Source organism: Bacteroides sp. B1-V-101 (assembly GCF_023656585.1).
Lineage (GTDB): Bacteria > Bacteroidota > Bacteroidia > Bacteroidales > Bacteroidaceae > Bacteroides > Bacteroides thetaiotaomicron.
On sequence record NZ_JAMOKH010000002.1, the window covers coordinates 173,014 to 230,684 of the forward strand.

General features: G+C 43.3%; 39 protein-coding genes and 2 pseudogenes (2 of these 41 only partly in view). 19 read left to right on the plus strand and 22 right to left on the minus strand.

From position 1 onward, the window contains the following. Nucleotides 1–538 (minus strand): annotated as a pseudogene (locus tag NBH01_RS02355) (SusC/RagA family TonB-linked outer membrane protein) (its annotated part extends 2,402 nt beyond the left edge of the window); the annotation flags it as partial. On the opposite strand from NBH01_RS02355, the pseudogene NBH01_RS02360 reads away from it, so the two are divergent. The 5 genes and pseudogenes from NBH01_RS02360 to NBH01_RS02380 form a co-directional block, all read left to right on the plus strand. Then, nucleotides 538–3,516 (plus strand): annotated as a pseudogene (locus NBH01_RS02360) (SusC/RagA family TonB-linked outer membrane protein); the annotation flags it as partial. The pseudogenes NBH01_RS02355 and NBH01_RS02360 sit on opposite strands and share 1 nt — an antisense overlap. 35 nt (nt 3,517–3,551) lie before the next feature. Continuing rightward, nucleotides 3,552–5,105 (plus strand): RagB/SusD family nutrient uptake outer membrane protein, encoded by a 1,554-nt coding sequence (locus NBH01_RS02365; RefSeq protein ID WP_008767465.1) that lies wholly within the window; start codon nt 3,552–3,554, stop codon nt 5,103–5,105. Nucleotides 5,106–5,119: 14 nt separating this feature from the next. Beyond that, entirely contained in the window at nt 5,120–6,034 is a 915-nt protein-coding gene (locus NBH01_RS02370) for a zinc-binding metallopeptidase (RefSeq protein ID WP_008762851.1), read from the plus strand. Between the two features lie 12 nt (nt 6,035–6,046). Next, nucleotides 6,047–7,378, plus strand: coding sequence for a DUF4302 domain-containing protein (locus tag NBH01_RS02375; protein WP_032850617.1), 1,332 nt, complete (start codon nt 6,047–6,049; stop codon nt 7,376–7,378). 15 nt (nt 7,379–7,393) lie between these two features. After that, nucleotides 7,394–8,458, plus strand: a complete 1,065-nt coding sequence (locus tag NBH01_RS02380; protein ID WP_048698138.1) for a BACON domain-containing protein — start codon at nt 7,394–7,396, stop codon at nt 8,456–8,458. A gap of 118 nt (nt 8,459–8,576) precedes the next feature. Here NBH01_RS02380 and queG read toward each other — a convergent pair whose 3' ends face one another. The 12 genes from queG to epsC form a co-directional block, all read right to left on the minus strand. Beyond that, nucleotides 8,577–9,608: a tRNA epoxyqueuosine(34) reductase QueG gene (queG, locus tag NBH01_RS02385; RefSeq protein WP_048698141.1), complete on the minus strand. Its 1,032-nt coding sequence runs from the start codon at nt 9,606–9,608 to the stop codon at nt 8,577–8,579. Further along, complete coding sequence (locus NBH01_RS02390) at nt 9,608–10,222, minus strand: polysaccharide deacetylase family protein (protein WP_250699956.1); 615 nt, start codon at nt 10,220–10,222, stop codon at nt 9,608–9,610. The genes queG and NBH01_RS02390 overlap by 1 nt, the downstream gene beginning before the upstream one ends. Nucleotides 10,223–10,324: 102 nt before the next feature. Continuing rightward, on the minus strand, nt 10,325–13,699 hold the full coding sequence (locus tag NBH01_RS02395; protein WP_250699957.1) for a protein O-mannosyl-transferase family: 3,375 nt from the start codon (nt 13,697–13,699) through the stop codon (nt 10,325–10,327). 418 nt (nt 13,700–14,117) lie between these two features. Next, entirely contained in the window at nt 14,118–14,909 is a 792-nt protein-coding gene (locus tag NBH01_RS02400) for a metal ABC transporter ATP-binding protein (protein WP_048698145.1), read from the minus strand. A gap of 59 nt (nt 14,910–14,968) precedes the next feature. After that, entirely contained in the window at nt 14,969–15,895 is a 927-nt protein-coding gene (locus NBH01_RS02405; protein WP_048698147.1) for a metal ABC transporter solute-binding protein, Zn/Mn family, read from the minus strand. Between the two features lie 2 nt (nt 15,896–15,897). Beyond that, nucleotides 15,898–16,644: a tRNA (5-methylaminomethyl-2-thiouridine)(34)-methyltransferase MnmC2 gene (mnmC2, locus tag NBH01_RS02410; RefSeq protein WP_225693119.1), complete on the minus strand. Its 747-nt coding sequence runs from the start codon at nt 16,642–16,644 to the stop codon at nt 15,898–15,900. Nucleotides 16,645–16,690: 46 nt separating this feature from the next. Beyond that, nucleotides 16,691–17,170, minus strand: coding sequence for a YqaA family protein (locus NBH01_RS02415; RefSeq protein ID WP_008767474.1), 480 nt, complete (start codon nt 17,168–17,170; stop codon nt 16,691–16,693). Continuing rightward, entirely contained in the window at nt 17,155–18,165 is a 1,011-nt protein-coding gene (locus NBH01_RS02420; protein WP_048698152.1) for a membrane protein, read from the minus strand. The genes NBH01_RS02415 and NBH01_RS02420 overlap by 16 nt, the downstream gene beginning before the upstream one ends. Further along, nucleotides 18,165–19,439 (minus strand): phosphoribosylamine--glycine ligase, encoded by a 1,275-nt coding sequence (gene purD / locus NBH01_RS02425; protein ID WP_048698154.1) that lies wholly within the window; start codon nt 19,437–19,439, stop codon nt 18,165–18,167. The genes NBH01_RS02420 and purD overlap by 1 nt, the downstream gene beginning before the upstream one ends. A gap of 73 nt (nt 19,440–19,512) precedes the next feature. Then, complete coding sequence (locus NBH01_RS02430; RefSeq protein WP_048698156.1) at nt 19,513–21,711, minus strand: S9 family peptidase; 2,199 nt, start codon at nt 21,709–21,711, stop codon at nt 19,513–19,515. Between the two features lie 209 nt (nt 21,712–21,920). Continuing rightward, nucleotides 21,921–23,366, minus strand: a complete 1,446-nt coding sequence (locus NBH01_RS02435; protein ID WP_008762863.1) for a THUMP domain-containing class I SAM-dependent RNA methyltransferase — start codon at nt 23,364–23,366, stop codon at nt 21,921–21,923. 16 nt (nt 23,367–23,382) lie between these two features. Then, nucleotides 23,383–24,285 carry a serine O-acetyltransferase EpsC gene (epsC, locus tag NBH01_RS02440; protein WP_008762864.1) on the minus strand — a complete coding sequence of 301 codons (903 nt, stop codon included), beginning with the start codon at nt 24,283–24,285 and terminating at the stop codon, nt 23,383–23,385. A 118-nt stretch (nt 24,286–24,403) separates the two neighbouring features. Between epsC and NBH01_RS02445 the strand changes: the two genes are divergently transcribed. Beyond that, nucleotides 24,404–26,440 carry a tetratricopeptide repeat-containing sensor histidine kinase gene (locus tag NBH01_RS02445; RefSeq protein WP_048698159.1) on the plus strand — a complete coding sequence of 679 codons (2,037 nt, stop codon included), beginning with the start codon at nt 24,404–24,406 and terminating at the stop codon, nt 26,438–26,440. Continuing rightward, on the plus strand, nt 26,437–27,216 hold the full coding sequence (locus NBH01_RS02450) for a LytR/AlgR family response regulator transcription factor (RefSeq protein WP_008767481.1): 780 nt from the start codon (nt 26,437–26,439) through the stop codon (nt 27,214–27,216). Before NBH01_RS02445 ends, NBH01_RS02450 begins: the two co-directional genes overlap by 4 nt. A gap of 107 nt (nt 27,217–27,323) precedes the next feature. On the opposite strand, the gene NBH01_RS02455 is transcribed toward NBH01_RS02450, so the two are convergent. Both NBH01_RS02455 and polA read right to left on the minus strand, forming a co-directional pair. Continuing rightward, the gene (locus NBH01_RS02455) at nt 27,324–27,719 is read right to left on the minus strand and encodes a DUF3836 domain-containing protein (protein ID WP_008767482.1); all 396 of its coding nucleotides are present in this window, start codon (nt 27,717–27,719) and stop codon (nt 27,324–27,326) included. Nucleotides 27,720–28,051: 332 nt separating this feature from the next. Further along, nucleotides 28,052–30,901, minus strand: coding sequence for a DNA polymerase I (gene polA, locus NBH01_RS02460; RefSeq protein ID WP_072067215.1), 2,850 nt, complete (start codon nt 30,899–30,901; stop codon nt 28,052–28,054). Between the two features lie 88 nt (nt 30,902–30,989). On the opposite strand from polA, the gene NBH01_RS02465 reads away from it, so the two are divergent. After that, the gene (locus tag NBH01_RS02465; RefSeq protein WP_011108724.1) at nt 30,990–31,964 is read left to right on the plus strand and encodes a polyprenyl synthetase family protein; all 975 of its coding nucleotides are present in this window, start codon (nt 30,990–30,992) and stop codon (nt 31,962–31,964) included. Here NBH01_RS02465 and NBH01_RS02470 read toward each other — a convergent pair whose 3' ends face one another. The 7 genes from NBH01_RS02470 to mnmG all read right to left on the minus strand — a co-directional run bounded on the left by NBH01_RS02470 (nt 31,965) and on the right by mnmG (nt 39,677). Then, nucleotides 31,965–32,645, minus strand: coding sequence for a DUF1266 domain-containing protein (locus NBH01_RS02470; protein ID WP_011108725.1), 681 nt, complete (start codon nt 32,643–32,645; stop codon nt 31,965–31,967). 406 nt (nt 32,646–33,051) lie between these two features. Continuing rightward, a complete protein-coding gene (deoC, locus tag NBH01_RS02475) occupies nt 33,052–33,954 on the minus strand; it encodes a deoxyribose-phosphate aldolase (RefSeq protein WP_048697580.1) in 903 nt (300 codons plus the stop codon). Further along, on the minus strand, nt 33,941–34,279 hold the full coding sequence (locus NBH01_RS02480) for a nucleotide pyrophosphohydrolase (protein ID WP_008762871.1): 339 nt from the start codon (nt 34,277–34,279) through the stop codon (nt 33,941–33,943). The genes deoC and NBH01_RS02480 overlap by 14 nt, the downstream gene beginning before the upstream one ends. 88 nt (nt 34,280–34,367) lie before the next feature. After that, nucleotides 34,368–34,820, minus strand: a complete 453-nt coding sequence (gene dtd / locus NBH01_RS02485) for a D-aminoacyl-tRNA deacylase (RefSeq protein ID WP_016269223.1) — start codon at nt 34,818–34,820, stop codon at nt 34,368–34,370. A gap of 484 nt (nt 34,821–35,304) precedes the next feature. Further along, on the minus strand, nt 35,305–37,134 hold the full coding sequence (uvrC, locus tag NBH01_RS02490; RefSeq protein ID WP_011108727.1) for an excinuclease ABC subunit UvrC: 1,830 nt from the start codon (nt 37,132–37,134) through the stop codon (nt 35,305–35,307). A 75-nt stretch (nt 37,135–37,209) separates the two neighbouring features. Further along, the gene (locus NBH01_RS02495; RefSeq protein WP_225678796.1) at nt 37,210–37,740 is read right to left on the minus strand and encodes an adenine phosphoribosyltransferase; all 531 of its coding nucleotides are present in this window, start codon (nt 37,738–37,740) and stop codon (nt 37,210–37,212) included. Between the two features lie 50 nt (nt 37,741–37,790). Next, the gene (gene mnmG / locus NBH01_RS02500; protein ID WP_008762875.1) at nt 37,791–39,677 is read right to left on the minus strand and encodes a tRNA uridine-5-carboxymethylaminomethyl(34) synthesis enzyme MnmG; all 1,887 of its coding nucleotides are present in this window, start codon (nt 39,675–39,677) and stop codon (nt 37,791–37,793) included. An 831-nt stretch (nt 39,678–40,508) separates the two neighbouring features. Here mnmG and NBH01_RS02505 point away from each other — a divergent pair. From NBH01_RS02505 to NBH01_RS02555, 11 genes are all read left to right on the plus strand, one after another. After that, entirely contained in the window at nt 40,509–41,081 is a 573-nt protein-coding gene (locus NBH01_RS02505) for an RNA polymerase sigma-70 factor (protein WP_008762876.1), read from the plus strand. Between the two features lie 515 nt (nt 41,082–41,596). Beyond that, nucleotides 41,597–42,805, plus strand: coding sequence for a FecR family protein (locus NBH01_RS02510; protein WP_032841398.1), 1,209 nt, complete (start codon nt 41,597–41,599; stop codon nt 42,803–42,805). 44 nt (nt 42,806–42,849) lie between these two features. Next, complete coding sequence (locus tag NBH01_RS02515) at nt 42,850–46,182, plus strand: SusC/RagA family TonB-linked outer membrane protein (RefSeq protein ID WP_008767494.1); 3,333 nt, start codon at nt 42,850–42,852, stop codon at nt 46,180–46,182. Between the two features lie 19 nt (nt 46,183–46,201). Further along, nucleotides 46,202–47,671: a RagB/SusD family nutrient uptake outer membrane protein gene (locus NBH01_RS02520; RefSeq protein WP_008767495.1), complete on the plus strand. Its 1,470-nt coding sequence runs from the start codon at nt 46,202–46,204 to the stop codon at nt 47,669–47,671. Between the two features lie 24 nt (nt 47,672–47,695). Further along, nucleotides 47,696–48,421, plus strand: a complete 726-nt coding sequence (locus NBH01_RS02525; protein WP_008767496.1) for a DUF4843 domain-containing protein — start codon at nt 47,696–47,698, stop codon at nt 48,419–48,421. Between the two features lie 18 nt (nt 48,422–48,439). Beyond that, complete coding sequence (locus tag NBH01_RS02530) at nt 48,440–50,110, plus strand: PKD-like family lipoprotein (RefSeq protein WP_225678797.1); 1,671 nt, start codon at nt 48,440–48,442, stop codon at nt 50,108–50,110. Next, complete coding sequence (locus NBH01_RS02535) at nt 50,079–52,757, plus strand: zinc-dependent metalloprotease (protein ID WP_225678798.1); 2,679 nt, start codon at nt 50,079–50,081, stop codon at nt 52,755–52,757. The genes NBH01_RS02530 and NBH01_RS02535 overlap by 32 nt, the downstream gene beginning before the upstream one ends. Before the next feature lie 8 nt (nt 52,758–52,765). Further along, a complete protein-coding gene (locus NBH01_RS02540) occupies nt 52,766–55,372 on the plus strand; it encodes a zinc-dependent metalloprotease (RefSeq protein ID WP_055300103.1) in 2,607 nt (868 codons plus the stop codon). A 262-nt stretch (nt 55,373–55,634) separates the two neighbouring features. Further along, nucleotides 55,635–56,204: an RNA polymerase sigma-70 factor gene (locus NBH01_RS02545; RefSeq protein WP_011108735.1), complete on the plus strand. Its 570-nt coding sequence runs from the start codon at nt 55,635–55,637 to the stop codon at nt 56,202–56,204. A 198-nt stretch (nt 56,205–56,402) separates the two neighbouring features. Next, entirely contained in the window at nt 56,403–57,587 is a 1,185-nt protein-coding gene (locus tag NBH01_RS02550) for a FecR domain-containing protein (RefSeq protein WP_225693124.1), read from the plus strand. Between the two features lie 33 nt (nt 57,588–57,620). Beyond that, a protein-coding gene (locus NBH01_RS02555) for an STN domain-containing protein (RefSeq protein ID WP_250699958.1) crosses the window boundary here: on the plus strand, nt 57,621–57,671 show its 5' end (the start). It continues 276 nt past the right edge of the window; the window shows 51 of its 327 coding nt (coding positions 1–51); its start codon is at nt 57,621–57,623; its stop codon lies beyond the right edge, outside the window.

Here is a 57,671-nt window from a genome sequence, read left to right on the forward strand (position 1 = left end):
ATACACCACTTTCTGCAGTTCGGGAGGTTTCAGCGAAATTTAACCAGCCTTTCTGTTGCATTTCTTTGTATACTCCCATCTGATCTTGCGAGTTCATGATGTTAAAGTCATTGTAGCTTGGTACTAAACGGGTAGTAAATTCACCGGTATAGCTTATTCTACTGACTCCAGCTTTACCTTTCTTTGTAGTAACAACGATTACACCTGCCATTGCACGTGCGCCATAGATTGAGGTTGCTGAGCCGTCTTTCAAAATCTGAAAGCTTTCAATATCATCTGCGTTCAGACCAGCAATAGCCGAACTAATTAGAGTTTCAGCATCGCCTGAAGATAGTTGATCAGCGCTGACTTCTACAGCGTCTTCCATAATAACTCCATCCACTACCCATAATGGTTTGGAGCTACCATAAATGGAGGTAGCACCGCGAACGCGGATTTTGGGAGCTGTACCAAATGTACCGGATACATTCTGGACTGACACACCCGCAGCACGCCCTTCAAGACCACGGCTGATATCTGCCATACCATTAAGTTTTACGCCTTTTTACTGGTGCAACTCAACAATTAACAGCTGATAATGTAAAATTGGATGGTCTCCCTGATATTAGCCGTGGACTTGAAGGGCGTGCTGCGGGTGTGTCAGTCCAGAACGTATCCGGTACGTTTGGTACTGCTCCTAAAATTCGTGTACGTGGTGCTACCTCCATTTATGGTAGCTCCAAACCATTATGGGTGGTGGATGGAGTTATTATGGAAGATGCTATTGATGTGGGACCTGATGATTTATCTTCTGGTGATGCTGAAACTCTGATTAGTTCGGCTATTGCTGGTTTAAATTCCGATGATATTGAGAGCTTTCAGATTTTGAAAGACGGTTCAGCAACCTCAATCTATGGTGCACGTGCAATGGCAGGTGTAATCGTTGTTACTACAAAGAAAGGTAAAGCCGGAGTCAGCAAAATTAATTATACGGGTGAGTTTACTACGCGTATGGTGCCCTCATACAAAGAGTTCAATATTATGAATTCTCAGGAGCAAATGGGAATATATAAAGAATTGGAGCAAAAAGGTTGGTTGAATAGTGCTGATTTATTTCGTGCAAAGAATTCAGGTGTGTACGGACGTATGTATAAACTGATCGACCAGTTTAATGAAACGAATGGTCAATTTGGGCTGATGAATACTTTAGAAGCACGTAATGCTTATTTGACCGAAGCCGAAATGCGTAATACCGACTGGTTTGATGTATTATTCTCAAATAATATTTCACAGAATCACTCTGTAAGTATTACTTCAGGTTCTGATAAATCATCTTTTTATGCGTCATTGAGTGCCATGCTTGATCCGGGATGGTATAAGCAGAGTGAAGTGAAACGTTATACAGCCAATTTGAATACGACTTATAATATCTTAAAGAACCTAAGCATAAATTTGATATCAAGTGCTTCTTACCGTAAACAGAATGCACCAGGTACCATGAACTCATCATTGGACGTTGCGGCAGGTCAGGTTACACGTGATTTTGATATCAACCCCTATTCATACGCACTGAATACTTCGCGTACATTAGACCCTAATACAGATTATGTGGCTAATTATGCTCCATTTAATATTCTCCGTGAATTGGACAATAATTTTATTGAGTTGAATGTTGTTGATGTAAAGTTCCAGGGGGAGTTGAAATGGAAGGTGTTGCAGGGCCTGGAAGTCAGTGCGCTGGGTGCTGTGCGTTATCAATCATCATCACAAGAACATAATATAATGGATGATTCTAATCAAGCAATTGCTTATCGTACGGGATTGGACGATGCTACTATTCGTGATGAAAACGACTGGTTGTATAAGAATCCAGATAACCCATATGCATTACCTATTTCGATTCTTCCTGAAGGAGGTATTTATCAGCGTCAAGATCGTAAGATGTTGGGACTGGATTTCCGTGGTACTGTATCCTGGAATCATCTATTTGCAGAAAAGCATATAACTAATCTTTTTGCAGGAATGGAAGTAAATGATCTTCAACGCTCTAACTCTTCATTCCAAGGATGGGGTATGCAATATTCTATGGGTGAGATTCCATCATATGTTTATCAGTATTTTAAGAAAGGTATTGAGACTGGAGAAAAGTATTATTCTATGGGGCATACTAGATATCGGAGTGTAGCTACATTTGCAAATGCTACTTATTCGTATGACGGACGTTATACGCTGAATGGTACTTTCCGCTATGAAGGAACTAATAGAATGGGGCGTAGCCGTTCTGCTCGTTGGCTGCCAACGTGGAATCTTTCTGCAGCGTGGAATGTTCATGAAGAGAAATTCTTCCAATCACTTCAACCAACGCTTTCAAATTTGACATTTAAGGCATCTTACTCATTGACAGCTGATCGTGGTCCGGCTGATGTAACAAATTCACAAGCTATTATTAAGAGTTATTCACCTTATCGTCCTTTCACTGATATTCAAGAAACGGGTCTTCATATAGTGGATTTGGAAAATAGTGAATTAACGTATGAAAAGAAGCATGAATTGAATATAGGAGTGGATGTAGGTTTTATTAATAATCGCATTAATCTTTCAGCTGACTGGTACACGCGCAATAACTATGACCTGATTGGGTTGATTCCAACACAAGGAGTGGGAGGTACTATTTATAAATATGCCAATGTAGCTACAATGAAGTCACATGGTATTGAATTTACCCTTTCAACCAGCAATATTAAAACGAAAGACTTCTCATGGAATTCTGATTTTATTTTTTCTCATGCTAAGAATGAAGTTACTGATTTGCGAGGACGTACTCGTATGATGGAACTTGTTTCGGGAAATGGATTTGCACGTGAAGGATATCCTGTGCGCGGGCTTTTCTCCATTCCTTTTGCAGGTTTGGATGAAAAAGGTATTCCTATGTTCGATATCAATGGAAATATAACATCGACTGATATTAATTTCCAGGAACGTGAGAAGTTAGATTATTTGAAATATGAAGGTCCGACAGATCCTACAATAACTGGTAGTTTCGGTAACGTTTTTGCATATAAAGGGTTTAAACTCAATGTATTCATGACTTATTCATTTGGTAATGTTGTTCGTTTGAATCCATATTTTAATTATAAATATTCCGATTTGAGTGCTATGCCTCGTGAATTCAAGAATCGTTGGACGCTTTCTGGGGATGAGGCAAAGACTAATATTCCTGCAATCTTGAGTAATCCGCAATATGAAGCAAACCGAACATTGTATAAAGCTTACAATGCTTACAATTATTCTACAGAGCGAATTGCAAAAGGTGATTTTATCCGTATGAAAGAAATCTCACTTTCTTATGAGTTTCCTAAGAGCTGGATTTCTGCTGCGAAGATTTCCAATCTTTCTTTGAAGTTACAGGCAACTAATTTATTCCTTATTTATGCAGATAAGAAATTGAATGGTCAAGATCCTGAATTCTTTAATACTGGTGGTGTAGCTTCACCGGTGCCACGTCAGTTTACATTAACTCTGCGTTTAGGATTGTAAGAGAATGATTTTAATAATAAAAAAAAAGATTAAAGATGAGACGAAATCAATTATATATTCCATTGTTCATCGCAACGCTTGCTATTGTCGGTAGCTCTTGTAATGATTTTCTTGACGAATTACCAGATAACCGGACGGAGCTGAATTCTGAGCAAAAAATAGCTAAAATGCTTGTTTCTGCTTATCCGGAAGGATCTGCGAATGAACTGTTTGAACTTTATAGTGATAATACCGACGATAACAGTGCCAGATATTCTTATTATAAGTTATCTGAGGAAGAGTGCTATAACTGGAAAGATACCCAGGAAGAATATCAGGATACGCCTACAAATCTTTGGGAAACCCATTATATAGCTATTGCTTCTGCTAACATGGCTTTGGAAGAGATTGAGAAACGGGGAAATCCGGAATCGTTGATGCCGCAGCGAGGAGAGGCTCTTGTTTGTCGGGCGTACAATCATTTTGTATTAGCAAATATTTTTTGTAATGCTTATAATACTCATGCATCACAGGAATTAGGTATTCCTTATATGACTAAAGTTGAAACAACTGTGCAACCACAATACGGGCGGGGTACTTTGCAGGAGACTTATGAGAAGATTGAGAAGGACTTATTAGATGGTATGGCTCTTATTTCCGATGATAGTTATTCTGTGCCGAAATATCATTTCACAAGGAAAGCTGCATATGCTTTTGCTGCACGTTTCTATCTTTATTATATGAAGCCTGACTTTTCTAATTGTGATGAGGTGATAAAATATGCAGATCGTGTGTTGGGAAGTGATCCTGCTGCCGAATTACGGGATTGGGAAGCGTTGGGAAAACTCTCTGCTAATGATAATGTACAGCCCGACGCATATATTGCTTCTACAAGTAAGGCTAACTTGTTGATAGGTAGTACCGTATCTAACTGGGGTATTATTCTGAGTAATTACATGACAGGAAAACGTTATCTACATAATAAGTTAATTGCTTCTTACGAAACATCACGTTCTTCCGGATTATGGGGTATCCCTGACCGCATGTATATGCAGCCTTTTACAACATCGGGCTATGAATGCAGTATGTTGAGAAAGGGCGGTTATTATGCTGGTGACTACCTGTATTATATGCCTGTGATTTTCTCTACAGACGAGACTTTGCTTTGCAGGGCTGAGGCTTATACGCTGAAAAAGAACTATCCAATGGCTGCTGCAGATCTTACTACATGGGAGAAAGCATATACTTCTAATAAGCAAACTTTAACTCCGGGGATGATAAATGAGTATTATGATAAGATGGATTATTACAATCCGACACAAAATCCGACTCCCAAGAAAAAGCTTCAGCCTGATTTTACTATTGAATCAGGTATACAGGAGAACTTTATTCACTGCATTCTGCATATGAGACGTATTGCTACTTTGCACGAAGGTCTGCGCTGGCCGGATATTAAACGTTATGGAATTGTTATCTATCGCCGTTCTATTGCTAATAACAATATAGTCGTAACAGATGAAATGCCGGTAAATGACGCAAGACGTGCTATGCAAATTCCTAAGAGTGTAGTTCTGGCAGGAATGCAACCCAATCCACGTACTGAAAATTAAAAGGAGGAAATAATATGAAGAAATATTATATTTATATACTAACGGCTGTTTTGCCCATTCTTTGGGGAGCCTGTAATAATGGCGATGATATTGACACCAAGCATAGTATTTTTTCAACAGAGCCAATGGAACATAATGGTTTTGATGAATGGTTGCTTGCTAATTATACATATCCGTATAACGTTGATTTCAAGTATCGTATGCAAGATATTGAAAGTGATCACAAATATAATCTGGTACCGGCGGATTACGATAAATCGGTTGCTTTGGCCAAGATTATCAAGCATGTATGGATGGAGGCATATACTGAACTTGCCGGACCGGCTTTTCTTCGGTCTTATGTGCCAAAAACTTTTCACTTGATAGGTTCTCCGGCTTATGATAGCAGTGGTACGAAGGTGTTGGGTACTGCCGAGGGAGGAAAGAAGATAACATTGTACGAAGTGAACAGTCTGGACTTTGAGAATGTCGATATCGAAGTTTTGAATGAGTATTACTTTAAGACGATGCACCATGAATTTGCACATATCCTGCATCAGAAGCGTAATTATGACCCATCGTTTGATCGCATTACCGAAGGAAAATATGTTGGTTCCGACTGGTATTTCTATGTTGCTGAAAATGGAAATTCATATTTGCGAGAGGATGCGGATGCATGGCCGGAAGGATTTGTGACGGCATATGCGATGAGTGAGGCAAGAGAAGATTTTGTAGAGAATATCGCCATGTATGTTACTCACGATCAGGCTTACTGGGATAATATGCTGAAGGTTGCCGGAACTGCCGGAGCGGCTATTATTAATCAGAAGTTTACTATTGTATACAATTATATGCTTGAAACTTGGGGTATTAATTTAGATGATTTGCGTGAGATTGTGTTAAGGCGTCAGCAAGAAATTCCGGAGCTGGATTTAAGTACTATTGAATAAAACAGGAAGATTATGAAAAAGAATATAATGATTTATTTGTTGATGGCTCTTGTATGCTTTGGTTTGCAATCCTGTCTTTTCCAGGAAGAGGATTATTTTGATGATTCTTCAGCGAACCGTGCAACAGAGGAAGTGAAGCAATATAGTGAGCTATTAGAATCGGCATCTAATGGTTGGAGAATGGAATATTACATAGGTCAGGACTATGCTTTGGGAGGCATAACTCTTCTGTGCAAGTTTGATGGTCAGCGAGTTACAATGGCATCTCAAGGATACGAAGGCGATGAGACTATTTCCTCTCTTTATAAGGTTGTATCGGAGGAAGCTACTATGCTTACATTCGACACTTATAATGCTTTTATTCATGCATATGCCAAGCCACAAGGCGGAGGTTCCAACCCAAATGCCAACCTGCAAGGAGATTATGAGTTTATTATAAAAGAAGCTTCAGCCGAGAAAATTGTAATGCAGGGCAAAAAGTATGGAAATACGATAGTAATGTATGCGCTTCCGGATGATTTGAACTGGGAGGCATATATAAACTCTGTGAATGACGTAGAAGAGAATGCTTTCTTTATACAATATCAGTTGTTGGTTGATGGAAATTTAGTTGGTATGACGCAGCGAAGTAATTATACTTTTGTTATAGCCTATAATGATGGTGGTAACATTGTACAAGAGCAATCTCCTTTCCTTTTTACAACCGATGGCTTTCGTTTCCGGGAACCAGTTTCACTGGCAGGAGTAACTGTGCAAAATTTTGTGTGGGACCCTTCCTCCGAGCTTTTTACTTGTACTGACGAGGGGGCAACTAACGTTAAAATGAAAGGAATTTATCCGGAGGGATATATTAAATATAATGATTATCTAGGTAATTATACTCTTACCTGCAAGATGTATAAAGATAATAATTTGACAGACGAAGAATTACCAATATCTATTATAGAGGATGTAGAAAATAAGAGTTATATTCTCAAGGGACTAATTGGTGATATAGTGCTCGATTATGATAGAGGTGAAGGAATTATGTCCTTTAAGACTCAAAAGGTAGGTTATATATCAGGATATTATTTGGGATGTACTACATATTGTTATGCCATGGGATTTTATCCTACATATATTAGTTATCAGGCAGGTCTGATGTTTGGTTTTGTGGCAAATGTACAACAGTCTCCGTTTGGATTTACATTTGAGGATGATGGGGTATTCGAAGCAGTAGGTGGTGCAAAAGCTGATTATATGGCCTTCGACCGCTATTCGGCACCTGATTATAGTCAAAGTTCATATGTTCAAGGGGTGGCACGTATGTATGGAGAGATGGTCTTTATGAAAGTTGAGGAATAAATAAAAAACTAGATTATGAAAAATATACTGAATTTATACTTAATAATATTCTGCTTATTTTTTGTTGCAGGATGTTCTTCAGATGACGATGCTGCCACTGTAAAATTGACAATTATAAAATCAGATTTGGATATGAAAGCTAGTGGTGGCACTGGAACTGTCGAATTTGCAGCAACTGGAACTGTCACGGCTACGGTGAATGCCGATTGGTGTCAGGTAATCGAAGTTGCAGATCATAAAGTTTCCATTTCTGTAGATGCTAATACGGGTTATCCGGGGCGTAGCGCACAAATCGTTTTAACTGATGGTGTGAGTACGCAGCAAGCAACCATACTGCAGGAAGGAGCTATTTGGAAATATAATAGAGATGCTACCTATTTCACATTGACAGATGCTGCAGAGGAGGTCCCTGTTGAAATGTCGAGTAATTTGCCTATTCAGGTATCTATTCCAGCAGATGCTTCTCAATGGTTATCCTATGAAATGACGAGTGATGGATTTAAGTTTATTGCAACAGAGAATCTCACTGGTAAAATTCGTTCGGCCATTGTAAAAGTGACTACTGGCATTCGTGAAATTGAATATGCTTTATTGCAGTACGATATTGATGACTTATTGGGACAATGGACAGGTGTTGTGAAAGTCGTTGCTACAGCATTTGGTATTAATCAAGTTCTTTCATTAGAGGAAAATACTCAAATTGTTAAAAATCCGGGTGGTAATGGCTATATATTCCAGCTACCAATGACAAGGCTGTTGGGAGCAACGATTGTTTTAGCGGTCACCTATCAAGATGGAGCTTTAGCTATAACCACTCCACAGCAGCAAAATTATGCTTTGTCTGATGGGCAAGGAGGAGTGATGTACGGCTCAATAATAACTAAAACTGATGATGGTTTGTATTTACAGGGAAAAATTATTCTTTCTCCTGTATTAATGAATGATGGGCAGGTTGCGTTAGCTTATATTACAGATGCATATATGTCAATGGGATTATTTAAGGGAAGAGTTCCGTCTCCTGCAAATTATGCAGGACTTTCTATTGATTTTCCTGCTATTTTGATGCAATATGCTGAATAATATTTTGCATGAAATACTATTTTTATATAGTGGTTTAACTGTTTGTTATGAGAAGAACTTGCATTAATTGATCCTAAGAGCTATTATCGTAAGGTAGTAGCTCTTAATATTTAAATATTTATTTAATAATCTTTATATTACGCATCAATCCACCATACTTAGCCCTTTTCACTGCACTACCTTTGAAAATGGTTTTATATTGCTCCTCACTCAGCGAATGCCAATCATCCTTCCTCATACTTAACAAAGAAGGAGACGGTTGAAATTCGGCTGTCCGGCAAGGAGTGGCAAAGCGATTCCAAGGGCAAGCTTTCAGGCATTCGTCACAGCCATATATTTTATTACCCATTTTTTTGCCTACATTGAGCGAAAGTTCCCCACGATACTCAATGGTAAGATAAGAAAGACATCTCTCGGAATTGAGCCTGAAAGGGGCTTCCAGCGCTTTTGTCGGGCAGGCATCCAGGCAACGTGTACACGAACCGCATTGATTTCGTTGTGGAGAGTCATAATTGTCAGCTTCCCTATCAAGAATAATTTCCCCTAAGAAGAAGCAGGAGCCGGCGTGAGGAATGATGAGATGTGTATTCTTTCCTATCCATCCCAAGCCGGTACGCCATGCCCAATAACGTTCGAGTATGGGAGCGGTATCACAGAATATGCGGCCTTGAAGCGGAGAAGCGGAGGTTTGGGATACTGGGGCTTGGGGTGCTGAGGCGTAGTTTTCAGTATATGTGCCGATATTGTTTGTCGAGGCGATAGTACTGTCTGTTTCTTCGGAGAATGAAACTTCTTTTTCTATAAACTCAAAAAGTTCCTTCAATTTCCCCTTCATCACATCGTGATAATCTTTCCCGTAGGCATACCATGCAATCTGATACTCACCTTCGGGAAGTTTTTTTGCCGGATAATAGTTTAGCGCAACGCTGATCACCGTACGTGCCCCTTCCACCAACAAGCGCGGATCGAGCCGTTTATCCTCATAATTCTGCATATACGCCATCTCTGCCTGGCAACCGTCCGCCAGCCATTGACGGAAGGCGGTAGCCACAGTTTCATCCACAGCTTCGGCAGGCGCCAGTCCGCAGGCGGAAAAGCCGAGGCGTAGTGCTTCGGCTTTAATTCGGTCTGAGGAGAGGAGCTTTTCCATTAAAATACCTTGAATTCATAGCCCTCCGCTTTCAGAAATTCGATGGCACGGGGGAGGGCATATTGCAGATTCCCGTTGTTCCACGATTTCAGAGAGTCGTGGAAGGTGATGATGGAACCGTTGCGTACGTAGCGTTTTACGTTATTCAGTACCTGTTCCGGGCGCATTCGCTTACTGTAGTCACGGGTTACGAGGTCCCACATAATGATACGGTAATGGTGGCGAAGAGTGTAATATTGCCGGAATCCCATGTGCCCATGTGGCGGGCGGAACAAGTCCGAGTGGATAATTTCGTCTACCTGTCTGGTGTTGGCCAGATAATCCGGATTGGAATATTCAAAGCCGCGGATGTGGTTGAAAGTATGGTTGCCGATGCGGTGTCCGTGTTCTACCACCATCCGGTATTCGTCCGGGTGTTTGCGGATATTGTCGCCTACCATGAAGAAGGTAGCTTTAATATCGTGTTTCTTCAGTAGCTCCAGTACCCAAGGGGTAACTTCCGGGATAGGGCCATCGTCAAAAGTCAGGTAGACTGCCCGTTCGTTTGGGTCCATCCGGAAGATGGCTTGTGGATACAGCGCTCGGAAGAACCAAGGTGGTTGTTCTATAAACATAAGAGTCTTTATTAATAAGTAACAGGTAATAAGTAATAAGTAATAACCGTGCGGCTTATGGCGCAGCTTATTACTTATTACTTAATACTTATTACTTAGTTTTTATTTCCCTTTCATTCTCGCAACATACTCATTGTATAGCTGGTCGAGTTGTTCCGAGTAATGTTTAGCCAATTCTTCTGATTTGTATTTCTCCATCAGGCGTACTTCTGCGTCAAGCAGTCCTGCGTTGTACATGAAGTTTTCGCTGGCAATGGAAAGTTGGTAATCAGTCAGGCTGAGATACCAGATCATGTATTCGAGAGACTTGTTGGCAAGTTCGTCGATGATCTTGTTCGCTTTTTCGTTTTGTCCCAGCTGGTAGTAGGCTTCCGCCATTTGGAAGGCGCCGTTTGCCCAGTCATACGGTACGTTGTATGACGGGATCATCTTCTCGGCGTAGTCGAGTGCGGCGAGTGCCTTGTCTTTTTTGCCTTCTTTGATGAGCTGTCCTACGAGCTGTGTGAAGATGCGCCGGTGTGTGTAGCACATACGCATTACGTTTTCGTCGATATAGATGCCCGGTTTCTCGATGCCGCCGAACTTGAACTTGTTCATCAGGTTGTCGTACATCTTTTCGCTGTCGATCTTGCTGTTCAGCTTGTCCGTATCGAACGGAGTGAAGCGGTATGCCAGACCTTCCTGCGTGAAGTGGTTGTCCATGCCGAGGTGGTTTTCACTGCCTACGGTGATAGCCATGTAGATGGGACGTTCCCAGTTGGCGTTGGCAAGCATTTCGAGCATCATCAGTTCGCTCTTGTAGAGGGCGCGTTTCGGGTTGCCGTTGGCGTCTCTCAGCAAGATGGTCATGTATTCGGGGATGGAGTCGCCCAGCGCTTCCGGTATTTTCATGCCGGAACGGCGGACAGCTTCCTTGTCGATCTTCATTACGATGCTGTCGGTAGGGATGACGCGCAGCCCTTCCTTATCCGAACGAACCCAGTATTTGAGGATATTCTTCAGTTCATACGGGTTTTCTCCGAACTGTTCTTTCAGTTCGTTCATCGCTTCCGGATTTCCGTTTTCGAGCGCGCTGTCTGCCTGTGCATACATCTGGTCAATATTCTTCTTTACTTCCGGACGGATGGGGATGTATTCGTTCTGGCCTTCGACGTATTCCACACGGTCCCAAGTGATCGGGAGTGACGGAGAGTCGTAGGCGGGACGTTTCATCTGGTCGATGTACCAGTCGGTTTGCAGGTAACTGAGGTTACAGGTACGTGCATCGGTACGGAAACCTTCTGTCTCCTGATTGTACCACAACGGGAAAGTATCGTTGTCACCATTGGTGAAGATGATCGGATTTCCTTCTTCCTGCAAGGTCATCAGATAGTTCTGACCGAAGTCACGGGCAACAAAGCGTCCTCTACGGTCGTGGTCGTCCCATGTCTGTCCGGCCATTTGGATGGGGACAAGCAGACAGAGTACTGATGCGAGAGCGGCAGCCGGAACTTCTTTCATCTTGCAGTAATTGCGTAACATACGGATGATACCTGCGACTCCCATACCTACCCAGATGGCGAAGGCGTAGAACGAACCGGCATACGCATAGTCACGTTCACGCGGCTGCGCAGGTGTCTGGTTAAGGTAGAGCACGATGGCGATACCTGTCATAAAGAACAGGAAGAACACCACCCAGAATTGCTGGATACCCCGCTGGCTGTGGTATGCTTGCCAGAAGAGTCCGATCAGGCCGAGCAGCAGCGGCAGGCAGTAGAATACGTTGTGTCCTTTGTTGTTTTTGAGGTCCTGCGGAAGCAATTCCTGGTTGCCCACCAGCAGATTGTCGATAAACGGGATTCCGGTGATCCAGTTACCGTGTTCTATTTCTCCGCTGCTCTGAATGTCGTTCTGCCGTCCGGCAAAGTTCCACATAAAGTAGCGCCAGTACATGAAGTTGAGCTGGTAGGAGAAGAAGAACTTGATGTTTTCCCATTGGTTCGGTACGTTCACCATCACCATTTCGCCGCATTGGTCGTATGGGACGTCATGCCCCTTGATGTCTACCCACTGCTTGTAGAGTGAGGAGTGCGCGGAGCTGTACATACGGGGGAAAAGCATATTTTGCGCGTATTCGTATTCGATACGTCCCGGCAGTTCGATGTATGAGTCTTTTTCGTCCGGTGAGGTTTTTTCTTTGCGGACGTATTTGCTTCCCGTCTGTGACTGGCGGGGGACGCAGTATCCGTCTTTCACGTCGAGTGCCACTTTCGAGGAGAAAGCAGGACCGTAGAAGAGAGGACGGGTTCCGTATTGTTCACGGCCGAGGTATTCGCCCAGCGTGAAGATATCTTCCGGAGAGTTCTGGTCCATCGGTGTGTTGGCGGTAGAACGGATCACGATCAGTGCATAAGAGGAATAACCGATTACGATCATCATGGTGCACAGCAATGCCGTATTCATGGTACGGGCGGAGATGCGCCATTTCTCTTTGATCTTTTCCTGTACTTGCGGAGCAAGGTAGATGCCAAGAATTGCGATCACTACGACACCGATAAGGATGCTGCTTACGCCGTGTCCGTAGAATGGAATACCCAGCAGGGCGATGGTCAGAATGAATGAGATGGCCATGCGGAGTCTGCTCTTTTCGGTGTAGCTTTCGTACACACCCCAGATAAGGGCGGCGGCGAGCAGAATGATATAGACAACGACGCCGGAGTTGAACGACATGCCGAGTCCGTTGACAAACAGCAGTTCGAACCAGCCGCCGACTTTAACGATACCGGGCACGATGCCATAAAGCACGGCTGCTACGAGTACGCCCGATCCGAGCAGGGCGAGCAATGAGCCTTTGGCAGTGGCGTTCGGAGTTTTCTTGTAGTAGTACACCAATACGATTGCCGGCAGACAGAGGAGGTTCAGCAAGTGAACACCGATACTCAGTCCGGTCAGATAAGCGATCAGGATTAGCCAGCGGTCGCTGTGAGGCTGGTTGGCCACATCTTCCCATTTCAGAATCAGCCAGAATACAACGGCTGTAAAGAGGGAGGAGAAAGCATATACTTCGCCTTCTACGGCAGAGAACCAGAAGGTGTCGCTGAAGGTGTAGACCAGTGCGCCGACCAGTCCGCTACCCATGACAGTGATAAGTTGTCCTTTCGTGATGTTGTTCTCGTCGGTGATTACCAGTTTGCGTACCAGATGGGTGATGCTCCAGAAAAGGAACAGGATACAGGCACCGCTCATCAGTGCGCTCATGTAGTTTACCATCTTCGCTACGGTGGTTACATCGGAGGCGAATTGAGAGAACAGGTTCGCTACCAGCATGAAGAAAGGTGCGCCGGGCGGGTGTCCTACTTCCAGTTTATAACCGGTAGTTATAAACTCGGGACAGTCCCAAAAACTTGCGGTCGGTTCTATTGTCAGGCAGTAGACCGTTGCCGCAATGATGAATGTAATCCAACCCACGAGGTTGTTTATAGTTCTGTACTGTTTCATTAGCACTATCTAGATTTTTCGTTAAAAAACAGATTACGTGGGCGCAAAGATAGTGATTTGTAAGGATAATGAGGCAGAAAGTAAGAAATATTAAGTAACAGAAAGGTGATTTACTTTATCTTATGCCCTTTTAGTGAAACGGGGGAATCACTAAACAGTATAAACAACAGTAGGTATAAAGATACTAATTTTGTATCTTTTATATTAAGCATTGAATCATTTATTGGTCAATAATACTTGCGTTGTCAGACATTAATAGCTGACTTCTCAACTGTTAATACCTGAGATGTCAACTATTAACATCTGACATCTCAATCATTAACAGTTGAGAAGTCAGTTGTTGCTGCTTGATGTGACCGTTGTAAATGACTGATATGCGGTGCAGCCGTTCTTTGATGTAGCACCGGCAAATGAATGTTTAGTGATGATGATGATGTTCACCGAGAACGCGGTGTGGCAACGTGCCGTGTCCCAGCAGTTCGATAGGGCAGTTGAAGTTTCTTTCCAGCCATTCTGTGGAGACGCCCGTGTCAGGGTGGTAATCCAGTGTCTCGTTGACGCAGGCAATGGATTTCACTTGTTGCAGTACAGTGCCGATGTCGTGACTGACAAGGATGATGGCGCATTCTTTGTTAATCTCCGACAGCAGTTCGTAGAGCCGGGCTTCGAAGCGTTTGTCGATATACGTGCTGGGTTCGTCAAGAATCAGTACCGAAGGGTCGGAGATGATGGCGCGTCCCAGCAGTGCACGTTGTAGTTGCCCGCCGCTAAGCTGCCCGATGGAACGGTGTTCGAGTCCTTCGAGTCCCATACGGGCGATGATATGCTTGCCTTTTTCTCTTTGCTCGGGAGTGAAGCGGGAGGTAAGGGATTTCTGGATACTTAGTCCGGAGAGTATCACTTCCTCTACCGAAATCGGGAATTTCCGGTCGATGGTGCTATATTGCGGCAGATAGCCGAGGGAAAGTGAAGAATTGGAAGTGGAAAGTTGAGAGTGGGAGGATACTTCTGTAGGGGCATGGAAGTTGATTTCTCCGGCTGTCGGTTTCAGCAGACCGAGGATGCACTTGATGAGTGTTGTCTTACCGCCTCCGTTCGGACCGATGATGCCCAGAAAGTCCCGTTCGTAAACGTTCAGGTTGACGTCGTGGAGTACGGTACGGCCGTCGTATCCGGCAGCAAGGTTCTTTATTTCGATAATCGGTTTCATATTTGGAGAATTACTTCGTTTATGTATCATTCGGTCATTAACGCTATGGAGGCCCGTTGTTATTCGGGGTCCATAGGGGTGAGAGCTTTGGCTACGTTCAGCATTTCCGTTTCCCAGTCGTAGCTTAACGGGTTGATGGGGACTACCTTTGTGCCGGTTTGCTGTGCGATGGTTTCCGCGTTGCGCTTGTCGAACTCCGGTTGGACGAAGATGACGTTTACTTTCTCCGATTTGCACAGGTCTATCAGTTCTTTCAGATGGGCGGGCGAAGGTTCCTTGCCCCCTTCTTCGATTGAAATCTGATGCAGGCCGTAGTCACGGGCAAAGTAAGAGAGAGCCGGATGGTAAATCATAAAGGCTTTGGCCGATTCCGGAGCGGAAAGTTGCCGGCGGATAAGGCTGTCGGTGTGCTGGATACGTTGGCAGAGGGAGTCGTAACGTGCCAGATAATATGCTTCGTTGGGCTTGTCGAGCATACAAAGTGCCTTGAAGGTGTTTCCGGCAAGGATGAGGGCGTTGGTGGTAGAGTTCCAGATATGCGGTTCTACGGCGTGGTTGTGCCCGTCGTGGTCATGATGTCCTGCTGCGTGGTTGTGCTCACCGTTGTTCAGAATCAGGTCTATACCTTTCGAGGTGTCGAATACTTGGATATGAGGGGTGTTATTCATCAGTCGGTCCATCCAGGTCTGCTCAAAGCCGATGTAGCCGATGCGGAGATAGGCTTTGCTGTCTCCCAGAGAGACAAGTTGCTGAGGAATAGGGTCGTATGTCTCCGGACTGGAACCTTTCGGGACCATGCTGACTACCGTGAATTTATCACCGGCAATCGCTTCCGTGAAGTAGCGCTGCGGTTCGATAGTGACGGTAATGACCGGTTTCGCTTCTTCGCTGCCGCTTGCTTTGGACGTGCGACCCGTGCAGGCTGCCAACAGGAGGCAGGAGCCGAGAAGAAGGAGTGTTTTCAAATCTTTTAGTTGTTGTTTCATGACTATTGTATTAATATCGGGGGGTGATTCTGTTCCAGTTTTCGGGCACGTAGTATTTCCCGCTTTCCTCCCGGAGGACCGGGAAGGCGCTCTACGATAAAGCCTGCGGCCTGCAGCATACGTCGGATGACTCCTTTGGCACAATAAGTGGTGAGGATGCCTCCTTCATTTAATAAAACATATAAACGGTTAAATAGTTCCTGCGACCACATTTCCGGCTGCTTTTCCGGAGCGAAGGCGTCGAAATAGATAACGTCGAATGATAATGGAGAATGGCTACGCTGTGTAATGGTGCGGTTTATTGTCTGTTGTCCATTTTCTACTCGTTCATTAACCCATTTATTGACGTCGGCTTGTACTTTGCAAAGAGTGAAGTTGGGGGTAAAGGATATTTCTTCTTCCCACGGTGATGTATGAATCGCTCTGAACAGGTCGGTGGCTGCTGGTTGTTCTATATATCCCAGTTGCTCCACCATCTGCCATTCCAACGGATAGAGTTCAAGTCCTGTATAATATACGTTACGTCCGCTTCTTTCTGCTTCTTCAAGTGTAAGCCAAGCATTCAGCCCCGTTCCGAAACCGATCTCCAGAATATGCGGGGAGGGGGCAGCGGAGGCTTTCAGTCCCATGTTGATGAAAATATGCTGGGACTCCGTACGTGCTCCTTTGGTCGAATGATAATGTTCATTCAATTCCGGAACAAATAGGGTGGCGCTCCCGTCATCAGTCTTTTCAATCACTCTTTTCATCTCAAAAAACTTATTACCTATTACCTGTTACTTATTACCTATTATTTCATCCCGCAACGACGTTCCATGCGCTTTCCAGTACGTACAGAAGCAGAATGTAACGTATCAGTTTGCCGACAAACATGGAGGCGGTGGTGAGCCATATATTACTTCGCATAAATCCCAGTGCGATGGAGATCACCTCTCCGATGGCCGGCAGGAAAGCGAAGAATGCCATCAATGCTCCTTTCCCTTGCAGGAATTTCACCATCTTGTCTACTTTCTCCTTCTTTACTTTGAAGTATTTCTCAATCCAGCTTATTTTGCCCAGACGCCCCATATAGTAGCAGGTCATTCCGCCTGCCGTATTGCCAAGGGTGGCAGCCAATATACAGGCAGTGGGTGGCAGTCCGAGTTTTACCAGTGCTACCAACACCAGTTCGGAACTGAATGGTACAATACTCCCTGCGAGTAAGGCCGAGATAAACAATCCCGGAAGTCCCCATTCGATGAGGAGTTGTATCGTTGAATCTATAAAAGCGTCCATACGTTAAAACCAAATAAAAGGATGAGGCAGACCGTGGCAACAATGAAGAATATATTCGATGTTTTATTGTTGGTCAGCACAAAAAGGTGGCCGATCAGTATGCTGTTGCTTATCATGAGCAACGGCAAGAGATTGCTGCATTGTGACGGCTGTAGCACAATCAGTACGAAGAGAAAGAGTGTTACGTCTATGAGAAACTGTAAATAGGCGCGCGTGCGTATCTTATCTTCGAATCCGGCAACGACGCAATGAGCGGCGCTGACGATGAACAACACAAGCAGATAACCGAGAGTCGCCAGTTCCCACGGCTGGAGTATCTGTAGGTTGAATATGTCTCCAAAAGTGGCCAGCTCTTTGAAAGGATGATAGAACAGCTCCATCTGATCATAGAAGAAAGCGTGTCCGAACAGCATCCAGTAGGGCATTGTCCATCCTACCAGCGCGCCACAGAAACTACGGAACGTAAGTGACTGAAAGCGATGCGCCTCAAACAACCAGAGCACCGAGAAGAAGGTGAGCTGGGGAAAGAGAATGCTCCCTGCACCGATAAACAGGAACGAGTAGAACAGATATCCTGACGCCTGCGACTGCTGGTAACTTTTGAACAGGAAATAGATGGAGAATAAAAAGGCTATGGCGGCAACGTTTCCGGCATATAGAAGGTGCATCTCCGGACAGACGGTGACCAGCAGAAAATAGATGGCTGTCTGCACGGAAGCCCGCATACGGATGATACTGAACCGGTTGTTCAGCTCGATCAGGAAATAGCCGATAGCCGCGTAAATCAAGAAACTGACAAGATGCTCCGCCCATGCGGGGAGCAGCAACGTGCGGGCAGACTGCCAAAGCACGGAACCGCCTTCTTCGCCCGCTGTCATGGTGAGTTCGGGCAATAGGGCAGAGGTCAGCACCCAACAAAGGGTGCAGATGAAAATCGCAGCAGGGAGTGTCCACCGCCCTGCTGTGACCAGACCTTGTAGTCTCTTGCTTTTCATTATAAGTCGAATCCGATATCGCGACGGAAATACTTCTTGTCGAAGTCGATCATATCTGCCACTTTATAGCTCTGTGCCAGCGCTTCTTCCTTCGTTGCGCCATAAGAGCAGACAGCGATCACACGTCCTCCGTTCGTTACGATTTGTCCGTCCTTCATGGCTGTTCCGGCATGGAAAATGATGCTTTCGGTAGCGGCAGCCTGTTCCAGACCGCTGATAGGGAAGCCTTTTTCGTATGCTTCGGGATAACCGCCGCTGACAAGGATCACACAACCTGCCGAGCGCGGGTCCATGACCAGTGTCTTTTCGTGGAGGTTGCCTGCGGCTGTACCTTCCAGCAACTCCACGAGGTCGCTCTGAATGCGGAGCATCACGCTTTCCGTTTCCGGGTCGCCCATGCGGACGTTATATTCAATCACCATCGGTTCGCCTTTCACCCGAATCAGTCCGAGGAAGATGAAGCCTTTGTAGACGATGTTTTCTTCTTTCAGTCCGTTGATGGTAGGTTCGATGATGCGGGTACGTACTTTTTCCATGTATTCTTCGTCGGCAAAAGGAACCGGAGTCACGCTGCCCATACCGCCTGTGTTGAGTCCTTTGTCGCCTTCACCGATACGCTTGTAGTCTTTCGCTACGGGGAGGACTTTGTAGTGTTCGCCGTCGGTAAGCACGAATACGGAACATTCGATACCGCTCAGGAACTCTTCAATTACGACTGTTGCCGATGCGGAGCCGAACATACCGCCAAGCATTTCCTTGAGTTCTTTCTTTGCCTCGTCCAGTGTGGGGAGGATCAGAACGCCTTTTCCGGCACAGAGTCCGTCGGCTTTCAGCACGTATGGAGCTTCCAGCGTTTCGAGGAAAGCCAGACCTTCTTCGAGGTTTTCGGCTGTGATACTTTTATACCGGGCTGTCGGGATTTGATGACGCATCATGAAGCCTTTGGCAAACTCCTTGCTGCCCTCCAGCTGTGCTCCGTTGGCGGACGGACCGATAACGGCGATATGTTTCAGTTCGGGACGATTCTGGAAGTAATCGTAGATGCCTTCTACCAACGGGTCTTCGGGACCTACTACCACCATTCCGATGTTTTCTTTCAGGGCGAAAGCGCTGATCGCTTCAAAGTCGGTAGCTTTGATGTTGACATTCTCGCCTACGGCGTTTGTTCCGGCGTTTCCCGGAGCGATGTACAGCTTTTCAACTTTCGGACTTTGGGCAATTTTCCATGCCAGTGCATGTTCGCGGCCGCCCGAGCCTAGTAATAATATCTTCATAATGAGTATTAAGTTATGAGTTTTCAGTTATGAGTTTTTCGGTGTGATGCTGTGAGCTGTCAATTATAGGTTGCTATAGGTTCTGCTCAAAGTATCGGGTGATTTTCTCGTGCAGATGTACACGGTCGCGGCCTGATACGTTGTGCTTGTGGCACGGATAGATAAACAGGTCGGGATAGGTGCGGGCATCTACACAGGCTTTCATGAACGACAGCGTGTGCTGCGGTACACAAGTGTCATCGTGGTCGTCATGGATAATGAGTAGATGACCTTTCAGCTGTCCGGCAAGGTTCTTCAGATTACATTCTTTGTAGCCTTCCGGATTGCTTTCCGGGGTGTCCATATAACGTTCGCCGTACATCACTTCGTAATATCCCCAGTCGATGACAGGTCCGCCGGCTACGCCTACCTTGAATATTTCGGGGTAGCGGAGCAGCAGGGCAGTGGTCATGTGGCCTCCGAAGCTCCATCCGTGTACACCGATGCGGTTTCCGTCTATGTAGGGGAGGGATTTCAGAAATTCAATGCCTTTCACCTGGTCTTTGCCTTCTTCGATGCCGAGGCGGCGGAAGGTGGCGTTTTCGAACTCCAGTCCACGGTTGGCACTGCCGCGGTTGTCGAGGGTGAACATGATATAGCCTTTGTTAGCCATATAGATATCCCATCCGCGGGAGCCGTTCAGCCAGCCACCGGTGACGAGTTGTGCGTGCGGGCCGCCGTATACGTAGACGATGACCGGATACTTTTTGTTCGGGTCGAAATCTGCGGGTTTGGTGAGGCGGTAGTATAGGTCGGTCGTTCCGTCGTCGGCTTTAATAGTACCGGTTTCGATGGTCGGCATCTCATAGCCTTCGTATGGGTCTTTGGCTGTCAGCAGGTTGACTGTTTTCAGGCTTTTGGTGTCCACGATGTCAATGCGGCGCGGAAGGGTGGGAGTCGAATAACGGTCGATGAGGTAGCTTCCCGATGCGCTGAGCATTCCGTTATGTTCTCCTTCTGTGATAGAACGGAAGCTGAACGGGAGGCTGCGCTTTCCTGTGTTGACATTTACTGCAAAGTTATTGGAGCCTGTGCCATCTACTCCTTGGAAGATGACTTCTTTCCTCTTGGCGTTGAAGCCCAGAATGTCGCCTACCAGCCACTTGCCCTCGGTCAGTTGCTTCGTCGGGATGTATTCGATGTGCTTGCCGCCTGCGGCATCGCTTTTCCATTCGCCTTTGAGGCTGGAGGTGAGGTCGCATAAATATAGATGGTTATATCCGTCACGCTGGCTCTGATAGATGAATTTGCTGCTGTCCCACGGTAAGAATACGATGGGGTGCTGAGGCTCTACATACTTGGGGTGCGTTTCTTCCAGCAGCTTGCCCAGTAACTTGCCTGTCGTTGCATCGTATTGGCAGAGTACGGCGTGGTTCTGGTCGCGGTTCAGTTCGATAAGATAGATGCTCTTTTCGTCCGGTGACCAGCTGATATTGGTGAAGTAACGGTCGGTCGGATCACCTGCATTCAGATAGATGGTCTTGCCGGTGGAGGGGTTGTAGACGCCTACTTTTACTTGGTGGCTGGTCATTCCTGCCATCGGGTAACGGACGTTATTCACTTCTCCTACACGTGCCGTGATGTCTACAAGCGGGTATTGCGTAACCATGCTTTCGTCCATGCGGTAGAAAGCGAGCAGGTTGCCTTTCGGGCTCCAGAAGGTGCCTTTGTTGATGCCGAACTCATTGCGGTGGACGGATTGCCCGCAGACGATGCCTTCGGGTTCGTCGGTGATTGCCTGTTCGTTCACATACAGGTTGTTGTTGACTGTGTAGGCTACGTTTCCGTTGGCGACGCAATAATCTTCGTTGGCTGCTTTATCTTTCAACTTCAGTGTGCTGACAATCCGGTTGTTCTCGAAATCGTATACGATGTACTTACCGGATACTTTCAGTAACATTTGCGGTTTGTCCGCCCACGGGTAGCGGATTGAGTACGGGGTCGGCAGTTTCCCTGCTTTATTGTCTGCCAGTACTTTGTTGATTTGTCCGAGGGTAGTCAGCACTGTCTCTTTCCCTGTTCTGGGTTGAACAGTGTAGATGGTGTCGGTACTTGGTTTGATACACACGTCTCCCCACCATTGCAGACCGTAGAGGTTTTCTGCATAACGGTAGGTCTCGCCGCCCGGAATCAACTCTTCCAGTGTCAGCTTTTTGATTTCCTGTGCCATAACATTGAATCCGATTGGTAGCGCCAGCAATATCAGAATGGCTCTTTTTCCAATTTTACTCATTGCTTTTATTTATCTTTATTGGTTTTAAATCCTTCTATTTTACCCTGTTCAGGAGAGTTGTCTTTCTCTGTCGGATGATACGTTTTTTTCGAGATATTCAATTCGCTTTCTTACTCATCAAATGATAAGATCGCAAAATGCGACCTTATATTGTCTATCAATAAGTTAATGGCATTTTTTTAGTGAGATGCCGTTAACTATCTATGAAATTACTCTTCTTCCTTCTTCGGTATCCTAGGCTCCCGATTTCCTCTGAATTCTCTTGGAGCTCTTGAATCTCTTTCCCCACGGAACTCGCCTCTAGGCTTTCTGTCCCTGTCATCCCGGGTAAAGCTTCCTTCTTCCCGTCTCGGCTTGAAGTCTCCTTCTTTACGAGGTTTGAACTCCCCTTCTCGACGTGGCTTGTACTCGCCTTCTCTGCGTGGTTTGAATTCCTTTCTTTCTCTGGGTCTGGGAGTATCATAGCCTCCTTCAGTCTCTTTCTTCTCTTCTCCTTCTCCCTCCTGACTCTTGAACTCCTTATATTTCCCGTCGAAAATCTCGTATTTGCGGAACTCGCATTCCAATGCGCCATTGAACAACGGCACTTTCTTGCTTGGTTTCAGCCCGATCTGATCGAAGCATTCTTCTCTATAAGAGAGTACCCAAGCCTCGTTTCCTACAAATGCATGCTTCAGACGTTCGCCAATCATCTGGTACAGTCCGAGCAGGTCATTGGTAGAGATACGTTCGCCATAAGGAGGATTCATCACGATGATGGACTTCTCCTGCGGCTGTTCGAATTGCTGGAACGGTTGCAGTTTCAGCGTCACATCTTTGGATACACCCGCCGCTTTTATATTATGCGTCGCTATTTCATTCGCTTTCGGACTGTTATCATATCCGTAAATCTTATGGGTGAATTCGCGCTCCTGACTATCATCATTGTAAATCTCATCGAACATCTCCGAATCGAAATCCACCCATTTCTCGAATGCGAATCCTTTGCGGAATACTCCCGGAGCGATGTTTCTTGCGATCAGTGCAGCTTCTATAGGAATCGTGCCCGAACCGCACATCGGGTCAATCAGGTCACATTCACCGCGCCATCCTGTCATCAGAAGCATACCGGCAGTCAATACTTCGTTCAACGGAGCATCTACCTGTTCCTGGCGGTATCCGCGACGATGAAGCGACTCTCCGGAAGAGTCCAGAGACAACGTACAAGTGGTATGTGCAATATGGATATTGAGTAGTACATCCGGATTATTGATGCGTACCGACGGGCGTTTGCCTGTCTTTTCACGGAAATAGTCCACGATGGCGTCCTTCACTTTGTACGAAACGAACTTTGAATGGCGAAATTCTTCGCTGAAAACAACCGCGTCTATCGCAAACGTCTTGTTCACATCAAGATACTCTTCCCATGGAATGGCCTGTATCTGGTTGTAAACTTCATCAGCATCCTTTGCCGTAAAATTCTTGATCGGCTTCAGAATGCGGATAGCAGTACGGAGGCAGAAATTTGCCTTGTACATCATACGCTTGTCTCCTGTAAATGAAACCATGCGACGTCCTATCTGGATATCGTTGGCTCCTAGTGTTGTAAGTTCTTCAGCAAGTATCTCTTCCAGTCCTTGGAAGGTCTTGGCTATCATCTCGAATTGTTCGCTCATATATAGTTTATTGATTTTATTTCTTTGCTTTTGTCTGTACAATCTTTGCTCCGGCGGGAATGTTTTCCGTTACCCAGATATTTCCTCCTACGGTTGCGTCGCTTCCGATAGTAATTCTTCCAAGGATGGTGGCGTTTGAGTAGACTATGACATTGTCTTCCAGTATCGGGTGGCGGGGGATACCCTTGATCGGTTTTCCGTCGGCATCCAGCGGGAAGCTTTTTGCTCCCAGGGTGACACCCTGATATAATTTGACATTGTTCCCGATGATGCTTGTAGCGCCGATCACGACACCCGTTCCGTGGTCTATGGTAAAGTGACTGCCTATCTTCGCTCCCGGATGGATATCGATCCCCGTCTCGCTATGAGCCATTTCCGTGATCATGCGAGGAATCAGGGGAACACCCAGTTCCAGCAGTTCGTGCGCAATACGATAGTTGCTGATTGCCTTAATGGCGGGATAGCAGAAAATAACTTCACCGTAGCTCTTGGCGGCGGGGTCACCGTTGTAGGCAGCTTCTACGTCCGTAGCCAGTATTCTTCTCATGGCGGGTAGTTTACTGATAAAGTTCGCAGCCAGTCGGGCGGCTTCTTCTCTTCTCGACTCCGAGCAGACATTGCAGTCTCCTTCAGCCGTACTGAAACATAGTCCGGCCAGGATTTGCTCTGTGAGCAAGTCAAATAACTTTTCGATATTTACACCGATGTGATAATTGATTGTCCGGCTGTTGATGGTGGAATTTCCGTAGTATCCGGGGAAGAGAATGGCACGTGAAAGCTCGATAATTTCATACAAAACTTTAGCAGAGGGCAATGGTTCGCCATCTTTATGTTGATGAAACAGCCCTTTGTAAGATTCGCTTTCCGATAGCTCATCGACTGCCTGTGTCAGAATGTGGGTAAAGTTCAATGGACTCATTAGGTCAGTTACTCATGTTTATATGGGGACAAAGGTATTAAAAAAATAATAAATTTCGTTGAGATTCAATATAATTAATGTATTTTTGTGGCATTCAAAATTCAACACGGACAAGGGGATGAATAAAGCGAAATCTACTATGAAGCTATTTGGGTTGATAGGGTTGTTGATATTGTGGAACTGCAGTTGCGTGGATAGGCACCGCAGTCACGCTTTGTGTGAACAGTCACTTATCGATTCTTTAGAAGTCCGTGCACAGGATTCCCTGTTTTCCAACTTACCTTATTCACGTTCTTTATTGCGTAACGCAATGCGTCAGGCACAGGACTCGATGAGTTATTACCGCTTGATGGGATTGTATGGAAAGACTTTCTTCATCTCGTCCGATTTCGACTCTATCCTCTATTATAACCGCCCTGTAAAAGAGTATGATAAGCGTGCAGCTGCATGCCCGCGATGGAATGATGTGCTTTCGGATGTGTATAACATTGAGGGAAATGTCTGGATGCAACTCAATCAGCCCGATTCGGCGGTTGCCTATTATGAGAAATCCTATGCTTACCGTCTGAAAGGAGATAAGGCGCATCTTCTTTCGGATATCTGTATGAATCTGGCGGATGCCCATCTGCATCGTGGCGAACTGGCACATACCGCTTCCTATTACCGGAGAGCATTGTTTATCTGCGACTCCCTGCATCTGTCGGAACATTCCAAATTTCCGGTCTATTGCGGACTGGGACAGACTTACATGGACTTGCGTGATTTTGATTTGTCCAATCATTATTACGAACTGGCAGGACAGTTTTTTGATGAAATGACAGTCAGCGAAAAGTGGGTGTATCTTAATAATCGGGGAAATCATTACTATTATAAGAAAGATTATCAGGAAGCCCTGGTCTATATGCGGCAAGCAGCGGAGCTGATAGCGGATTACCCGCAAATGGTATTCGAAAGCAATCTTTCGAAAGTTAATCTGGGCGATCTTTATCTGCTGACGAACCGGCTGGATTCTGCCGAAAACAATCTGAATGAAGGTTACCGTTACTTTTCGGAGATAAAGAACAACTCCGCCATGCACTACATTGAAACCCTGATGATTGAGCTTTCTCTGAAAAAAGGAAATATCGCTCGTGCCAGGGAAATGATAGCACGGACTGCTTCTACCGGACATGTGGATGCCAATATGCTTACTATACGCAACCAGTATCTGCAACATTATTATGAAAAGGCAGGTGACTACCGTAATGCATATGAGTATCTGAAACGTGATTATCAACTGAATGACTCCATCCGTAGCGAACGGATTCGCACCCGTGTAGCCGAACTGGATATGCGTTACCGTCAGGACACGATCGTATTGCGCAAGGAAATGCAGATTCAACGGCAGGCGGGTGAAGTGCGTGTCTTGAAACTGAGTATGTATATTGGGGTACTTGTCTGCCTGTTGCTGGCAGCCGGAACGGTGGTAATCATCTGGTATATGCGGAAAAAACGGGAGTTTCTTCGTGAACGTTTCTTCCAACAGATAAATCGCGTCCGTATGGAGAATTTGCGGGGCCGGATTTCTCCCCATTTCACTTTCAATGTGCTGGGGCGTGAAATTAATCAGTTCAATGGATCGGAAGAGGTGAAGAATAATCTGATGGAACTGGTCAAATATCTCCGCCGGAGTCTTGAACTGACAGAAAAACTAAGTGTTTCTTTGCAGGACGAGCTGGATTTTGTACAGTCATATATTGGCTTGGAAAGCGGGCGTGTCGGCAAAGACTTCACGGCGTCGGTCGTAGTGGAGGAGGGGCTGGACGCAAAAAGTATAATGATTCCTTCCATGATTGTACAGATTCCGGTAGAGAATGCGATAAAGCACGGGCTCGCCGGAAAAGACGGTGAGAAAGAATTGACTATCCGTATTTCCCGTGAAGGAAAAGGAGTCCGTATCGTGATTTGTGACAACGGACGGGGGTATCTTCCGCAAGTGGCTTCTTCGACCAGAGGAACGGGAACGGGGCTGAAAGTGCTCTATCAAACGATACAGCTACTCAATACAAAGAATAAAAATGAGAAGATACGTTTCAATATAGATAACCGAAACGATGGGCAGACCGGTACGCAAGTGTCGGTGTTTATACCGTTTCATTTTTCTTATGATTTATGATGAATGCAGAAGATAAATATAAAGTCGTTATTGTAGATGATGAGCGTACGGCAATCGATGCTTTGCGCAGGGAGCTGGGCGCTTATCAGGAATTTGAAATAAAAGGAACTGCAAACAATGGCGCAAAAGGCAAAAAGATGATAATGGAACTCCGTCCGGATCTGTTGTTTCTGGATGTGGAACTTCCGGATGTGCTGGGGCTTAACTTGTTGAGTGAGATGCGCGATGAGGTGCTGTGGGATATGAAAGTTGTCTTTTATACTTCGTATGATAAATATTTGCTTCAGGCTCTGCGTGAGTCCGCCTTCGATTTCTTACTGAAACCTTTTGAGACGGAAGATCTGAAAGTTGTTATAGAGCGCTACCGGAAGGCTGTAGCTTCGATACCGGCAACTCCTTCTTCCTCTTTTTCTTCTTCTGTCAGCGCTTTGATGCCGCAACAGGGAATGTTTATGATCAGCACGGTGACGGGATTCAAGCTTTTGCGACTGGAAGAAATCGGCTATTTCGAATATCTGAAAGACAAGCGGCAGTGGCAGGTAGTCCTGTTCAATCAGACCCGATTGAATCTGAAGCGAAATACAAAAGCCGAAGATATTATTGGTTATTCACAAGCTTTTATTCAGATCAGTCAGTCGGCTATTGTTAATGTTAATTATCTGGCGATGATTGATGGGAAGTGTTGTCAGCTCTATCCGCCTTTTCATGATAAGAGTGATCTGGTGATTTCCCGAAGTTTTCTGAAAGGGTTGCAGGACCGGTTTTTTGTGTTGTGACAATTACTCCTTAAGATAGATGCGAAAACGCCGTTCCTGATGAAGAAACGGCGTTTTCTATTTGTTAGAATATTAGAATGAGAGAGTATGTTGTTAAAAAAATGCTGTTACAAATTAGTATTGTCCATGGTCACTGTCATTTCTGGAACTAACACGTAAGCGCGTTTCTTATTGTTCCATTTATAGTAATTGGTTGTTACAGTTTTTCCTTCGTATGTATAATTGATGCGGAGATCTTTTTCCCATTCCTCTTTGGTACTGTTCCATTTCAGGGTCTCGCTTTCAATCATGCGCTTGTTGTCATCGTACTTGTAGTTATACTTCATATAGTTGGCAAGTGTACTTCCGTTCATTTTGTAAACGGTCTGACCTACCATTACTCCATTTTCTTCTACTGGATTATAAACCAACTGACCATCATAACTGCGTGCAGAAGCAACAAAAGAGGTCATGAGAAGAACTACGGATAGAACAAACATTTTTAAAGATACTTTTGTTTTCATGGCTATTTGATTTTAGTATTATTCTTTCATTTGTCTAGTAATACTCTTGTATTACGCTGCAAAGTTATATATTTATTCGGTATTTATGCAAATATAAAGCTGAAATAATATTAAAATGTCAGATGATGGCTAAGGTGATACCTTGCTTTTTGCCAAGATTGGTGACAAAAAAATATCCGGCAGTCAACCTGCCGGATATAGAATGAAGCACTTCGTTGGGGAAGTGATCTTTTTCCTTGCTTTCTGGATAGTGGTTTAAATAATGTTATAACTCATTCTCTCCATTATTTAGCTGATTTATCCTGTTTTGTTATGGTAGGATAAACCTTGTTTTAGTGTGCTTCGAGCCAGTTCTTGCCCCAGCCGCAATCTGCTTTCAAGGGAACGTGCATACGGTAAGCGTGTTCCATTTCCTCAATAACGATCTCTTCTACACGTTCTTTTTCGTTGACGGGCACGCTGAAGTTCAATTCATCGTGTACTTGCAATATCATTTTAGCTTGTATGCCTTCTGTCTGGAATCGCTGATAAATGCGTGCCATTGCTACCTTTATGATATCTGCGGCGCTTCCCTGAATCGGTGCGTTGATGGCGTTTCGCTCGGCATAGCCGCGTACAACGGCGTTTCGTGAGTTAATGTCCGGCAAGAAGCGTTTTCGGTGGAAAATCGTTTCTACATATCCTTTCTCCTGAGCTACCTGGATGCTCTTATCCATATAGGCTTTCACGCTTGGATAAGTTTCGAAATAGCCGTCGATCAGTTCTTTGGCTTCCTTCCGGTCTACGTTCATTCGCTCTGCAAGGCCAAATACGGAGATGCCGTAGATGATACCGAAGTTGGCGGTTTTCGCTTTGCGTCGCATATCGGAGTCTACGTCTTTCAGGTCGATCTTATATATTTTGGCAGCTGTAGCTGCGTGGATATCATGATTGCTGAGGAAGGCGTCGATCATATTCTTGTCTTCGCTGAGATGTGCCATGATACGAAGTTCTATCTGCGAATAGTCGGCAGAGAAGAACAGGCAGCCTTCGTCAGGGATAAATGCCTTGCGGATTTCCTTGCCGTTCTCGTCGCGGATAGGAATATTCTGCAGATTCGGGTTACTGGAGCTGAGGCGTCCGGTAGAGGTGACGGTCTGGTTGAAAGACGTGTGTACTCGTCCCGTGCGCGGGTTGATCAGTTGGGGAAGTGCATCGATATAAGTTCCCAGCAGTTTCTTCAGTCCGCGGTGTTCCAGAATCTTTTCTACTACGGGATGTTTATGCCGGAGGCTTTCGAGCACTTCTTCCGAGGTGACGTACTGACCGGTTTTGGTCTTCTTCGCTTTTTCGATGATTCTTAGTTTGTCAAACAGTACCTCGCCTACTTGTTTGGGCGAAGCGATATTGAAGGTTTCGCCTGCCAGTTCATAAATTTCCTGCTCGATGCGTTGCATCTGAGCGGTGAAATGAACAGACGATTGTTTGAGCGCTTCCGTATCCAGCAATACCCCATTCCGTTCTATATTGACCAATACGGGTACAAGCGGCATTTCGATATCATAAAACAAACGTTCGGCATCGTTCTCTTTCAGTTCTTTCTCCAGGACGTTTTTGAGCTTCAGTGTTACGTCTGCATCTTCGCAGGCATAGCGGTAGATATCCTTCGGGTCGAGATCGCGCATGTTTTTCTGGTTCTTCCCTTTCGGACCTATCAGTTCGTCGATGTGGATGGTCTGATAGTGAAGATAGATTTCTGCCAGATAGTCCATTCCATGACGAAGTTCCGGTTGAAGAACGTAATGGGCGATCATTGTATCAAAGAGCGCACCTTTCACTTGCACTCCGTAATTTTCAAGAACGATCATGTCATACTTGATATTTTGTCCGACTTTCAATGAGTTCTCATTTTCGAAGACCGGACGGAACTCGTTGACGATTTTTAATGCTTCCTCACGATTGTCGGGGACCGGCACATAAAAAGCCTGATTTTCGGTGATAGAGAAACTCATTCCGACTAGTTCGGCGTCCATTGGTTCCGTTCCTGTAGTCTCCGTGTCTAACGAGAGAATTTTCGATGTAAGTAACTTTTGAATGATTTCAGTTCTTTTCTTCTCTGTATCAATGAGTTGGTAGTCGCAATTAAGCGTTTCTAACGTCTCTAGATTCGATTTTTTGGCTTCGCCTGCCTCATTGCCCGTAAAATTCGCAAATAAATCGCCTTGTATGGCTCCTCCTTCTTCGGGAAAAAGTGGAAGAGGAGAGGGAGCACTTTTGGCCGTTGCCGTTTTGCTTCCGGTTGCCATTGTTACTCCGCCGGCAGAATTTTCTTTTTTCAGTACCCGGTCGATCAGTGTCCGGAATTCCAGTTCTTCAAAAATTTGTCGGAGTGAATCTTCGTCTGCCTGTTCGCGGACGAGCTTGTCCATTTCGAGTTGGATAGGAACATCGATTTTGATAGTGGCAAGGAATTTGGAGAAAGTAATCAATTCCTTATTGGTTTCCACTTTCGTTTTCAAGGCTCCTTTCAGTTGGTCGGTATGTTCCAGCAGATTTTCGATACTTCCGAATTCGGCGATTAGTTTCTGGGCAGTCTTTTCACCGACACCGGGACAACCAGGGATATTGTCGGAGGCATCGCCCATCAGTCCGAGCATATCGATTACTTGTGCGGGCGACTGGATATCGAACTTTGCTTTCACTTCTTCGATGCCCATCACTTCAAAACCTCCCGTATGTTTGGGGCGATACATGAATACGTTGTCTGTCACCAGCTGGCCGTAGTCTTTGTCGGGAGTCATCATATAGGTGGTGATGCCCTGACGTCCGGCTTCAGTGGCGAGAGTTCCGATCACGTCGTCGGCTTCGTATCCTGCCACTTCCAGAATCGGGATGCGGTAGGCGTGGATGATATCCTTTATAATAGGTACGGAGAGGCGGATAGCTTCCGGAGTTTCTTCACGCTGGGCTTTGTATTGCTCGAAAGCTTCGTGGCGGAAGGTAGGGCCGGAGGGGTCGAAGGCTACTCCTATATGTGACGGATTCTCCTTTTTCAGCACCTCTTCGAGGGTATTGACAAATCCGAGGATAGCTGAAGTATTGAACCCTTTGGAGTTGATTCTGGGATTCTTGATAAAGGCGTAATAAGCCCGATATATCAGTGCATAAGCGTCTAAAAGAAATAATTTATTGTCTGACTCCATAGATTTAATTAATTTTTCATGGTAAAAGTACAAAAAAATACCGTATTAAGCGTTTTATTATTACTTTTGTGCTCAAATAGTGTTGTGAATGGATAGTATCTCTCTTATCAAAACCCCGATAGAAGCGGAACTGGAGGATTTTAAAGCTCTTTTTGACACCCCTCTTTCCGATTCGAATGCATTGCTCGACAGCGTAATAACTCATATACGCAAGAGGAATGGCAAGATGATGCGTCCTATTCTTGTCTTATTGGTAGCACGCCTTTATGGGGCTGTGACTCCTGCCACCCTTCATGCGGCAGTTTCTTTGGAATTGCTTCATACAGCCAGTTTGGTGCACGACGATGTAGTCGATGAAAGTACCGAGCGTCGCGGTCAGCTTTCGGTAAATGCTATATTTAATAATAAGGTATCTGTACTGGCGGGTGATTATCTGCTGGCTACAAGCCTTGTGCACGCGGAGCAGACTAATAATTATGAGATTATCCGTCTGGTATCTTCGCTGGGGCAGAAACTAGCTGAAGGAGAGTTGCTTCAACTTTCGAATGTAAGTAATCATAGCTTTTCGGAGGAAGTTTATTTTGACGTAATACGTAAGAAAACAGCGGCTCTTTTTGCCGCTTGTGCCGAGGCGGCTGCCTTGTCAGTGCAGGTGGGTGAGGAGGAAGTCGCTTTTGCCCGTCTGTTGGGCGAATATATTGGTATCTGTTTTCAGATTAAGGATGATATTTTCGATTACTTTGATAGCAAGAAGATCGGCAAACCGACTGGTAATGATATGCTGGAAGGTAAGCTGACGCTGCCTGCCCTGTATGCATTGAATACAACGAAAGATGCGTGGGCGGAACAGATAGCGTTCAAGGTGAAGGAAGGTACGGCAACTCCTGATGAAATCGTACGTCTGATTGAGTTTACCAAAGATAATGGAGGTATTGAATATGCCTGTCGTACAATAGAACAATATAAAAAGAAGGCCTTTGATTTGCTGGCTGCCTTGCCGGATTCAAATATTTGCCTTGCCCTGCGGACTTATCTGGATTACGTGGTCGCTCGTGAGAAATAACTACTCCCCACTGTTCCTGAGCAGAGAGTAACACAGGATTAATTCCTCCCAATCTTCAATTTTATTCGATTTCATCGCTCCTCCGATGAGGAAACTTTTGTCTATTTCTTCCGGTGTGCGGAGGATTTCGGAGCATAACGTGCTCGCCTGTTCGATGTATTCCCATGCTTGTTCTTTGGTGATGTAGCCGCAGTCTTTGGCAGCCCGGGCCAGCCCGACAACTTGTGCCATATCCCATCCGATCACTCCTCTCTCTAAGTCATTAATCCATACAATCGGCTCTCCTCTTTCTTCTATATACTCTTTGAATTTGTATAGATTTCTGCCCTGTTGAATGAATCGGTCTACTCCGTAGAAGCGTTCGCGGATGGTGTTTTCAAACTGGTTTAGGTTTTCGGTAGAGAGTAAATAGGGGACCATAATAGAATAGGAGGCTCTGTCGCCTTCGTTGATGAGGAATAGGAATAGCTGGCAGGAAGAAATTGCATCTGTGCAATGGAACTTATCTGATAATAGTTTACTTAGTTTTTCCGGGTGTACTCCGGTTTCCATACAGTTAAGATAGAAGCCATCCAGTGCAGCCTCCATATAACCGATGCGCAGACCTTGTTTCTTTCTGGTGCCGAGTATCAGATTTAAGGGGTTATGGTTAAAACGTAAGTTCTTTGTGTGTGACTTCATTTTATACTTTTTCGCTTATGGTTAACTAAAAAAAGCGTGAGAACTGCTGCTATATGTCTTTTCCTGGGGCTTCGGCAAGCCGTTATGATGACATAAAAGCAACAGTCTCACGCTCCGTTCGATATATAACAAAAGTATATACATGAAGGTGCGTGAGACCCGTTTGCTTATTACCACTCATAACTTTGAATTTTGCCGAATTCCAGGAATCAGGTAATAAAAGAAACGTTCTCTAATACAGATGATTAACTATGTTAGCATAGCTACATCTATGACAAAGATAATGAAAATAATGGTTTTGTCCATAAGTATCTTTAGTTTTTATTATATAAAAAATACCGCGCTTCCTTCCATAGGAACGGAAGGTGAAGCGCGGTACGGCATACTTGATTGCTAATGTAATTCCTTAGAAGAATTTGATCTCTTCGCCCTTGATATCGGAGAGAAGCAAATTGGCCAAACGACTGGTACCCAGACGGAACAATCGGTTGTTCAGCCATTCTTCGCCTAATATTTCCTTCACAATAGTGTAATAAATGATTGCATCATGGACGGTGTTGATGCCTCCTGCCGGTTTGAAGCCGATCTTGTTGTTTGTTTTTTGATAGTACTCCTTGATAGCTTCGCACATCACATAAGCGGCTTCCGGGGTAGCGGCAGGCTGTTGCTTTCCGGTCGATGTCTTGATGAAATCTGCACCCGAATACATGGATAGGATAGAGGCTTTCTTGATGTTGGAGGCGGTTTTCAAAGCACCTGTCTCGAGGATTACCTTGAGGTGGCGTTCCTTGCAGACTTCTTTTAATTCCTGAATTTCTTCGCACATTGTTTCGTAGTCACCGCTCAGGAATTTACCGATAGAGATAACAATATCTATTTCGTCCGCACCGTCAGCGATAGCCAGTGCCGTTTCCGCTACTTTCACTTCGATGAAAGTCTGAGAAGAAGGGAATCCGCCCGAAACACAAGCGATATTGATGTCATCTACTTGCAGTGTATTCTTTACAATATCCGCGAAATTGGGGTATACGCAGATGGCAGCGACGTTCTTCATATCGGGGAACTCATTGTCGAACTCATTCACTTTTTCGGTGAAATGCATCACGCTTTCATCGCTGTCCGTGCTGTTCAGCGTGGTCAGGTCGATGCAGTTGAACAGGAGTTTCTTGACTTCTTCCGTATTGTTTTCCGGCACTTTCTTTTCAATCAGGTCAGCCACCCGAGCCTGTATGTCTGCATCGCTCAGATTGGTGTTATACTTTGCCAATGCGGCATCATACTTGTTGGATTGTGAGCTATTCTCTTCCATGATCGTTCAGTTTTGGGTTATTGATATGTCTTTTATTATCTCGTTTCGTTTTCTTTTCCAGGCTTTCCCTGAAGGCTTTGGTGATGTCTACGCCTGTCTGGTTGGCGATACACAGGAGCACCCATAAGATGTCTGCTATTTCTTCGTCAAGGTTGTCTTTCTCGCCTTCTTTGAAAGACTGGTCGCCGTATTTGCGGGCCATGACACGGGCTAATTCTCCGACTTCTTCAGTCAGTACGGCCATATTTGTCAATTCGCTGAAGTAGCGGACACCGTATGTCTTTATCCATTTGTCTACTTCTTTTTGGGCTTCTTCCAGGGTCATAATTACTGTTGGTTTATGATGATTAGTTTGATGTTTGGAGCCTGTTTATCGCTCTTCGAAGAGCTTTCCCGGCTTTCTCATCAAGGTTTTACTCTTTATTTTTGGTGTCCATACATATAGTAACAGGACCGTCATTTAAAAGTTCAACTTTCATGTCCGCTCCGAAAGTTCCTGTGCCGATTTCTTTTCCCAGCGCCCTGCTCAGGTCTTTGCAGAACCGTTCGTAGAGTGGGACAGATATCTCCGGCTTGGCGGCTTTGATGTATGACGGACGGTTGCCCTTCTTGGTAGAAGCGTGCAATGTAAACTGACTGATAACCAGAATTTCGCCTCCGTCTTCCAGGATGGACTTGTTCATTACTCCGTTTTCATCGTCAAAAATACGCAGATTTACTATCTTTTTGCAGAGCCAGTCTATATCTTCCTGTCCGTCGGATTCTTCAATGCCGACTAATATCAGCATCCCTTTTCCAATGGAAGACTTGCACTGTCCTTCGATGGTTACTGATGCGTGGCTTACTCGTTGTACAACTATTCTCATTGATATTTTCTCTATTCTATTGAATGTTACGAAAGGCAAATTTACGAAATTAAGAAGAAAAAACGATGGATTGGAAGGAAATATTATAGGAGATAAGTATTAGGTATTAAGTATTAACCGTAGCTGTCATTCGGAAGCGTGTCTGTCTGTTGTGCGGAAGCATATCTATTAGGACGACAGATGTATTTGCCTCATAACTTGATTGAGTTTGCCTTAGAACCGTATAGACATGAACATAAACTCTATAACATTACCGGTAGTATTCTATATGGTTAGAAATCAATGGTATATAGTTTCCTATGATTTCTTTTAATGGAAACTGTCGTTTCCCGGCGAGGGAACGGCCGTTCCTTTTAATGGAAACGACCGTTCCTTTTAAAGGGAACTGGCGTTTCCTCCGAGGAAACTAACGCTTGCCCCATATGATACTGATACTTGATTTATATGGACTAACAATTTAGCGTATAGCCACATAGAAGTGAGCCTATTCGTTGCTTAACCCTTTTTTTACAGTCTGAGCCTTCACTTCTCCTATGACCTTTGCGATTTCTTCAAGGGATGCCTCTTTGATTCGTTTTACGCTTTTAAACTCCTTCAATAGGGCTGTTTTTGTCTTTTCTCCAATCCCTTTAATGCTATCCAGAGCCGATGCGACCTGTCGCTTGCTGCGCTTGTCGCGGTGGAAAGTAATCGCAAAACGGTGTACTTCATCCTGAATCTGCGTCAGCAGACGGAATAAAGAACTTTGTTGTTTGATCCCAATCGTCTGTGCGGGAAACCCGAAAAGTAGCTCTGACGTGCGATGCTTATTATCCTTAGCCAAACCGGCAATCGGAATATTCAGATGCAGTTCATCCTCGATTACTTCTCTGACGACTTCCATTTGTCCTTTACCACCATCGGTAATAATCAGGTCGGGAAGGGGAGAATTTTCTTCAATGGCGCGCTGATAACGTCGTCTGACCACCTCTTTCATGGAAGCGTAATCATCCGGTCCCACGACCGTCTTAATATTGTATTTACGGTAATCTTTCTTCGATGGTTTCGCCTTTTTGAATACTACGCAGGCAGCCACGGCATCCGATCCTTGTATATTCGAGTTATCGAAACATTCAATCTGCAAAGGTGGCTTGTCTAAATGCAGTTCGTTTTGTATTTCTTTCAGCAGACGCATACTGCGCTGCTCCGGGTTCAGTTTCTCGGCTTGTTTCAATCGGTCGGCCTTATATTGCTTCACATTTAGGATAGAAAGATCGAGCAGTTTTTTCTTATCTCCCCTTTGAGGAACGGTGAAAACGACATTATTCAACTCCAGATCAAGTTCGAAAGGAACAATAATCTCCCGTGAATGGCTCTTGTAGCGCTCCCGCATTTCAATAATGCCTAGCGTCAGTAACTCTTCTTTCGATTCATTTAGCTTCTTCTTGTACTCAAAGGTGAATGCCTGATTGATGGCGCCATTGGTGATGTGCAGATAGTTGACGAAAGCCGAATTTGAATCGTCTTCTTCGATGGAAAAGACGTCGATATTGTGCAGGACAGAACTTACTACCTCCGATTTAGACCGGTAATTCTCTATCAGCAGATACTTCTCCTTAATCTTCTGAGCCTCTTCAAACTTCATTTCATTGGCCAGTTCCTGCATCTTTTCTACCAGCATACGGCTAATATCCTGCGTATTTCCTTTCAAAATCTCTTTGATTTCATCGATGTTCTTCAGATAATCCTCGTGCGATTGCAGTCCAACGCATGGTCCGGCGCACTTCTTGATGTGATACTCCAGACAAACCTTGAACTTTCCCGCCCGTATGTTCTCCGGAGAAAGGTTCAGATTGCAGGTACGCAACGGGTATAGATGCTTGATCAGGTCGAGCACCGCATACATCGAAGGAAGGTGGCTGTAGGGACCATAATAAGAAGAACCGTTTTTGATAATCTTTCGAGTCCTGAAAATGCGTGGAAAGTATTCATTCTGCACGCAGATGGAAGGGTAGGTCTTGTCGTCCTTCAGCAATACATTGTAGCGGGGCTTATATTTCTTGATCAGATTGTTTTCCAGCAATAATGCATCTTCTTCGGTGTTAACAACGATGTAACGGATATCGGCAATCTTGCTGACCAATACTCGTGTCTTGCCGGGTTCATGCTCTTTGCTGAAGTAAGAATATACCCTTTTTTTTAGGTTTTTAGCCTTTCCAACGTATATAATAGTCCCTTCTGTGTTCAGATACTGATAGACTCCCGGCTTTTCGGGCAGGTTGGCTACAATACCTCTCAGATATTCATTCGTTTTGGCTTCCGGTTCTGTATTCATAATCGTTATAGATGAAATAGCGGGAAATAAAAAAGGGCGTAGATTCTCTACGCCCTGCAAATATAAGCAATTTGTTTATAAAGTCAATACGGATTCTACTTCTACGTCATCTCCGAATACGGATTTGCCATTCAGGTCTTTCAATTCGATAATGAAGTTTACATATACCTTTTTAGGCTTCAGTTTCTTCACCAGTTCGCAGGCTGCTTTCATAGTTCCTCCCGTTGCCAGCAGGTCGTCGTGTAGTAAAACTACGTCGTTTTCATCGAGTGCGTCCTTATGAATCTGCACAGTGTCCGTGCCATATTCTTTGTCGTAGCTTTCTTCGATCACCTCTGCGGGAAGTTTGCCCGGCTTGCGGATAGGAATAAAACCTGCGTTCAGTCGGGTAGCCAGGATAGGCCCCATGATGAATCCTCTGGATTCTATACCTACTACTTTGGTGATACCTTTATCCTTGTACATTTCGAACATGATGTTCGATAATTCTTGCAAGCACCAAGGGTCTTTAAACAGGGTGGTGACATCGTAGAAAAGGATTCCGGGGAACGGAAAATCGGGAATTTCCCGGATGCTTTTAATTAGCGTTTCTTTGCTCATAATCATTGGTTTATCTCGTTTCTTTAAATGATTTGTTTCACGTGAAACGTTGCCGCTTATCGGCCGGAAAGTACCAGCAATACGTTGATGTCGCTTGGTGATACTCCCGGGATCCGGCTCGCTTGAGCAATCGTTTCCGGATCAATCTTCACTAGCTTCTGACGAGCTTCCGTAGATAGCGACTGGATGGAAGCATAATCAAATTTGCCTTTGATCTTGATGCTTTCCAGGCGTGCCAGCTTTTCTGCTATCATTCGCTCTCTGTCAATATAGCCTTGATACTTGATCAGTATTTCTGCCGCTTCCAGAATCTCTTCTTTACGGTCGGAGTCTGCAGCGGTTGCTTTTTCTAATTCTCTTTGGAAGGCGGGGACATGTTCCGCGATATTCTCAATCGTGATTTGCGGACGATTGAGAATTTCGATCAGCTTACAGCCTTGACGAAGGGGAGTTGTTCCCAACTTTTCGAGGGCATCATTAATTAATGCCGGTTTCATCGAATAGTTCTTTGCGAAATTTACTATCTGCTCTAATGCCTCCTTCTTGGTCTTCATTAATTGGTAGCGATCCTCCCTTGCCAGTCCGAGGTGATATGCTCTTTCGGTCAGTCTCATGTCGGCGTCGTCCATGCGGAGAAGAATACGGTATTCGGCACGTGAAGTAAACATACGGTATGGTTCGTCTACTCCTTTGGTCACCAGGTCGTCTATCAATACACCGATATATGCTTCGTCGCGAGCCAGTGTGAAGGCTTCACCACCGTGACAGTTGATGTGTGCGTTGATTCCGGCGATCAGTCCTTGTCCTCCCGCTTCTTCGTAACCGGTTGTTCCGTTCACTTGCCCGGCAAAGAACAGGTTTTTGATAATCTTCGATTCCAGCGAATGTTTTAATTGGGTGGGGTCGAAGTAATCGTACTCAATCGCATATCCGGGACGATAGATGACGATATCCTTGAATGCCGGTACTTTTTTCAGTGCGGCGATCTGAATATCCATCGGAAGAGAAGAAGAAAATCCGTTCAGGTATAATTCCTGTGTTGTTTCACCTTCGGGTTCGAGGAACAGTTGGTGCTGCTCTTTGTCGGGGAAGGTGACAATCTTGGTTTCGATGCTGGGGCAATAGCGCGGACCGATACTTTGAATCTGTCCGTTGAACAGGGGAGAATCCGGCAGCCCTTCGCGCAGAATCCGGTGCACTTCTTCGTTGGTATAGCAGGTCCAGCATTGCAGTTGCTTCAAATGGCGCGTACTGGTATTCATGAATGAGAACTTGTGGAAGTCGCATTCTCCGTCTTGTGTATCCATCAGATCGAAGTGGATGCTGCGTGCGTCGATTCGTACCGGTGTGCCGGTCTTCATCCTTCCGTAGGCAATGCCATGTCGGGCGATGGATTCTGTCAGCTGGTAAGATGCGGGTTCTGCCATTCTTCCGCCGGGCAATTGGTGGCGGCCTACGTGCATGAGTCCGTTCAAGAATGTTCCTGCGGTCAGTACGATACATTTCGCTTTGAATGTGACACCCCAAAGAGTGACGAGTCCGACTACTTCACCGTTTTCAACGAGCAATTCACAGACGGTATCCTGCCAGATATGAAGGTTGGGAGTATTTTCCAGTTTCTCACGCCATGACCAGATAAACTTGGCACGGTCGCATTGAGCGCGGGGACTCCACATGGCGGGACCTTTCGAGCGGTTCAGGATTCGGAACTGGATAGCAGTTTCATCCGTCACCAATCCCATCTGTCCGCCCAGTGCGTCTATTTCGCGTACTATTTGTCCTTTGGCGATTCCTCCTACTGCCGGATTGCAACTCATCTGTCCGATCTTGTTCATGTCCATTGTGATCAGACAAGTTTTGGAACCTAAATTCGCAGCGGCGGCTGCCGCTTCACAACCAGCATGTCCGGCACCAATTACAATTACATCGTACTTAAAATCCATTCTACCTTATTTATTATCAAACGCTGCAAAGTTACGGAAAAGTTGCGAGAGTTGTATCTTCTGCCGGTTTTTGCTTCCGAAATTTCGAGGAGGAGGCGGGGCGGGCGCAAAAAAACGCCGTAATTTTGGATTGGAAATATGCAAGATGTAACGTTTCTGGCTTCTTTTCTTTTGTGTCAAGGCTTCGATTCCTTTCAAAAAGAGATGTAAATGCTCTTTTTCGACATTCTAGGCTTACTTTTTGTCACTTGAAAAAGTGCGCGGCCGTGTGATGAAATAGAAGACGAACGGAGCGTTTGGACAGAATTTGTATCAAATCAACATTCGGATGTATGTTTTATACCCAACCTCCACTCTTTCTCTTGACATAAATCAAAAAAATAAGGTAAAACATGTTTTTTAGCATAAGAATTCTTGTTGTTTTCCAAAACACCTCTACCTTTGCAGTGTAGTTGTGAAACTACTAAGATTTTTAGGTATTAGAAAAAGGTAATAACAAAAGAGTAGTATTAGTTTATAAAATTAAGGTATTAGATTTTAAGATTAGTTTTTAGGAAAAAGATTGTTTTGATTAGGTATTAGAAAAAAGTAGTTTTCAGGTAACAGGTAAATTGAGATGCAGAAAAAAGAATCCCATTTATGGGGGATTCTTTAGGTGGGGCGGAGTTATTCGCTCTTTTTTTATTTTATGCCCCTTTATTCTATTTTTTTATATGAGGGGTGAACTTACATACTGAAAAAACAGATATATTTGTAAGTCATATCTATTATAACCAGTTTTTGCAGTAATTTGAAGAGAGTCTTTTATTGTTTGATTAATCTTGTTGCCGTATGAGCGATAAAGATGATTTGATAGTAGCAGGTGTCAACCAGAAAGATAAGGGAATCTGGAGGGACTTTTATAATCGCTATTATGCGGCCTTGTGCTCATATGTCGAGAAAATCCTGTTCCTTACCGATGCCGTAGAAGATCTGGTTCAGGAGGTGTTTATATCCGTGTGGGAAGGTAAGCGTACTTTTTCCGACTCCCGTGAGCTGACTAATTATCTTTATCGTGCCTGCTATAATAATGCACTGTTGTATATCCGCAACCATCAGATTCATGATTCTATATTGAATGGTTTGCCTCAGGAAGAAGATTTTGAAGACGAGGAAATGCTGTATGCTTTGACTGTGAAAGAAGAAGCTATCCGACAACTTTATTTCTATATCGAGGAGCTTCCTGCCGAACAACGCCGTATCATCCTGCTGAGAATTGAAGGACATTCGTGGGACGAAATCGCATCCCGGCTGGGAGTTAGCATCAATACGGTTAAAACTCAGAAAAGCCGTAGCTATAAATTCTTACGCGAGAAGCTGGCAAATTCCAGTTATTCTGTACTTCTTACTCTTATCTTTTATTAAAAACCGGGCTGTGCATCCTTGCTTTTGTAGGGGTGAAGTGACTGTGATGTGGCTTATTTAAGTGGATGAGCCGGTATGTTTAACAGGTAAACAAAGCTTGGTTAGCATTTTTAGTAAGCTATATGTGTTCGTTCCATGTCTGTGTCTTATTGCATTGTATATCAATCAGCTAAGTCCGAAAGTGACGGATGATGATAAAATATGAGTTTCAAACTCCTTGATAAAAGCTAAAAAATACATCATTTTAATAGCGGTAACGGAAAAAAACAAATATTTTTTAAGATGCCTAATTGTCATTTATTGATGGCTGAATTTTGATTCTGAAAAGGAAATGATTTGTTAAATATGTCGTTTTTGTTGCTGAATAATGTCATAATGATAGTTTTTCATTCTTTTCCGTTTTCGTACGGAGAGTGTCTCATAAAAAATAATCATCTTTTTGTCACCCATTTATGGACGTTATGTATAATTATAGTAAAGCAAAGATAAAATCCTCATTAGAAATAGATAAAATTATGAAAAAGTTAGAAAACACATATCAAGATGCCTCTTTGATAAAAAAGGCTCTTTTGGGAGATGCAAGCGACAAAGAGCAGCAGGTGTTGGAACAACGTTTATCTATGCATCCGGAACTGAAAGCCGTGTATGAGAAATTGCAGGATAGTGAGGAATTAAAAGATGCTTTTAATAAGTATAAAGAATATTCATCGGAAAAGGCTTACGAGCATTTCCTTCAACAAATTCAACAAAAAGAGAATTCGTCCGGTGGAAAGATTCGTCGTATCCGGACATGGTGGTATGCTGCCGCAGCAGTGGTAGTACTGGCAGTAGGAATTTCTTTTTATGCCGTGAATCATTATCAGGCAGTGGAGGAGTCCCAGACACGTATCGCGCAAATCAAGCCGGGTAGCAAACAGGCAGTGTTGACTTTGCCCGATGGAAGCACTATTGATGTACAAAAGAAAGATATAAATGTAATAGTAGACGGCGTCCAGGTGAAATACAATAAAGGGGTGCTGTCATATCGACCGACCGTTACAACACAACAACACGAAGAAGAAAACGTCGATGAAAGTCCGGTGAAGTCAAATGAACTGGTTATACCACGGGGAGGGGAGAATACTGTCCTTCTTGCTGATGGAACCACTGTTCATTTGAATGCCGGTTCTAAATTGCTTTATCCGGTCCGTTTTGTCGGAAAGCGCCGAATTGTGACACTGGAAGGTGAAGCCTATTTTGATGTGAGAAAGGATGAGGAACATCCGTTTGTGGTCCGGACTCGTTTCGGAGAAGTAACGGTACTTGGTACGGCATTTAATATTAATGCTTATAATGATGCGGATGCATGCTATACCACTCTTGTATATGGGAAAGTAAATTTCTCGACACCCGATCAGAATACAATTACGCTGGCGCCGGGTGAACAGGCAGTCGCCTCTTCCCGTGGCATTGAAAAGCGGGTGGTGGATGTCAATGAATATATCGGCTGGGCACAAGGTGTATATGTTTTCAACAACAAACGGCTGGGCGATATCATGAAAACCTTCGAGCGCTGGTATGATGTTCATGTCTATTATGAGAAGGAGTCTCTGCGCGACCTGACTTATAGTGGTGACTTGCAGCGATATGGCACGATCAATACTTTCCTGAATGCATTAGAACTAACCGGCGATATCTACTATAGAATAAACGGAAGAAATATATTGATATATGAGAATGAGTAATATTGAGTTTTGATTTAAAAATTATGAAAAAAAGAAGAGTCTTTATGCTATGTCTTTTTGCATTGAGTATGGTTCTCAGTGCATGGGCACTTCCACCTGATGAGAAGAAAGTGACACTTGATTTGAAGGATGTGCCGATGGAAACATTTTTAAACACGGTAAAACAGAAAGCTGGAATCAACATGCTTTATAACTCTCAGATGTTTAAAGGAGTTGAACCGGTGACTGTAAAAGCTACCAACGAGCCTTGGAAGGAATTGCTGGACCGCGTTCTTTCACCTAAAGGTTTCACTTATGCTACCAAAGATGGTATTGTGGTCATCAAGAAGAAAGATCAGAAGACACGTACGTTGGAAGGTAAAGTGGTGGATGAACAGGGTGGCGAACTACCGGGAGTTACGGTTTTGATACTGGGAAAAGAAAGAAATATCGGAACAATGACTGATGCAGACGGTGCTTTTTCTTTAGGACTTCCTGAAGGAGATGTAACAATTCGTCTTTCCTTTGTAGGCATGCAAACTTTGGAAATACATACTGGCAAGCTCAATCTTGATAAAGTGCATACCTTTAAGTTGAAACCCGATTCAAAGCAATTGGAAGAGGTGGTGGTAACCGGTTATGTAAAGATCAGCAAAAATAGCTTTACGGGTACTTCTGTGACGGTTACGGCAGATCAGTTGATGTCGGTTTCCAAAACAAATGTATTAGGAGCTTTGCAAACGTTCGACCCTTCTTTTCGTATTGCTGAAAATAATTTAGCAGGTTCGAATCCGAATAATGTTCCGGAGTTATATATCCGTGGACGTTCCGGTATTGGAACTACTCAGTTGGATGCGCAAAGCCTTTCTAAAACATCATTGAAGAACAATCCTAATCTTCCGACTTTTATCATGGATGGTTTTGAGATTAGTGTGCAGAAGTTGTATGATATGGATCCTAGCCGTATTGAGAGCATTACTATCTTGAAAGATGCTGCTGCTACGGCTATGTATGGTTCTCGTGCAGCTAATGGTGTAGTTATTATTACAACGGTAACTCCGAAAGCTGGTAAAGTCAATATCGATTATAACTTTACTGGAACATTGGAATATCCTGATCTGACCGATTATAATATGATGAATGCGCGGGAAAAGCTTGAAACAGAGGTTGCGGCAGGTATGTTTAAAGCTAAGCCGGAAGCCGGTGCAAGTGAGCAAAATCGATTGGATCAAATCTATAATAGAAAGTTGAATAATGTAGTTCGTGGAGTAGATACCTATTGGTTATCGAAACCGCTTCGTACTGTATTCAATCATAAACATAGTTTGTATCTAGATGGAGGAACGGATGACCTGCGTTGGGGAGCTGACTTTTCTTACAATTCAGGAGATGGCGTAATGAAAGGTTCTTATCGTGATCGTATGTCGGGCGGGTTATCTTTATCTTACCGTTTCGGTGCTTTTCAGGTAAAAAACTATTTTTCTTATACTTATACTAAATCTGAAGAATCTCCTTATGGAAGCTTTTCTGATTATACTTCAAAGTTGCCATATGATGAGTATTTAGATGAGAATGGGAATTATTTGGAAACCACTACCTCATGGACTGGAGGAACAGAAGAGAATCCATTATATGAAGCTACGTTGAAAAGTTATGATCGTAGCAAATCATGGGAACTGATTAATAATACTGAATTATTGTGGAATATAGATAACTATTGGTTACTGAAAGGACAATTTAGTGTTACGAAGTCAAATTCAGATTCACGCCAATTTTTAGATCCTCGTTCAAAAAAGAATTCTGAACCGCTAAATGCTAACAATGTGATTTCTGGACAGTTGGATGTTGCTACCGCCAATAGCTTAAGTTGGGACGCTACGGCTACTTTATCATATAACCGAAATATTAAGAAGAACAATTTGAACTTCTTGATTGGGATTAATGCTACTTCAAGTACTGGCGATAGTTTCGGTATAGCTTATAAAGGCTTTCCTTCTGGGGAGTTATCTTCTCCGGGGTATGCGAACAAAGTACCTACATTACCAGTAAACTCAGATAGTAAAAGCCGTTTGTTCGGTGCATTAGGAACATTCAATTATTCGTTCGATAATATTTATTTGGCTGACGTTTCTCTTCGTTTTGACGGAAACTCGGAATTTGGTTCCGATCAACGATTTGCCCCATTCTTTTCGGGTGGTCTCGGATTGAATCTGCATAATTATAAGTTTATGAAACAATTTGAATGGATGGAGCGCTTTAAGATTCGTGGAACATATGGTATCACTGGTAAGGTGGATTTTTCTCCCTACGAAGCACAGACAATTTATCAAGTAATCACAGACAATTGGTTTAAAACAGGTTTAGGTGCAACACTGATGGCATTGGGGAACAGTTCATTGGGATGGGAGAAGACGCATAATATGGATTTGGGGTTGGATGTTGACATGTTCAAAGGTTTACTTCAGATGAACTTTTCTTATTATCGTAAGAAAACAGTAGATCTGGTGAACAGTGTGACTTTACCTAGTTCTACAGGGTTTACCTCATACAAAGACAATATCGGTGAAGTAATGAATAAAGGTGTCGAAATTCAGTTGCGAAGCACTATCCTGAATTCAAAGGATTGGTATGTGGCAGCCTTTGTCAATATGGCTCATAATAAGAATGAGATAACCAAGATTTCTGATAGCCTGAAAGAGTATAATAAGAGGGTACAAGAGAAATATGCTGATTATAATTCCGGTATTAATAAAGGTAAAGCCGAATATAGTGCTACTTATTTACAGTATGTAGAGGGTGGGTCCTTAACGTCTATTTTTGGTGTAAAGTCGTTAGGTATCAATCCGGCAGACGGTAGAGAAATCTTTGTTCGTCCTGATGGAACGATTACTTACGATTGGAATGCAGCTGATCAAGTTGTAATTGGAAATGAAGAGCCGAAACTTCAAGGTACCTTTGGTTTTAATATGCGTTGGAAGCAATTCTCCGTATATTCAACATTTATGTATGAGCTTGGAGGACAACGGTACAATTCAACATTGGTAAGTAAGGTTGAGAATGCATATATACAAAGTAGCAATGTGGATCGTCGAGTATTAACAGGACGTTGGCAGAATCCTGGAGATTGTACTCCTTACGGACGTTTGCAAACAGATGGAGTGGTTGCAGTAACTCGTCCTACAAGCCGTTTTATTCAGGATTACAATGTCTTAACATTTAATTCTCTGACGGTAGGTTATGACTTTAATGCAGAATGGTTGAAAAAAGCACGTATTGGCTTATTACGTGTAGAATTGTCGGGTAATGATTTATTCCGTGTTTCTACTGTACGTGCCGAGCGTGGTTTGGACTATCCGTATTCTCGTTCTTTTGCAGCTTCGGTAAAGATGAGTTTTTAATAAACAATACTTAGAGTAGATGAATAATATGAAGAAAGTATATGCAATGATATTACTGACAGCTAGCTTGTTTACAACAAGTTGTAGTGATTGGCTGGATGTAGCACCAAGTAATCAAGTTAATGGCGATAAACTTTTCGAAGTTGGTGATGGTTATCGTAACGCTTTGAATGGTATTTATTTGAATTTGGGAACCTCCTCAATGTATGGTAAGAGTATTTCATGGGGGTTTATGGATGTAATAGCACAATATTATCAGTCGGGAAGTAGCTATATGAAAAGTACCTCGTCCTATTATAAAGCTGCTAATTATAAATTCGATGATTCAGATGTAAAAAGTATTATTTCCAGCATTTGGTCTGTTGGTTATAATAATATAGCTAACTGTAATAACTTGATTGCTAATGTAAGTGAAGCATCTCCTTCTGTGTTTGCAGAAGACGAGTTGGAGAAGAATATGATATGGGGAGAGGCATTGGGATTGCGTGCGTTAATCCATTTCGATATGCTTCGGATGTTTGCTCCTTCTATGCTTAAAGACGATGGCAAAGCCTATATACCTTATGTTGATGTATATCCTACTATTGTTCCTTCTTATGAAAACAATAAGGAGATTTTGAGAAAAATAGTTAATGATTTAAAAGCGGCAAAGGACTTGTTGGCAAAGTGTGATACTATTAAAGAAAACAAACATTGGATGTCCACCGAAAATCGTATGTTGGCTGTTAATAGTGGCACTAGTGGAGAACTGGCTAAGGATGTATTTTTTGCGTATCGTGGATATCGTATGAATTATTATGCGGTAACAGCGATGTTAGCTCGTGTTTATTGTTGGGCTGGCGAATATGGTAATGCTTACAAAGAAGCAAAAGAAGTAGTAGATGCCACTTATTCAACAGGAAGCACGTCTACAGCTTCTTGTTTTAACTTCTCTAATAGCTTGACCACTAATCGGAAAGATTATAATAGTATAATTATGACTTTCTTTAAGTCTACTTGCTATGAAGATTATCTTCCGTATATGACTAAAGGGAATGATGTGGTATTAGTTGTAAATACTACAAATCTTTTTGGTGATGAAGCTGGTGCTGACGATCGTAATCTTGATTTGTTTGGGGACTGGGATGGAGGAGATATTAAGTATTCCTTTAAATATGATATAAAAGAAGGTACTTCCGGTACAGACATGATTCCGGCTATACGCTTGAGCGAGATGTATTATATTATGGGTGAATATTTTGCTTATAAAGATGAGTTCTCTAAAGCAGGTGAGATGTTAGATAAAGTACGTTATGCGAGAGGTATTAGTACTACTAATCTAGCATCAAGTATTGGTTCTCTGGAAGTCTTTCATACACATTTGATAAAAGAAATGCGTCGTGAGTTTGTAGGTGAAGGACAGATGTTCTTTCAGTATAAACGTTTGGATCAGAAACCGAAAGATAATGTAGTTTTTGTATTTGACAAACCGAATAATGAAGACATTTAATATTGCTAATCAAAAGAAGAAACGATGAAAAAAAATATATTATTTGCTTTAATCTCTCTTTGTCTTTGGGCGTGTTCAGAGGATGAAATAAAACCCTATCAGGGAGAACAGTATCTTTATTTTAGTCAATTGATAAATACGACAAATGATTACGATAAAGAGAATGGATATATGGAGGTGTCATTCAATAATTATCCGACGAGCGAAGAAATAACGGTAAAGATTGGTATGAGTTTGATTGGTAAGCCTCTCAACGAAGATACTCCATATAGTGTAGTAGTGGTAGAGGAGAATGAAAAAGAAGATCCTACCCCAAATGCGGCTTCAAAGAATTTTCGTTTACCAATTAATCCAAAATTTGGAGCAGGATTGTCTAATGATACGCTAGAAGTTACTTTGGTGAAGACGGATGATTTGAAGGAGAATGTAAAATTGTGTCTGAAACTGGTTCCGAATGAATATTTCCAAGGAACAATGCAGGAATATGAAAAAATAAAAATTGTATTTAATAATGTGGTAAGTAAACCAGAGTGGTGGACTACTCAGGTCACAAGAGTATATTTAGGTACGTACTCTAGAAAAAAATATGAAGAATTTGTGAAGTGTACAGGAGTAACTAATTTCGGGGCATTAAATACGGCTGAGAAGAGAGCTTATTCATTGACATTTAAACGCTATATTGCACAGAATAATGTGATGGATGTGGATGCTGATGGTAAAGAATTTCCAATGACTGTGCCTATTAATTAATAAATAGACTACTTGAATATGAATATGAAAATAATATTTATCGTTGTATTCCTTTTAGGTATGGCATCTTGCTATGATGATAAAGGGAATTATGATTATAAAGAAATGAATGATATAGAAGTCTCTGTTTCAACAGAAACCTCTTATTATTCCTTGGGAGATAAGGTTATCTCAAAACCGGAACTAACTTTTGCTTTGGGACGCGAAAGTCAGAACTTAGCTTATGAATGGAGCTATGACGGGCATGTGATAGCTCACTCTAAAGATTTGGAATGGGTGGCGGATACGATAGCCAAAAATAAAGATCTGCGATTGGCAGTATTGGATAAGTCCACTGGAGTATCTTATTTTGGTTCAACGACAATCTCAATTAGTTCTCCATATGTGAAAGATGGCTGGGTTATTCTTTCTGAAAAGGATGGTAATAGTATGTTGACATTTATGAAATTCCAAACAGAAGAGGGAGTACTTAAACCTGTAGTTACTCGTGATATTTATCAAATGATAAATAAAGAACCGTTAGGTAGTCAGCCTGTTTCGATATATCCTCATTGGGTAGAGCAATGGGATGGTGAGGATCCAGGTATAAGTTGGCTATGGATAGCGCAAAAAGGTGGGCAAGGAGCTGTAGATGTATCAGGCAGTAGTTATCAGCGTGAAGGAGTATTATCGCAAATGTTCTTGGAGGGTTATCCACAAGATTTAGTACCGGAAGCAGTGATTGATTTGCAGTGTCTGACGATGGCCGTCGGCGAGGATGGTACAATTTATACACGTGTAAAAGAGAGTAATCTTCTTTTTAATACGAGCCGTTTTATTAATACTCCACTAACATCGGATGCGGAAGGTAAAGTGAAAGTTGATGGTCGTATGATTGCTTATGCTCCATTTTCAGGCCATGGAGGATTACTATTGTATGATAAAAATTCAAGTCAATATTTACACGTAACAGATAAGCTTAGCTCTAATGGAACTTTTAATTCGGGCAAAATACTAACATTGAATGTAGATGAAACGACATACACAAATCATCATACATATGCTCGTTTAGATAATATGAAAGATTATACAGTACATTATGTAGGAGCGTGTGAATCGGACTCTTATGATTATGGTAAGATGATGTATTTTGCAGTAATAGAGCATAAGCAGTCTCATAAATTCTATATCCAGAAGTTTGCGGTAAGAGACTTTTCCGGTAGTACTACAGTAACTAGTTTGGCTACAACGTATGTGTCGCAGGTGGAAGCACCTGCTGAGTTGGGACAGATAATTGATGGTACTTCAAAGAATAGTTTCTCATTGTTCCGTTATCAAGATACATGGCAATACCTTTTTATTAGTAAAGGGAATGCCCTATATCTGTATTATCTGAAAGAAAATATGTTATTTAAGTGTGCTACATTTAACTCTTCGATTACTTCTGTTGATACACAGTTCTACAATAATCAATATATCATTGTTGGTTTGGAGAGCGGAGATGCCTATATTATGAAAGGATATACTTACAACACTTCTGATGAATATACTATTGATAAATACGTGATAAATAAGGGACAAACAATTCAAGTAACGGAAGTTGATGGGAAATTTGTTCTATATCACGAAAAAGATTTAGGACGTATTGTACAGGTACGTTATAAGCCTAATACAGGCAATGGATGGGATGATAATTTCGATTGGCAATAAACTTAAAAATGATAAAACCTTGAAAAAACTGTATTTACTTCTTCTGGTTGCACTATGCGGGGCGTTGATTACCCCCGCTGTGGCTAAGAAGAAAAACAAGAAGAAAGCTTCTACTGAAGCGACTACAAAGAAAGAGAAGAAGGAAACCAAGTACGACAAACTGTTTAAAGACAAGAAAGTCACCACGGCTAAAGGTTTCATTACTCTTCACAAGTTGGACAATAAAATCTACTTTGAGTTGCCGATTAAGGTGATGAATCGGGATATTCTACTTGGTTCTACTATCGTGGAAACGACCGATAACCAGTTCGGCTGTGTAGGAGAGAAGTCAGGTGATCCTTTTCTGATTCGTTTTGTGCAACGCGACTCAACTATTACATTGCGTCGTGTACAGGCAGGTCAGTTCTCTGAAGATCGTGAAATCAAGAAGCGCTTGGTAAGCAGTACTATGCCGGCAATCGCTGAAACATTCGAGATCAAAGCATATAATAACGATAGCACGGCAGTGGTATTTGACATGACAGACTATCTGCTGAGTGACAAGAAGAATCTTTCTCCGTTCTCACCATATTCAATGATGGAGATGATGGGAGCCGATATTAGTAAGGATTTTGAGAAGGAAAGCTCATTTATTCAGGGAGTCAAAGGCTTTGAGGATAATGTGAGTATACGTTCTTTACTGACCTACAAAATCAGCGTGGGTATGAAGGGAAATTATGCAGTGAAGAAAATGCCGTTTACTGCGGTTATGAATCGTAGCTTCATTCTGTTGCCTGAACAACCGATGCGTCCCCGTTATGCTGATCCACGTATTGGTATTTTTGAACACTCTGTAGTAGAATTTGCTTCCGAAGGTCGTGGGTTGCGTACTCGTCACATTGCTCACAGATGGAATCTGGAGCCATCGGATTCGGCAGCCTATCTCCGTGGCGAACTGGTAGAACCAAAGAAACCTATTGTTTTCTACATTGATGATACTTTTCCGTTGAGTTGGAATAAATATATTCATAAAGGAGTTGAAGTATGGCAGAAAGCATTTGAGAAGATCGGTTTTAAGAATGCCATCATTGCAAAAGATTTCCCGAAAGATGATCCGAACTTCGATCCGGAGAATATCAAATATTCCTGTATACGTTATGCTCCGTCTACGGTGGCCAATGCGATGGGACCTTCTTGGATAGATCCGCGTTCCGGAGAAATCATTAATGCATCTGTTACGGTATTCCACAATATTGTGCAGTTGGTTCAGTACTGGCGCTTCTTGCAGACTGCCCCTGCTGATGAGGAAGTACGTGATGTTGTTTTGCGTGAAGACTTGCTGGGAGATTGTATCGCTTATGTGCTCTCGCATGAGGTAGGACATACATTGTCATTGATGCACAATATGGCAGGTTCTTCTTCTATCCCTGTGGAATCTTTGCGCGATCCGAAGTTTACTCAGGAGTTTGGTACGACCTACTCTATTATGGACTATGCCCGTAACAATTATATTGCTCAACCGGGTGATAAAGAGAGAGGCGTGCGTTTGACTCCTCCGGAACTGGGAGCGTATGATTACTATGCTATTGCCTGGCTGTACACCCCGATTTTTGAGGCTAAAACGGCAGAGGAAGAAATTCCTATTTTGGATAAATGGATCAGTGAGAAGTCTGGAGATGTTAAATATCGCTATGGTAAACAACAATTCAGACGTCGTTTTGACCCAAGTTCAGTAGAGGAAGACTTGGGAGATGACCCGGTGAAAGCTTCTGAATATGGACGTCGCAACTTGCAATATCTGCTAAAGCATATCAATGATTGGGTAGCGGATAAGGATAAGGATTTTGAGTTCCGCACGGCTGTTTATGACGAAATTGTATATGCTTACGTACGTTATTTGACTTTCGTTTTGGGAGATATCGGTGGTATTTATCTGAACGAACGCTATGACGGTGATCAGCGCCCAAGTTTTAAAACTGTATCGAAGCAACAACAAAAAAAGGCTCTGAATTTCTTATTGAATGAACTGAAGGACCTTTCGTGGCTGGATGCACGCGAAACACTGAAAGAATTCCCTATCCGTACTTCTGTGGCCATGCAGATGGAAGATGCAATTATTGATGGTATCTTGTCTCGTTGTGGTGCGGTGGCTATCTGTTCGGGTAAGGCGACATCAGCTCCTTATACTCAGAAAGAATATCTTGCCGATATAGAACGTTTTGTATGGGCTCCTACCCGCGCCGGAAGAACCTTGACAGAAACAGAAATGCGTTTGCAGATGAATTATCTGACGAAGCTGATTGAAGGTTCGGTTGCAGGGGTTGCAAAGAATGCTACCCGTAAAGGTATCGCAGATATGTATGCTCACATTGAAGTGCCCGAATGGCTGAAAACTGCTTCGCGCGAACGTTTCGGAATCATCTCGGAGGAATTTATGGGATGTTTTAATAACAAGCCTTGTGAGATGCAGGCTGCCCGTTTGGAGGAAATCAGTGGATTTGATGATGATGTAGATCTGAAAGCACCGATCGAACCGATGGAACATATATACTACGGTGAGTTGAAGAAGGTTCGTAGTCTGGTTGCAGCAAGTGCTTCTACCGGTTCGGCTGATACACAACGCCACTACCGCTTATTGTTGTACAAAATTGACCAGGCATTAAAATGATAGGAAGTATGAGAAATAGATATAGTAAGATACTTTGTTTATTGCTTCTTTTTGCATGTTGCCTGCCACAGGAAGGAAATGCTTTCTGGCCTTTTAAAAAGAAGAAAAAAGAAGATAAGAAGGAAAATCTGACACCATATCAGAAGCTGTTCAAGAATAAGAAAGTTCAGACAGCACACGGGCTGATGACTATTCATAAGGTGGAAGGGAAAGTGTATGTGGAGTTCCCGGTTGCCATGTTAGGCCGTGAGATGCTGTTTGCTTCTTCTATTGAAAATACGAGTGACGGTGGTGAAGGAGCTCCCGGACAGTTAGGGGGTACCGATGTACGTTTCCGTTTTGAGATGATCGATTCAACTCTTGTGGCACGTATGCCTTTATTGAGTAAGCCGGTAAATACCAGTGGTGATGCTTATATCGCACGTGCGTTGGACAATGCGCATAATCCGGGTATTTTCAAAAGCTTTAAGGTATTGGCTTGCACTCCGGATAGTTCTGCACTTGTGGTAGATATGAAGGGATTATTTTTGGAGGGATCTGCTTTTACCAAACCTTTCCCTTCGACATCGGCTAACGGATACTATGGATTCGTGTCGCGCGATCATTCTCTGCAATCGGATAAATCTGCTATTTTGGGTGTATCGGCTTCAGAAAATCATATAAGTGTACGTGAAGAGTTGTCATATACTGTCGACCATACGCTGATGGGAGCATACAATATGTACAAAGACGTACCGTTGACAGCGGTCGTCACTAAAATGCTTTGTATTCTGCCCGAGGAGCCGATGACTCCTCGCCTGGCTGACTCACGTTTGGGATTGACTACACAATTGAAAAGTGATTATTCAGGGGCAACTCAGGAAGTGAAGAGTATACGCTATGCAAAACGTTGGCGTATCGAGCCTTCCGACTCTGCTGCCTATCGCCGTGGCGAGCTGGTTCGGCCAGTCAAACAACTGGTGTTCTATATCGACAGTCTGATGCCTGTCAAATGGAATCCGTATATCAAGGCTGGTGCGGAATCATGGAATAAGGCATTTGAGAAGATCGGCTTTAAAGATGTTATTTGTGTGAAAGAATTCCCGAAGAATGACACATTGTTCAATGCAAACAGCTTTGACTGTATGACAATACGTTATTCGGCTTCTTGGCTGAATTCGGCACAGACAACGATACACTCAGATACACGTACCGGTGAAATATTGAATGCGTCTATTCTGATTAATGCAAATATGATCAGTGTTCAGTATGCTGACCGTATAGGGGCCACTGTTGCTATTGATCCTCGTGTGCGTACTACTGTTTTCCCGCAGGAGATACAGGGTGAGTTGATTCAGGCTGCTATTGCTCAGGCTGTAGGAACCGGACTGGGACTAACAATGAACTGGGGAGCTTCCTGTGCTTATCCGGTGGATTCGTTGCGTTCGGCAAGCTTTACTCAAAAGTATGGTCTCGCTTCTTCTGTTATGGGAGGCGTAATCATTAATGACGTAGCTACGGAGGAGGATGTTCGTAATGGAGTGTGTCTGGTTAATACAAAGCCTGGTCCATATGACGAACTGGTGATTAAATATTTATATCAGCCTATCTATGCTTCTTCATTACAGGAAGAAAAAGAGACATTGGATAGCTGGATTCGTGAACATACGGGAGACCCATATTATGCTTATATACGTAATCAGTCACGTTTTGATTCTGATCCTCGTAATAGTCGCGGAAGTCTGGGAGATGACCATTTGAAATCATTCGACTATATGCTTCCTAATGTTCGCAAAGGATTTGAAAACTATTATAGTTGGTTTGCCAAGGAAGACCGCGATTTTTTAATGCGCAGACGTGTACACTCTGCCCTTAGTGAAAGACTGAGCGGGCGTATTTATGCAATACTGAGTTATATTGGCGGTATTTACTTGAATGATATTCGCGAGAAGGATGCGATACCAAGTTACTCAATGGTAGATCGTGAGAAACAGAAAGCAGCTTTGAGTAAAGCATTGGAACTGGCAAAGAATCTGGATTGGGTGGACGATACCGCTCATTTGAATGAATTTGAAATTTCAGATAAGAAGGCTGACCGTTTACGTTTGGATATCTTTAATGGTATTTTCGGACGTCTGCCTTATGTCGAGGTTTGTACAGAACGCTTCCCGGATGCAGCATATACTGCTTCGGAATATCTGGATGATATCTATGGAATTGTTTGGGAAGGTGTCTTGAAGCATCGTCCGTTGGAGAATTTCGAGAGAGCACTACAGACAGCGTTTCTGGAAAGTATTATTTCAACATCGACAGCAACTGCGCCTATTGGTAGTTTCAAAGCCTCAAAAACAGGATTTGCGGCTACCGGCAAACCGGAGATCAATCTGGCTGCTTTGAGAAATGGCGGAAAGGTGGATATGAAGATGTATTCATTGCAAAATGCAGAAGAAGTAGCAGGCTTTTCTTCAATTCCGCCGATCTATACCAACCAGACAAAAATAGCTGCTTACTATTTTGACTTGTTGATGCGTACGAAAGACATGCTCAAGAAAGCAATTTCGACGGCTCCTGAGGCAGATCGTTCTCATTATGACCTGTTGATCTACCGCATCAATAAAGCTACGGAAATTGAATAAATCTCTATTACATAAACTCTCTCTTAATTAATTTGTCTCTATGAAAACAATATTGTAAGAGATATTTTTAAAGATTTCTTCTATGCAATATTGAGCATTTTTCACCCGGGTTTACATTGTCGAATGTAAATCCGGGTGAATCTTTTATAGGCGGATATCTTTTGGAAAGTACCATACAACTAGATTGCCTGAGAGAAAAATATCAGTCTTTCTGTATAGAACATTATTATTTAATTTGTATTTTTGGCGCAAAACTCCCGAAATGACTAACAATGAGATTTCCATAGAACAAATTAATAAGTTGGATGCGGCTGCTTTCCGACTGCTTTATAAGAATTATTATAAAGCATTGGTTTGCTATGCAATAACAATTGTCGGAGATTCAGAATCTGCAGAAGATATTGTCCAGGAGTTATTCTCCACTATTTGGGAGAAAAAGATGTTTTTCCGGTCTCTGGCTTCATTCAGGGTTTATCTGTATAACTCTGTCAGAAATGCTTCCTTGGATTATTTGAAACATAAGGATGTGGAAGGCAACTATCTTCAGAAGATGCTTGATAGTCATTCCACTACATTTAGGATGGAAGAGGAGGAAGAGGGCTTCTTTAGTGAAGAAGTCTATCGCCAGCTTCTTCAGACAATTGATGCGCTGCCGGATCGATGCAGGGAAGTTTTTTTGATGTATATGGAAGGCAAGAAGAACGAGGAGATTGCCACTGCACTCCATGTTTCTCTTGAAACTGTGAAGACTCAAAAGAAGAGAGCAATGTCCTTCCTTAGAAAAAAATTAGGCTCCTATCATTTTCTATTATTACAAATGTTACTTCCCTAAAAAGAAGCATAACACTCAATCCGCTTTACTTGTTAACACCTGTTTGCAATGAACAAAATGTTCGTTGTTTTTCTTGATTATTGTACAAAAAGAACGGTCTTCTAAATAAATAAAGTATCTTCTGAATAAAAAAACTTCAGAATCCTGTCCCTCATTTTTTCTTCTTAGTCGTCTTTACTATAAATAACCTGAAATAATATGATAAAGCGTAAAAGAAGTATAAATTCTATTATCCATGATCAGTTGCTGGGATACGCTTCGGAAGAAGATAAAAAACAGTTGCAGTCATGGCTTGATAGTTCTCAAGAAAATAGAGAGAACTATGATCGTCTGATGCGTGAGGCTTGTTTGATTGACAGGTATAAACAGTTTGCCCAGGTAGATGAAGCACGTGCTTGGGAAAGATTTCAGAAAAAGCATTTCTCTATTCGCTCTGCTCGTTGGATCAAAATAGGACGGTATGCGGCTATCTTCTTATTGCCGATAATCGGTTTTGCAATATGGTTTTGGACTTTGAGGCTGATGGATTCTCAGCCGGTGATTTCGGATGAAGTTCGTATTGCTATGATCCGGTCGGAGAAGATGGGTAAACAAAAGGCAACGCTGGTTTTGGTAAATGGACAGAAGATGGATTTAAAATCAGTGCCTGCTAAGCCTTTACAGGATTCGGTGGAACAAGTGCCTGTTGCTCAGCCGTCTGTCCCTAAGACTGATGTGAATGAATCGGAAGAGGTTCCTGTTGTAGAAAATAATAAGTTGAGTACTTATGATGACAGTGAATTCTGGATGACGTTCGAAGACGGAACCAGAGTGCATCTGAATTATAATACGACATTAAAATATCCACCACATTTTGGTACTACCACTCGCACGGTTTATTTGGATGGGGAGGCCTATTTTCAGGTAGCCAAGGATAGCAAGCGTCCTTTCCGTGTCATTACGGCGAATGGAGTGGTCAAGCAGTACGGAACAACTTTCAATGTAAATACACATGTGCCCGGAATAACGAAAGTAGTGCTGGTGAAAGGTTCTGTAAGTGTGCTTCCTAATCAGGGAGGGGAATATAAAATAAAACCGGGGGAATTGGCGGTTCTTCAGGCTGATACGCAAGATGTACAAATTAGCGTAGTGGATATCGAGCCGTATATCGCATGGAACAGTGGACGTTTTGTTTTTGATAACTGTTCTTTGGAGAGTCTGATGAATGTAATATCACGTTGGTACAACAAAGATGTCGTATTCGAATCGGAAGATACCAAGAAGATACGTTTTACAGGAGATATTGATCGCTACGGCTCAATAGAGCCTATATTGAAAGCGATACAGCGGGTGACTTATCTGGAAATGGAAATACAGGGGAAGACCATAATTATAAAGAAATAAACATATTAACTACTATTAAAAAAGGAGGACGACATGCAAAAAAAGAGAGCTCGAGAACGCATTATCATGTTTCTCTGTATTATT

Coding starts and splice junctions, on each gene's coding strand:
- NBH01_RS02365 (WP_008767465.1), top strand. CDS start 3,552: ATGAGACGAAATCAATTATATATTCCATTGTTCATCGCAACGCTTGCT.
- NBH01_RS02370 (WP_008762851.1), top strand. CDS start 5,120: ATGAAGAAATATTATATTTATATACTAACGGCTGTTTTGCCCATTCTT.
- NBH01_RS02375 (WP_032850617.1), top strand. CDS start 6,047: ATGAAAAAGAATATAATGATTTATTTGTTGATGGCTCTTGTATGCTTT.
- NBH01_RS02380 (WP_048698138.1), top strand. CDS start 7,394: ATGAAAAATATACTGAATTTATACTTAATAATATTCTGCTTATTTTTT.
- queG (WP_048698141.1), bottom strand. CDS start 9,608: ATGGAAAAGCTCCTCTCCTCAGACCGAATTAAAGCCGAAGCACTACGC.
- NBH01_RS02390 (WP_250699956.1), bottom strand. CDS start 10,222: ATGTTTATAGAACAACCACCTTGGTTCTTCCGAGCGCTGTATCCACAA.
- NBH01_RS02395 (WP_250699957.1), bottom strand. CDS start 13,699: ATGAAACAGTACAGAACTATAAACAACCTCGTGGGTTGGATTACATTC.
- NBH01_RS02400 (WP_048698145.1), bottom strand. CDS start 14,909: ATGAAACCGATTATCGAAATAAAGAACCTTGCTGCCGGATACGACGGC.
- NBH01_RS02405 (WP_048698147.1), bottom strand. CDS start 15,895: ATGAAACAACAACTAAAAGATTTGAAAACACTCCTTCTTCTCGGCTCC.
- mnmC2 (WP_225693119.1), bottom strand. CDS start 16,644: ATGAAAAGAGTGATTGAAAAGACTGATGACGGGAGCGCCACCCTATTT.
- NBH01_RS02415 (WP_008767474.1), bottom strand. CDS start 17,170: ATGGACGCTTTTATAGATTCAACGATACAACTCCTCATCGAATGGGGA.
- NBH01_RS02420 (WP_048698152.1), bottom strand. CDS start 18,165: ATGAAAAGCAAGAGACTACAAGGTCTGGTCACAGCAGGGCGGTGGACA.
- purD (WP_048698154.1), bottom strand. CDS start 19,439: ATGAAGATATTATTACTAGGCTCGGGCGGCCGCGAACATGCACTGGCA.
- NBH01_RS02430 (WP_048698156.1), bottom strand. CDS start 21,711: ATGAGTAAAATTGGAAAAAGAGCCATTCTGATATTGCTGGCGCTACCA.
- NBH01_RS02435 (WP_008762863.1), bottom strand. CDS start 23,366: ATGAGCGAACAATTCGAGATGATAGCCAAGACCTTCCAAGGACTGGAA.
- epsC (WP_008762864.1), bottom strand. CDS start 24,285: ATGAGTCCATTGAACTTTACCCACATTCTGACACAGGCAGTCGATGAG.
- NBH01_RS02445 (WP_048698159.1), top strand. CDS start 24,404: ATGAATAAAGCGAAATCTACTATGAAGCTATTTGGGTTGATAGGGTTG.
- NBH01_RS02450 (WP_008767481.1), top strand. CDS start 26,437: ATGATGAATGCAGAAGATAAATATAAAGTCGTTATTGTAGATGATGAG.
- NBH01_RS02455 (WP_008767482.1), bottom strand. CDS start 27,719: ATGAAAACAAAAGTATCTTTAAAAATGTTTGTTCTATCCGTAGTTCTT.
- polA (WP_072067215.1), bottom strand. CDS start 30,901: ATGGAGTCAGACAATAAATTATTTCTTTTAGACGCTTATGCACTGATA.
- NBH01_RS02465 (WP_011108724.1), top strand. CDS start 30,990: ATGGATAGTATCTCTCTTATCAAAACCCCGATAGAAGCGGAACTGGAG.
- NBH01_RS02470 (WP_011108725.1), bottom strand. CDS start 32,645: ATGAAGTCACACACAAAGAACTTACGTTTTAACCATAACCCCTTAAAT.
- deoC (WP_048697580.1), bottom strand. CDS start 33,954: ATGGAAGAGAATAGCTCACAATCCAACAAGTATGATGCCGCATTGGCA.
- NBH01_RS02480 (WP_008762871.1), bottom strand. CDS start 34,279: ATGACCCTGGAAGAAGCCCAAAAAGAAGTAGACAAATGGATAAAGACA.
- dtd (WP_016269223.1), bottom strand. CDS start 34,820: ATGAGAATAGTTGTACAACGAGTAAGCCACGCATCAGTAACCATCGAA.
- uvrC (WP_011108727.1), bottom strand. CDS start 37,134: ATGAATACAGAACCGGAAGCCAAAACGAATGAATATCTGAGAGGTATT.
- NBH01_RS02495 (WP_225678796.1), bottom strand. CDS start 37,740: ATGATTATGAGCAAAGAAACGCTAATTAAAAGCATCCGGGAAATTCCC.
- mnmG (WP_008762875.1), bottom strand. CDS start 39,677: ATGGATTTTAAGTACGATGTAATTGTAATTGGTGCCGGACATGCTGGT.
- NBH01_RS02505 (WP_008762876.1), top strand. CDS start 40,509: ATGAGCGATAAAGATGATTTGATAGTAGCAGGTGTCAACCAGAAAGAT.
- NBH01_RS02510 (WP_032841398.1), top strand. CDS start 41,597: ATGAAAAAGTTAGAAAACACATATCAAGATGCCTCTTTGATAAAAAAG.
- NBH01_RS02515 (WP_008767494.1), top strand. CDS start 42,850: ATGCTATGTCTTTTTGCATTGAGTATGGTTCTCAGTGCATGGGCACTT.
- NBH01_RS02520 (WP_008767495.1), top strand. CDS start 46,202: ATGAATAATATGAAGAAAGTATATGCAATGATATTACTGACAGCTAGC.
- NBH01_RS02525 (WP_008767496.1), top strand. CDS start 47,696: ATGAAAAAAAATATATTATTTGCTTTAATCTCTCTTTGTCTTTGGGCG.
- NBH01_RS02530 (WP_225678797.1), top strand. CDS start 48,440: ATGAATATGAAAATAATATTTATCGTTGTATTCCTTTTAGGTATGGCA.
- NBH01_RS02535 (WP_225678798.1), top strand. CDS start 50,079: ATGGATGGGATGATAATTTCGATTGGCAATAAACTTAAAAATGATAAA.
- NBH01_RS02540 (WP_055300103.1), top strand. CDS start 52,766: ATGAGAAATAGATATAGTAAGATACTTTGTTTATTGCTTCTTTTTGCA.
- NBH01_RS02545 (WP_011108735.1), top strand. CDS start 55,635: ATGACTAACAATGAGATTTCCATAGAACAAATTAATAAGTTGGATGCG.
- NBH01_RS02550 (WP_225693124.1), top strand. CDS start 56,403: ATGATAAAGCGTAAAAGAAGTATAAATTCTATTATCCATGATCAGTTG.